This window comes from Myceligenerans pegani (assembly GCF_014892515.1).
Taxonomy (GTDB): Bacteria; Actinomycetota; Actinomycetes; order Actinomycetales; family Cellulomonadaceae; genus Myceligenerans; species Myceligenerans pegani.
The window spans coordinates 1-57,671 of sequence record NZ_JADBGR010000056.1 but is presented as its reverse complement, the minus strand read 5'-3'; the positions used below and the strand labels follow the sequence as shown (position 1 = coordinate 57,671).

General features: G+C 69.6%; 48 protein-coding genes, 1 tRNA gene and 1 other RNA gene (1 of these 50 running past the window's edge). 30 read left to right on the top strand and 20 right to left on the bottom strand.

Features of this window, described 5'->3' with window-relative positions; all coding sequences use genetic code 11:
* Positions 1 to 1,493 carry the 5' portion of an FAD-dependent monooxygenase gene (locus IIE03_RS05055; protein WP_192861663.1) on the bottom strand. Its footprint begins 7 nt before the window's first position, so only the first 1,493 of its 1,500 coding nucleotides appear in the window; its start codon is at positions 1,491 to 1,493; its stop codon lies off the left edge, out of view.
* A 58-nt stretch (positions 1,494 to 1,551) separates the two neighbouring features.
* Between IIE03_RS05055 and IIE03_RS05050 the strand changes: the two genes are divergently transcribed.
* On the top strand, positions 1,552 to 2,007 hold the full coding sequence (locus tag IIE03_RS05050) for a MarR family winged helix-turn-helix transcriptional regulator (protein WP_318842810.1): 456 nt from the start codon (positions 1,552 to 1,554) through the stop codon (positions 2,005 to 2,007).
* A 183-nt stretch (positions 2,008 to 2,190) separates the two neighbouring features.
* Here IIE03_RS05050 and IIE03_RS05045 read toward each other — a convergent pair.
* Positions 2,191 to 2,275, bottom strand: a tRNA-Ser gene (locus IIE03_RS05045).
* A gap of 189 nt (positions 2,276 to 2,464) precedes the next feature.
* Here IIE03_RS05045 and ffs point away from each other — a divergent pair.
* Positions 2,465 to 2,561, top strand: an RNA gene (ffs, locus tag IIE03_RS05040) — signal recognition particle sRNA small type.
* Positions 2,562 to 2,675: 114 nt separating this feature from the next.
* Here the strand turns inward: ffs and IIE03_RS05035 are convergent.
* The 4 genes from IIE03_RS05035 to IIE03_RS05020 form a co-directional block, all read right to left on the bottom strand.
* Positions 2,676 to 3,464: an ABC transporter permease gene (locus tag IIE03_RS05035; protein WP_192861661.1), complete on the bottom strand. Its 789-nt coding sequence runs from the start codon at positions 3,462 to 3,464 to the stop codon at positions 2,676 to 2,678.
* On the bottom strand, positions 3,461 to 4,198 hold the full coding sequence (locus IIE03_RS05030; RefSeq protein ID WP_192861660.1) for an ABC transporter ATP-binding protein: 738 nt from the start codon (positions 4,196 to 4,198) through the stop codon (positions 3,461 to 3,463). Before IIE03_RS05030 ends, IIE03_RS05035 begins: the two co-directional genes overlap by 4 nt.
* Positions 4,195 to 4,692 (bottom strand): VOC family protein, encoded by a 498-nt coding sequence (locus tag IIE03_RS05025; protein ID WP_192861659.1) that lies wholly within the window; start codon positions 4,690 to 4,692, stop codon positions 4,195 to 4,197. Before IIE03_RS05025 ends, IIE03_RS05030 begins: the two co-directional genes overlap by 4 nt.
* 108 nt (positions 4,693 to 4,800) lie before the next feature.
* Positions 4,801 to 6,543, bottom strand: coding sequence for an HNH endonuclease signature motif containing protein (locus IIE03_RS05020; RefSeq protein ID WP_192861658.1), 1,743 nt, complete (start codon positions 6,541 to 6,543; stop codon positions 4,801 to 4,803).
* A gap of 343 nt (positions 6,544 to 6,886) precedes the next feature.
* Between IIE03_RS05020 and IIE03_RS05015 the strand changes: the two genes are divergently transcribed.
* Positions 6,887 to 7,363, top strand: a complete 477-nt coding sequence (locus IIE03_RS05015) for a nitroreductase family deazaflavin-dependent oxidoreductase (protein WP_192861657.1) — start codon at positions 6,887 to 6,889, stop codon at positions 7,361 to 7,363.
* Positions 7,364 to 7,418: 55 nt separating this feature from the next.
* Here the strand turns inward: IIE03_RS05015 and IIE03_RS05010 are convergent, their stop codons facing one another.
* From IIE03_RS05010 to IIE03_RS05000, 3 genes are all read right to left on the bottom strand, one after another.
* Positions 7,419 to 7,883: an NUDIX hydrolase gene (locus tag IIE03_RS05010; RefSeq protein ID WP_192861656.1), complete on the bottom strand. Its 465-nt coding sequence runs from the start codon at positions 7,881 to 7,883 to the stop codon at positions 7,419 to 7,421.
* Positions 7,880 to 10,834 (bottom strand): DNA polymerase III subunit gamma and tau, encoded by a 2,955-nt coding sequence (locus IIE03_RS05005; RefSeq protein ID WP_192861655.1) that lies wholly within the window; start codon positions 10,832 to 10,834, stop codon positions 7,880 to 7,882. The genes IIE03_RS05010 and IIE03_RS05005 overlap by 4 nt, the downstream gene beginning before the upstream one ends.
* Before the next feature lie 162 nt (positions 10,835 to 10,996).
* Complete coding sequence (locus IIE03_RS05000) at positions 10,997 to 11,905, bottom strand: hypothetical protein (RefSeq protein ID WP_192861654.1); 909 nt, start codon at positions 11,903 to 11,905, stop codon at positions 10,997 to 10,999.
* 64 nt (positions 11,906 to 11,969) lie between these two features.
* On the opposite strand from IIE03_RS05000, the gene IIE03_RS04995 reads away from it, so the two are divergent.
* The 3 genes from IIE03_RS04995 (at position 11,970) to IIE03_RS04985 (ending at position 15,939) form a co-directional block, all read left to right on the top strand.
* Positions 11,970 to 13,604, top strand: coding sequence for a serine hydrolase domain-containing protein (locus tag IIE03_RS04995; RefSeq protein WP_192861653.1), 1,635 nt, complete (start codon positions 11,970 to 11,972; stop codon positions 13,602 to 13,604).
* 260 nt (positions 13,605 to 13,864) lie between these two features.
* Positions 13,865 to 14,788: an ABC transporter ATP-binding protein gene (locus IIE03_RS04990; RefSeq protein ID WP_192861652.1), complete on the top strand. Its 924-nt coding sequence runs from the start codon at positions 13,865 to 13,867 to the stop codon at positions 14,786 to 14,788.
* Positions 14,785 to 15,939 (top strand): ABC transporter permease, encoded by a 1,155-nt coding sequence (locus IIE03_RS04985; protein WP_192861651.1) that lies wholly within the window; start codon positions 14,785 to 14,787, stop codon positions 15,937 to 15,939. Before IIE03_RS04990 ends, IIE03_RS04985 begins: the two co-directional genes overlap by 4 nt.
* 177 nt (positions 15,940 to 16,116) lie before the next feature.
* On the opposite strand, the gene IIE03_RS04980 is transcribed toward IIE03_RS04985, so the two are convergent.
* Positions 16,117 to 16,686, bottom strand: coding sequence for a DUF5063 domain-containing protein (locus tag IIE03_RS04980; protein WP_192861650.1), 570 nt, complete (start codon positions 16,684 to 16,686; stop codon positions 16,117 to 16,119).
* A 17-nt stretch (positions 16,687 to 16,703) separates the two neighbouring features.
* Positions 16,704 to 17,303 (bottom strand): recombination mediator RecR, encoded by a 600-nt coding sequence (gene recR / locus IIE03_RS04975; RefSeq protein ID WP_192861649.1) that lies wholly within the window; start codon positions 17,301 to 17,303, stop codon positions 16,704 to 16,706.
* 221 nt (positions 17,304 to 17,524) lie between these two features.
* On the opposite strand from recR, the gene IIE03_RS04970 reads away from it, so the two are divergent.
* The 10 genes from IIE03_RS04970 (at position 17,525) to IIE03_RS04925 (ending at position 26,824) form a co-directional block, all read left to right on the top strand.
* On the top strand, positions 17,525 to 18,316 hold the full coding sequence (locus IIE03_RS04970) for a TSUP family transporter (RefSeq protein ID WP_192861648.1): 792 nt from the start codon (positions 17,525 to 17,527) through the stop codon (positions 18,314 to 18,316).
* A 112-nt stretch (positions 18,317 to 18,428) separates the two neighbouring features.
* The gene (locus IIE03_RS04965; RefSeq protein ID WP_192861647.1) at positions 18,429 to 19,736 is read left to right on the top strand and encodes an aspartate kinase; all 1,308 of its coding nucleotides are present in this window, start codon (positions 18,429 to 18,431) and stop codon (positions 19,734 to 19,736) included.
* A gap of 7 nt (positions 19,737 to 19,743) precedes the next feature.
* A complete protein-coding gene (locus tag IIE03_RS04960) occupies positions 19,744 to 20,850 on the top strand; it encodes an aspartate-semialdehyde dehydrogenase (RefSeq protein WP_192861646.1) in 1,107 nt (368 codons plus the stop codon).
* Positions 20,851 to 21,015: 165 nt separating this feature from the next.
* Entirely contained in the window at positions 21,016 to 21,408 is a 393-nt protein-coding gene (locus tag IIE03_RS04955; RefSeq protein WP_192861645.1) for a GntR family transcriptional regulator, read from the top strand.
* Positions 21,405 to 22,409 carry an ATP-binding cassette domain-containing protein gene (locus IIE03_RS04950; RefSeq protein WP_192861644.1) on the top strand — a complete coding sequence of 335 codons (1,005 nt, stop codon included), beginning with the start codon at positions 21,405 to 21,407 and terminating at the stop codon, positions 22,407 to 22,409. Before IIE03_RS04955 ends, IIE03_RS04950 begins: the two co-directional genes overlap by 4 nt.
* Positions 22,406 to 23,176 (top strand): hypothetical protein, encoded by a 771-nt coding sequence (locus tag IIE03_RS04945; RefSeq protein WP_192861643.1) that lies wholly within the window; start codon positions 22,406 to 22,408, stop codon positions 23,174 to 23,176. Before IIE03_RS04950 ends, IIE03_RS04945 begins: the two co-directional genes overlap by 4 nt.
* A gap of 40 nt (positions 23,177 to 23,216) precedes the next feature.
* Positions 23,217 to 24,254, top strand: a complete 1,038-nt coding sequence (locus IIE03_RS04940; protein ID WP_192861642.1) for an ABC transporter ATP-binding protein — start codon at positions 23,217 to 23,219, stop codon at positions 24,252 to 24,254.
* The gene (locus tag IIE03_RS04935; RefSeq protein ID WP_192861641.1) at positions 24,251 to 25,003 is read left to right on the top strand and encodes an ABC transporter permease; all 753 of its coding nucleotides are present in this window, start codon (positions 24,251 to 24,253) and stop codon (positions 25,001 to 25,003) included. The genes IIE03_RS04940 and IIE03_RS04935 overlap by 4 nt, the downstream gene beginning before the upstream one ends.
* Before the next feature lie 61 nt (positions 25,004 to 25,064).
* Positions 25,065 to 25,991: a bile acid:sodium symporter family protein gene (locus tag IIE03_RS04930; protein WP_225997279.1), complete on the top strand. Its 927-nt coding sequence runs from the start codon at positions 25,065 to 25,067 to the stop codon at positions 25,989 to 25,991.
* A gap of 98 nt (positions 25,992 to 26,089) precedes the next feature.
* Positions 26,090 to 26,824 carry a glutamine amidotransferase gene (locus tag IIE03_RS04925; protein ID WP_192861639.1) on the top strand — a complete coding sequence of 245 codons (735 nt, stop codon included), beginning with the start codon at positions 26,090 to 26,092 and terminating at the stop codon, positions 26,822 to 26,824.
* Between the two features lie 181 nt (positions 26,825 to 27,005).
* Here the strand turns inward: IIE03_RS04925 and IIE03_RS04920 are convergent, their stop codons facing one another.
* Together IIE03_RS04920 and IIE03_RS04915 are read right to left on the bottom strand one after the other, a co-directional pair.
* Entirely contained in the window at positions 27,006 to 28,208 is a 1,203-nt protein-coding gene (locus tag IIE03_RS04920; protein WP_192861638.1) for a 3-deoxy-7-phosphoheptulonate synthase, read from the bottom strand.
* Between the two features lie 430 nt (positions 28,209 to 28,638).
* Positions 28,639 to 29,877 carry an NAD(P)/FAD-dependent oxidoreductase gene (locus IIE03_RS04915; RefSeq protein ID WP_192861637.1) on the bottom strand — a complete coding sequence of 413 codons (1,239 nt, stop codon included), beginning with the start codon at positions 29,875 to 29,877 and terminating at the stop codon, positions 28,639 to 28,641.
* A gap of 247 nt (positions 29,878 to 30,124) precedes the next feature.
* On the opposite strand from IIE03_RS04915, the gene IIE03_RS04910 reads away from it, so the two are divergent.
* The 3 genes from IIE03_RS04910 (at position 30,125) to IIE03_RS04900 (ending at position 33,604) form a co-directional block, all read left to right on the top strand.
* Entirely contained in the window at positions 30,125 to 30,748 is a 624-nt protein-coding gene (locus IIE03_RS04910; protein WP_192861636.1) for a hypothetical protein, read from the top strand.
* A gap of 34 nt (positions 30,749 to 30,782) precedes the next feature.
* Positions 30,783 to 32,069 (top strand): HupE/UreJ family protein, encoded by a 1,287-nt coding sequence (locus tag IIE03_RS04905; RefSeq protein ID WP_192861635.1) that lies wholly within the window; start codon positions 30,783 to 30,785, stop codon positions 32,067 to 32,069.
* 272 nt (positions 32,070 to 32,341) lie between these two features.
* Complete coding sequence (locus IIE03_RS04900; protein WP_192861634.1) at positions 32,342 to 33,604, top strand: tyrosine-type recombinase/integrase; 1,263 nt, start codon at positions 32,342 to 32,344, stop codon at positions 33,602 to 33,604.
* A gap of 45 nt (positions 33,605 to 33,649) precedes the next feature.
* Here IIE03_RS04900 and IIE03_RS04895 read toward each other — a convergent pair whose 3' ends face one another.
* Complete coding sequence (locus IIE03_RS04895) at positions 33,650 to 34,177, bottom strand: helix-turn-helix domain-containing protein (RefSeq protein ID WP_192861633.1); 528 nt, start codon at positions 34,175 to 34,177, stop codon at positions 33,650 to 33,652.
* A gap of 116 nt (positions 34,178 to 34,293) precedes the next feature.
* Here IIE03_RS04895 and IIE03_RS04890 point away from each other — a divergent pair, with 116 nt between their 5' ends.
* The 4 genes from IIE03_RS04890 to IIE03_RS04875 all read left to right on the top strand — a co-directional run bounded on the left by IIE03_RS04890 (position 34,294) and on the right by IIE03_RS04875 (position 38,735).
* Entirely contained in the window at positions 34,294 to 35,217 is a 924-nt protein-coding gene (locus tag IIE03_RS04890) for a hypothetical protein (RefSeq protein ID WP_192861632.1), read from the top strand.
* Positions 35,218 to 35,272: 55 nt separating this feature from the next.
* On the top strand, positions 35,273 to 36,688 hold the full coding sequence (locus tag IIE03_RS04885) for a hypothetical protein (protein WP_192861631.1): 1,416 nt from the start codon (positions 35,273 to 35,275) through the stop codon (positions 36,686 to 36,688).
* Between the two features lie 290 nt (positions 36,689 to 36,978).
* Positions 36,979 to 37,353 carry a hypothetical protein gene (locus IIE03_RS04880; protein WP_192861630.1) on the top strand — a complete coding sequence of 125 codons (375 nt, stop codon included), beginning with the start codon at positions 36,979 to 36,981 and terminating at the stop codon, positions 37,351 to 37,353.
* A 302-nt stretch (positions 37,354 to 37,655) separates the two neighbouring features.
* A complete protein-coding gene (locus tag IIE03_RS04875; RefSeq protein WP_318842808.1) occupies positions 37,656 to 38,735 on the top strand; it encodes a DUF4917 family protein in 1,080 nt (359 codons plus the stop codon).
* Positions 38,736 to 38,816: 81 nt separating this feature from the next.
* Here IIE03_RS04875 and mobF read toward each other — a convergent pair whose 3' ends face one another.
* Complete coding sequence (gene mobF / locus IIE03_RS04870) at positions 38,817 to 42,839, bottom strand: MobF family relaxase (RefSeq protein ID WP_193107579.1); 4,023 nt, start codon at positions 42,837 to 42,839, stop codon at positions 38,817 to 38,819.
* Positions 42,840 to 43,457: 618 nt separating this feature from the next.
* Here mobF and IIE03_RS04865 point away from each other — a divergent pair.
* Together IIE03_RS04865 and IIE03_RS04860 are read left to right on the top strand one after the other, a co-directional pair.
* The gene (locus IIE03_RS04865) at positions 43,458 to 46,343 is read left to right on the top strand and encodes a lantibiotic dehydratase (RefSeq protein WP_225997284.1); all 2,886 of its coding nucleotides are present in this window, start codon (positions 43,458 to 43,460) and stop codon (positions 46,341 to 46,343) included.
* Positions 46,340 to 47,593 carry a lanthionine synthetase LanC family protein gene (locus IIE03_RS04860; RefSeq protein WP_192861626.1) on the top strand — a complete coding sequence of 418 codons (1,254 nt, stop codon included), beginning with the start codon at positions 46,340 to 46,342 and terminating at the stop codon, positions 47,591 to 47,593. The genes IIE03_RS04865 and IIE03_RS04860 overlap by 4 nt, the downstream gene beginning before the upstream one ends.
* A gap of 67 nt (positions 47,594 to 47,660) precedes the next feature.
* On the opposite strand, the gene fxlM is transcribed toward IIE03_RS04860, so the two are convergent.
* The 5 genes from fxlM to IIE03_RS04835 all read right to left on the bottom strand — a co-directional run bounded on the left by fxlM (position 47,661) and on the right by IIE03_RS04835 (position 51,295).
* Positions 47,661 to 48,908 (bottom strand): methyltransferase, FxLD system, encoded by a 1,248-nt coding sequence (gene fxlM / locus IIE03_RS04855; protein ID WP_192861625.1) that lies wholly within the window; start codon positions 48,906 to 48,908, stop codon positions 47,661 to 47,663.
* 91 nt (positions 48,909 to 48,999) lie between these two features.
* Positions 49,000 to 49,467, bottom strand: coding sequence for a helix-turn-helix transcriptional regulator (locus tag IIE03_RS04850; RefSeq protein WP_192861624.1), 468 nt, complete (start codon positions 49,465 to 49,467; stop codon positions 49,000 to 49,002).
* 47 nt (positions 49,468 to 49,514) lie between these two features.
* Entirely contained in the window at positions 49,515 to 49,871 is a 357-nt protein-coding gene (locus tag IIE03_RS04845; RefSeq protein ID WP_192861623.1) for a hypothetical protein, read from the bottom strand.
* Positions 49,872 to 50,162: 291 nt separating this feature from the next.
* The gene (locus IIE03_RS04840) at positions 50,163 to 50,420 is read right to left on the bottom strand and encodes a hypothetical protein (protein WP_192861622.1); all 258 of its coding nucleotides are present in this window, start codon (positions 50,418 to 50,420) and stop codon (positions 50,163 to 50,165) included.
* Complete coding sequence (locus IIE03_RS04835; RefSeq protein ID WP_192861621.1) at positions 50,417 to 51,295, bottom strand: HAD family hydrolase; 879 nt, start codon at positions 51,293 to 51,295, stop codon at positions 50,417 to 50,419. Before IIE03_RS04835 ends, IIE03_RS04840 begins: the two co-directional genes overlap by 4 nt.
* Before the next feature lie 212 nt (positions 51,296 to 51,507).
* On the opposite strand from IIE03_RS04835, the gene IIE03_RS04830 reads away from it, so the two are divergent.
* The 5 genes from IIE03_RS04830 (at position 51,508) to IIE03_RS04810 (ending at position 57,651) form a co-directional block, all read left to right on the top strand.
* On the top strand, positions 51,508 to 52,824 hold the full coding sequence (locus IIE03_RS04830; protein WP_192861620.1) for a Tat pathway signal protein: 1,317 nt from the start codon (positions 51,508 to 51,510) through the stop codon (positions 52,822 to 52,824).
* 23 nt (positions 52,825 to 52,847) lie between these two features.
* The gene (locus IIE03_RS04825) at positions 52,848 to 53,339 is read left to right on the top strand and encodes an SAM-dependent methyltransferase (RefSeq protein ID WP_192861619.1); all 492 of its coding nucleotides are present in this window, start codon (positions 52,848 to 52,850) and stop codon (positions 53,337 to 53,339) included.
* A gap of 243 nt (positions 53,340 to 53,582) precedes the next feature.
* Positions 53,583 to 53,996, top strand: a complete 414-nt coding sequence (locus IIE03_RS04820) for a hypothetical protein (protein WP_192861618.1) — start codon at positions 53,583 to 53,585, stop codon at positions 53,994 to 53,996.
* Entirely contained in the window at positions 53,986 to 55,899 is a 1,914-nt protein-coding gene (locus IIE03_RS04815; RefSeq protein ID WP_193107578.1) for a hypothetical protein, read from the top strand. Before IIE03_RS04820 ends, IIE03_RS04815 begins: the two co-directional genes overlap by 11 nt.
* 114 nt (positions 55,900 to 56,013) lie before the next feature.
* Positions 56,014 to 57,651, top strand: a complete 1,638-nt coding sequence (locus tag IIE03_RS04810) for an IS1634 family transposase (RefSeq protein ID WP_192861465.1) — start codon at positions 56,014 to 56,016, stop codon at positions 57,649 to 57,651.
* The last annotated feature ends 20 nt before the right edge of the window (positions 57,652 to 57,671 follow it).

Below are 57,671 nucleotides of genomic sequence, written 5' to 3'. Positions count from 1 at the left end.
GACGGTTCGCCGCACCAGGTGCGGAGGGCCTCCTCGATGTCCCGGGGATCCGGCGCTCCGGCCCACCCGACGTAGCCGTCGGGCCGCACGAGTGTGGCCCGACGGTCGGGCGCCGGGAGAAACGCCACGCGACCGCCCCATCCGGGGAGTGCGCTGCCGCCGAGCACCGCGAATCGGCCGTTCCGGAGGTGCTCGAACAGCCGCGATCCGTCCGGGAACTCGCGGTCCGGGACGCGGCTACCGACCTCCTTCGTGTCGCCCGGGCCGCGGCCGTAGGTGATGCCGAGCCCCGAGATCTGCATGGTCGCGATCCTCGTGACGGTGGCCGAGCCGAGCACCAGGGGTGCCACCATGCCGCGCACCGCGACGGCGAGGCGGGAGTGGAGGGTCGCGATGCGCGCCATGCGCCCGCTGGACCTCAGCACCTCGGCGCCCACGGGGTGGCGGTCGGCGTCGTAGTCGTCGAGCAGGCCGGGGCCGGCGCCGCGGGCGACCGCGGCGAGCCGCCACGACAGGTTGGCGGCATCCTGCATCCCGGTGTTCATGCCCTGGCCGCCGGCCGGGGTGTGGCAGTGGGCGGCGTCGCCGGCGAGGAAGACGCGGCCGACCCGATACCGGGGAACCTGCCGCTCGTCCGAATGGAACCGCGAGATCCAGCGCGGCGAGTGCATTCCGTAGTCGGTGCCGAACGCCTGGCGCGCGGCGGCGGAGATCTGTGCGAGTGAGAGCGGGGCGTCGTCGTCGGCCTGGTCGACGCGGCTCCAGGCGGTCAGGCGCCAGTAGTCGTCGCCGAAGGGTGCGATGAACGCGAAGCCGTGGCGGTTGGTGTGGACGGTCGGCTTCTCGGGCGGCTCGGCGAGCTCGACGTCCGCGAGCATGATGCCGCGCATGACCGGGCCACCCGGGAACGGGAGACCGATCAGGTCGCGGACGGTCGAGCGGACCCCGTCGCAGCCGACGACATAGTCGGCGCGGAGCGTGGCGGCCTCGCCACCGGGCCCGATCACGGTGAGGGAGACGCCGTCCGTGTCCTGGTCGAGACCGGTGACCTCGGTGTCGTGGCGGACGGCGACGCCGAGACGGTCGAGCCGGTCACGGAGGACGCGCTCGACGTAGGGCTGCGGGCAGACGAGCAGGTAGGGAAAGGCGGTCGGGAGCTGGGAGAGGTCGAGCTCGGCATTACCGAACGCGGCCACCTTGTCCATCTTGTAGGTGGTGTACGACTGCACCTCCTCGGCGAGGCCGCGCATGTCGAGCACCTCCATGGTTCGGGCGTGGACGCCGAAGGCGCGCGAGAGGTTGGACAGCTCGGCCGGACGCTTCTCGACGACGGTGACGTCGAGTCCGGCCTCGGTGAGGTCGCCGGCCAGGAGGAGGCCGGTAGGGCCTGCGCCGACGACGATGACCGAGGTCGTCGCCGGCCTCGCCGAGGAGGTGAGGGAGAGTGCGGGGCCAGTCGTGGGTGTCGTGGGTTCCGGCGATTTGGTTGCCATGGCAACCAGCAAAGCGCAACATGGTTGCCATGGCAACCATGTTGCTAGGGTGGTGCACGTGAATCCACAGGCTTCGCTGGACGAGCGCGAGCAGCGCACCTGGTCGGCATTCGTGACGATGCGGCGCGACCTGGAGGCCGTGCTCGCGCGCGGCCTCGCCGAGGACGGGCTCTCCGTCAGCGACTTCGAGGTGCTGGCTCGCCTCGGCCAGGCGCCGGGCGGGGAACTGCGCGCTCGGGACCTGGCCGCCGCGATCGGCTGGGACAAGGCGCGCCTGTCCAAGCACGTGACCCGGATGGCCGGGCGCGGGCTCGTCTCGCGACGCGAAGCTGCCGACGACGGGCGCGGCCAGGTCATCGCGCTCACCGCTGAGGCGGCACAGGTCCTGGTGACCGCCGGTGCGAACCACCTCGCGGCGGTGCGCAGGTACTTCTTCGACCTGATCGAGCCGGACGAACTGGACGTGCTCGAACAGGTTCTCTCGCGGATCAACGCGCGAGCGGCGGAGGGGTGAGGCGATGGCCGGAACGGTCCTGCCGACGCGACCAGCTTGAGGTCGCCGGCTGGACCGCCGGAGCGCGGCGACACGCCCGAGACAGACACACTTTCTGGCCGCTAACCCACGACGGGGGGCAACGGCTTCCGGACGTACGACGACGCGGGACATCTATGAACGATGTCCCGCGTCATCACACTGCGGAGGATGGGGGATTCGAACCCCCGAGGGCGTGAACCCAACACGCTTTCCAAGCGTGCGCCATAGGCCGCTAGGCGAATCCTCCTCGCCCCGTGGGGCGACCGGCCCGACCACATGAATGTGTACCGGGAACGGCCTGACGAGGATACCGGACCGGAGGGGCTGCGGCCGAATCGAAAGCGGGTTGCGGTGGTGTGACGTAGTCGTTCGCCCGTGGTCGGGCGGATGAGAGCGCACGATTCGGGATTCGAGGGTTGCCTCCGTTAGGCTGGGGGCAGACCCCTCGTGCGGCATCACCTCGCCGAACTCCCCCAGGGCCGGAAGGCAGCAAGGGTAAGTGAGCTCTGATGGGTGTGCGAGGGGTCCTTGCTGTCTCCGAGTGTGAAGCGTGCCCGGTCCGCCCGCGGAGCGGTCGAAGGCGGCGTCGTTCCGCCGTAGCGTTCGGACCACCACCCCGGCGTTGTTCGGGCCCTGCCCTCCGCCCGTCAGACGTCGTCGAGACGCCGCCACGCATAGACGGTAGCCGCCGCGCCCGCCGGTAGCACCGCCGCGGTCAGGAGCAACTGCGGCAGCCCGATGTCGGCCGCGGCCTCGACCCCGCCCATCTCCGCCCAGAGCGACGGCGCCGCATACGGGAACCACGGACCCCCGCCGAGCGCGGTGACGAGCTGTGTCACCACGACGACCCCGATCAGCGCCCCGATCGTGCCGAGCGGGCTGCGCGTGAGCGTCGCGACCCAGCCGAACGGGATCGTGAGCCCCGCCGACAGCAACCCGACGACGAGGGCGAGACCCGCCCGGTTCCAGACGCCGTCGTCGAACACCTGACCCGTCACGGCGCAGACGAGCGCCGACGCCGCAACTGTCAGCCCGACGACGCCGGCCACGCAGCCGGCCAGCCACGTGAGATGCACGAGGACCTTGGCGAGCGCCACGCTGGAACGCGACGTCGTCATCCCCGTGCGGGCGCCGGCCAGTCCCGTGGCGATCTCCTGGCCGAACGTCCAGGCCATCGCGAAGCCGCCGGCCATCAGGAGCGCGACGGACAGGATCTGCGCCGCGACGAGGACGTGGGTCTCGGCGAGCGGGCCGGACGCGTACGGGGTGAACTTCGCGGTGGTGATCGTGGCCGCGACGTCGGCGCGGGCGAGCGCCACGGCTCCGACGGAGCCGGCGGGGATCACGAGCAGAAGGAGCGCAGTGGCGAGGCGGACGATCGTGGAGCGCCTGCACAGGAGCCATTCGGTCTCCCACGCGGCGGCGAAGTTGCTCATGGGGCGGGCTCCGGGTGGGAGTGCGTGTCGGCGTCGTGCACCACGTCGAAGAAGCGGCGTTCGAGATCGGTTCCGCCGGGTTCGAGCTCGCCGACGACGCGGCCGTCGTGCACGACGACGATCCGGTCCGCCATCCGCGAGACCTCGTCGAGGTGATGGCTGGAGACCAGGATCGCCGCGCCGCGTGCGGCGAGCTCGCGGATCAGGTCGCGCACGACGACCACCCCGCGCGGGTCGAGGGCGCTGGTGGGTTCGTCGAGCACGACGGCTTCAGGGGAGTGGACGGTCGCGCACGCGATCCCGAGGCGCTGCCGATTGCCCTGGGAGAGGGTGCGGGATCGGGCGTCCGCCCAGGGTTCCAGCGCGAGGTGCCCGACGGCGGTCGTGGTGGCCTGGTCGGCGGCAGTGCGGTCGAGGCCGTGGAGGCGGGCGGCGGAGCGGATGTTCTCCGTGACGGTGAGATCCGGGTGGGCGAGCGGGGCATCGACGAGGTGGCCGAACCGGCGTGCGGCGTGTTCGGGCAGGTCGCGCGGGTCGTGGCTGAAGAGTTTGGGCGTGCCGCTGCCGGGGCGGAGCCGCCCGGCCAGGACGCGCATCGCCGTCGTCTTGCCGGCGCCGTTGAAGCCGATCATGGCGACGACCTCGCCGGGGTGGACGGCGATCGAGAACCCGTCGAGGGCGACGCGGGCGCCGAACGAGTGCGAGACGTGGTCGAGCTCGAGGACCGGGGTCATGGCGCCTCGAAAACGGCGCCCTCGGCCGACGTGCCGTTCTCGGCCGGAGCGATGCTCTCGGCCGGGTTCTCGGCTGGAGCGGTGTCGTCGGTCGGAGCGGCGTCCTCGGCCACGACCTCCACCTCGTAGCCGTCCTCGTTCTCGAGGTAGGCGGCGTAGTGGTCGGGCCCGCCCGCGAACGGGTGCTGATCGTGGAACATCAGGGTCCAGCCGTGCGAGTCCGCCTCGGCGACGATCTCGTCGACGTCGGCCCTGTGCCCGCCGTGGAACGCGAGGTGGTTCAGGCCGGGGCGCCGCCGGTCGTGGAGCGGGCCGGAGAGGGCAGGGCTCTGTTCGACGACGACATAGGTGCCGTCGAGGATCCAGCTGACGCCGTTCGACCAGCGCTGGTGCTCGACGTAGCCGAGGCGGCCCAGGAGCCAGCCCCAGGCACGCTCGGCTCGCGTCAGGTCGGGTACCCAGAGCTCGACGTGATGCAGCCTCCCGCGACTCATAGGCCCATCCTTGCAGGTGGTGACCGCGGGCTTCTACGGGACGATGCGCTCCCCTTTTTCGATGCGGCCGGACCTACGAGGCGAACGCGTCGACGCCACGCCTACGTATCAGAAGGGCGGGTCCTCGGGCGTCTCCGGGCGATCGGCGAGGTCGGGTCGCGGCTCCGGCGGGATGGTGGTCCTGGCCTTGATGTACTCCTTGAAGCTCGTGGGGTCCGGGTCGGTGCTGGTGGGGGCCTTCGTGTAGCGGTGGCCGGTGGGCGCCGTCCAGTACGTGATCCCGGACTCGGGATCACGATGTACTCGCCAGCCGTACCTCGTCTTCAGCCGGTGGTGGGTGCGGCACAGGGCATGGAGGTTGTCGGCGCGGGTCTGGCCTGGCTCGCCCGGCGCGTAATGGTGCCCCTTGTCGTAGGGGTCGATGTGGTCGAGATCGCACCACCGGGCGTCGATCTGGCAGCCGGGCCCGCGACACGTGGCGTCGCGGAGGCGCACGGCGTCGGCCAAGGGCTTCGGAGGCTGGTAGGCGCGGGTGGAGTAATCGGTCAGGACGCCGGTGACCGGGTCGGTCACCAAGCGATACCAGGTGGAGTCCGGGTCGAAGGCGACCCGGGCGCCGGTGATGGCGCTGAGCGGGCCGAAGCCGTCCAGCCACGCGGCTCCGCCGCCGACGTCGGCATCGCCATCGGCATCAGCTGTGGTCTCCGGTGATCCGACTTGCGGTGATTCGTCTTGGGGAGCGCCGGCCGCATCCGGTGTACCGCTCGTGCCGGCGTGGGTGCGCAAGGCGTCCAGCGGGACGGTGACGCGCACGACCGGGCGGGTAGGCGTCAGCCGCACGATCGGCCACTCGTCGCGCTCGGTGTCGCGCTCGGTGTCGCGCTCGGTGTCGTGGCCGGCATTGCCGCTCCGCCCGCCGTCGCTTCGCCCGTCATCGTGGTTGTGGCGGCTGTCGTCGTTCTGGTGGTCGTCGTCGTTCCGCCCGCCGTCCTCGTTCTGGTGGTTGTCCTCGTCCTGGCCGGCGTTGCTGCTCGGGCCGCAGTCGCCGGTCTGGCTGTCGACGGAGTCCTGGATGCCCGTGTCCGTCAGATCCCGGCGCTCAGGCACGAGACGGCCCGTCACGATGGAGGTCAGCACATCGGCGCGGAGCTGGCCCAGCGTGCGGGAGTCGTCGGTGCGTCGCATCTGATGCGCGAGGTCGTCGATCACGCCCCACACGGCCGCGGAGTCCACGGCGGGCAGGAACGCGGTCAACGTGCCCATCTCGTCCTCGCACACGTCGTGGAACACCGCCCGTGACTCCGCGGCGGCCTTGCTCTCCTTGCCCGGGTCCAGGCTCCGGGCCCGCTTCCGCATCTCGGTCGCGAGCCAGTGAGCAGACCGCTCCGGGGCGATCGGCAGCAACTCCTCGATCGCCCCGGCGCGCTGCTCGTCGGTCAGGGAGCGCCCGGCCAGCAACAGGGCATCGGCCCGTGGCGCGTCGATGCGGCCGGTGCCGAGGTGGTCGATCACCACCGGGTGGCGCAGGCCGGCGGCGGCGCGCACGGTGATCGCACGCCCGGTCTTCCGGGTCTCTCGCAGTTCGCCGGAGACCATCGTGGTCGTCTGCTCGAAGCCGGTGAATCCTTCCGAACGCAGCACCAACTCACCGGCGGCGCGCGCCTGCACGCCTGCCGCCCAGCCGGCCAGGCTCGCCGCGGCGCGCACCATGTCTGCCAGGACGTCGTCGGGCAGGTCGGCAACGTGAGCGGCGAGTGCGTCCAACGCCCGGCCGGTGCTGGTGGGTTCCTTGCGCTCCAGGCCCGCACGGGACATCTCGACCAGCCGCGCGATTCGCGAACCGTCGTGCATGGCACCTGCCCCCTGTCGGCGAGATCGACCTGTTAGCTATCGTGTTTGATCATACGGAGGTCAAGGGCTGAATGCCTCCTAAGATCAGAATCTGTGTACAAGAAGGATTTTCCACAGATTGATGTCCTCGTCTGTGCGCCACCGTCAAGTACCTGTACTCCTCGGGTCGCCTCCCCTCTCTGGCGAAGGAGCGGCAGCCGGAGGGTGACCTCGGGCTCAGGCCGCCATGCCTGTCGGCGCGGTGAGCCGCCACGCCAGTCGGCGCCGGGGAGCCGCAACCATGCCTGTCGACGCCGAGCGCCGCCGCCATGCCCGCCGGCGCCGGACACCCTACGGTGGGCGTATGGCGAGCGACGAGATCCCGGGTTGGCTCAAGCGGGCGTTCGCGGTGCCGAACGCGCTGTACCGCTACCGCCTGGGCCGGCTCCTCGGGCATCGATTCGTCCAGCTCACGCATGTCGGGCGGCGCAGCGGCCGCACGTTCAGCACGGTGGTCGAGGTCGTGCACTACGACCGGACCACGGGCGAGACCTTCGTCGTGTCCGGCTTCGGACACCACTCCGACTGGCTGCTGAACGTCCAGGCCGACGGCGGCGTGAAGGTCAGCTTCGGGGGGACCCCGCGAACGGCGTCGTACCGCATCGTCCCGGTCGACGAGGCGGCCGCGGTGTTCGCCGGGTACGAGCGCCGCAACCGGCTCCTGATGCTGGTCGCCCGGCCGCTGCTCACCAGGCTCGCCGAGTTCGACTACCGGAGCACCGACGACGATCGGCGCCGCCTCGTCGAAGTCCTGCCGATGATCGCGCTCCGTCCGGCCTGATCGCCGTACGACGCCGGAGACCGTGTCGCGTCGCCGGCCCGGGCGGCGTGGCCGCTCACGTCGTTGCCGTTCCCTCCCGAGCCGTCCCCGACGATGCTCCGCCGGCCTCGCGGTCGAGCCACGCCGCCAGGAGGTCGAAGCTGAGGGGCGCGATCGGGTGCGGCGTCATCGGTGCCACGGGATCGATCCATCTCAGTTCTTCCAGCTCCGCCTGCGCCCGCGGGCGCTCGCCCGGCGCGAGCCGGACCACGAAGGCGTGCGCATCGACGCGATGATCCGGCTCGTTGGCGGCGGGCGCGCCGAACTTCCCGAGCGGCACGGGGCGCGCAGGGTCGAGCACGAGCCCGACCTCCTCCTCGAACTCACGCAACAACGCGGCCATCGGGTCCTCGCCGGGTTCGATCTTGCCGCCCACCTGCATGAACGACGTCGTACCGCGCTTGCGGACCAAGAGGTGACGCCCGTCTGCACCGACGACGACCGCCGCGACGATCCGCAGCGTGGTCACGGAGGCCGTCACGCCTGATCGACCTTCTCGTCGATGACCGTGCCGCCCAGCACCTTCACGACCAGGGGCACACCGACGAGCCCGTTGCCGCCGGTTTCGAGGTCCGGGTCGTCGGCCGAGAGCTCCTCGTACGAGGCTCCCCCTGCGCCCGGGGTGGCGGACGTCTCCTGCGCGGCCGGCCCGGCGGCGCCTCCGGTGACCGGATTGCGTGCCGCCTGGGCCCGGCGCAGCGCCTCCCGGGCACGCTCGGCTCCGGTCAGCCGACTCGGTGGCTCCTGGGTCGCGTAGACGGATTCAGGAACAGGAGGCGACGTGGCTCCGCCGACGCCGCTGCGTTCGAGGTCGTCGTCGTAGCCGGGCGGAGGCTCCGGGATCGGCTCGTCGTCCGGCGGTGCGGCGCTCGCCGTCGCGGCTCTGCCGCGTGTCGGCCGCGCTCCGTCAGGAGTCGACGTCGGATCCGGCGACGCGCCAGGTGAAGGATGGGGTGGCGGAGCGGGCGCCGACACCGGTGCGGTGCGCTCGGCCACCGCGACGGCGGTCGATCCGCCCTCGCCGGAACCATCGTTCGCGCTGAGGCCGCCGACCGCCCCTGGTGCGCCGCTCGCGGTCCTGGCCTGGACCGCGGTGGTGTCCCACACGTCGACCGTCTCCGGGCCGGTGCCTCCGCCGCCGTTCCCGCCACCGGTCGAGCCGGGGATGTCGGCAGCACTCGCGTCCTCGGTGACACCCGAGCCGCCGGTCGAGGACGGCACGTTGGTGTCCTCGCTTGCCTGAACACCAGGAATCGGCACCTCCGGCCAGCCGTCGGAGTCTGCGGGCATGCCCGTCGCGGCCGACGAAGCCGCGTCCGCAACCGACCCTCGTGAGCCCTGGCCGTTGTGCTCCGCACCGGTCGATGCCCGCGGACCGGTCGTACGGCGCTGCCCCGCACGACCGGACGGGCCGCTGTCCGACCCGGGACCACCCCCGGTCCCTCCGGAACCGCTTCCCGGACCGCCCGCCGGACCGGTGCTGCCGCCCGGCCCGCCGCCGGAGGGGTCGGAGCCCCCGGCGGAGCCCGGGCCCTCGCCCACGATGCCCTCCACCCTCACCTGGATGCCCAGGGTCTGGTAGACGGCCTCCTCGACGGCACTCGTGTGGCGGGGGTTCGCGAAGGCCCGAGCGAGGCCGTCCGCGCGGAAAGCCAACCTCAGTACCCCGGCATCAAGACTCGCGACCTGCGCGTTCTGCCCGACGAGCGACCACGTGACCCGCGCCGCCGACAACGTCTCCAGCACCTCCGGCCAGCGTCGACGCACCTCTTCGGTGGTCATCGCGCCCGAGCCGGCCGGAGCCGGCTCGGACGAGGCCGGCCGGTCGGGTTCCTGGCGCCCCTGTTCCGCCGACGCCTCGGACGGCTGGGCGGGATCCGGCACCCGCACCGGCTGGTCCTGCTCGACGGCATTCTGAGAGCGCGGCGCGACCGCCTCCTCGGCTCGTGCCCCGGGTGTGGCCTGGGCGGAAGCCATCTCCTGAGGGTCCGTCGCGGCGCTCTCGTCCGACTCCGGCGGACCGGCGGGCGCGCCTATCGCCGGTGATCCCGGCGCGGACCCGCCCGACGCGGACCCGCCCGATGACGAGCCTCCCGCCGCCGTTCCACCCGCCGGCGCTCCCTTCCTCGCCCGGTTCGCCTCGACGACAGCTCGCGCGGCCGCGGCGCCCGTCAGCCCGCCGCCCACGTCTCCGGCAGGAACCGGCTCGGTTCCGGTGCTCGCGGCCGTCTGCGTGGTGTTGCCCCCGCCGGCCTGGACCGCGATCCCCCCGCGTTCCAGCCGGTCGATGCGCGCGGCGAGCCCGGCGGATCCGTCGTCGGCTCCGGGGAGCAGGAGCCGCGCGCACAGCAGTTCCAGATGCAGGCGCGGCGACGTCGCGCCCGTCATCTCCGTCAGCGCCGCGTTGACCAGATCGGCCGCGCGCGACAGCTCGGCCACGCCGAGCCGGCCCGCCTGCGCCCGCATCCGCTCGAGCTGGTCGGCGGGAAGGTCCCGCAGCACGGCGTCCGCGGCGTCACCGGAGACGCCGATGACGATGAGGTCGCGCAGCCGTTCGAGCACGTCCTCGACGAAGCGCCGCGGCTCGTGCCCGGTGGCGATGATCTGGTCCACGACCCGGAAGATCGATGCCCCGTCGCGTGCCGCCAGCGCATCCACGACGTCGTCCAGCAGGGACGAGTGCGTGTAGCCCAGGAGCCCGACCGCCAGGTCGTAGCCGACCTCGCCGCCCGATGCCCCGGCGATGAGCTGATCCATCACGGACAGCGAGTCGCGCACCGATCCGCCGCCGGCCCGCGTCACCAGAGGCAGCACGCCGGACCCGACCTTGATGCCCTCCGCGTCGGACAGCTTCTCCAGGTAGGGCGACAGCACGTCCGGCGGGACGAGCCGGAACGGGTAGTGGTGCGTACGGGACCGGATGGTGCCGATCACCTTGTCCGGCTCGGTGGTCGCGAAGACGAACTTGATGTGCGGCGGGGGCTCCTCGACGATCTTCAGCAGGGCGTTGAAGCCCTGGGGCGTCACCATGTGCGCCTCGTCCAGGATGAAGATCTTGTACCGGTCCCGAGCGGGGGCGAAGGTGGCGCGCTCGCGCAGGTCGCGGGCGTCGTCGACGCCGTTGTGACTGGCGGCGTCGATCTCGACGACGTCGAGGGACCCCGATCCTCCGCGGGCCAGCTCGACGCACGACTCGCATTCGCCGCACGGGGTGTCGAGCGGACTGTCGGGGGTGTTGCGGTGACAGTTCAGCGTGCGCGCGAGGATCCGGGCCGACGTCGTCTTGCCACACCCGCGCGGGCCGCTGAACAGGTAGGCATGGTTGACCCGCCCGCTGCGCAACGCCTGCATGAGGGGTCCCGTCACGTGCTCCTGACCGATCATGTCGGCGAACGTGTCGGGCCGGTAGCGGCGATACAAGGCGGTGGTCACGCGAGCAACGATAGACGGGGACACCGACACTGACGAAGGGTGCGGCGAATCGTGCGGGCTGCGCGTCGAGAGGCGTGCCGGGACCGGATCCCGGGCGAACCAGCCAGGGCCGCCTACCACTCCCGGAGAGGGCGACGCGAGGCGGTCGACACCCGGCGCGGCTCAGTGCGCCGTCACGTTCGACCAGTACAAACCAGGCACGCAGCCGAGCTCGCCGATCTCGAGCTGCACCCGCGGGAAGTCCGTGTAGCGGAACGGCTCGTCGTCTCCGACCCGTACGCCCACCAGGCAGTCGCGGTGCCCCGGCCCCATGACCGAGGCGGCCAGTTCGTCTCCCTCGCGCCGCACGGCCACGGTGTGGTCGGGGAACGCTTCCTCCAGCGCCGCCAGCACGCTCGCCTCGTTCGAATCGGGACCAGCCTCGGAGAGCAGACCGAGCAGCCGCTTCTCGTTCTTCGGCGACGAGGCGGACTCGACCTTCCAGGGCGCCGCGGGATCCGGTGCCGTTGAGAACTCACCGCTCGATCCCGGCGCGGGGCAGTCGATCGGGGCCAGGCCGGCGGCCTCGTCGTACTCGTAGTAGCCGACCGTCAACCGGTAGCACCGGACGGCGTGCCCCGCCGAACGATCGCGAGTGAAGAGGGCGCCGGCCGATCCACCGTGGACGACGACCTCGATGCGGACATCCACCCGCGCGCCGTCGGCCTCGTTCGTCGTTCCGTCCCAGCCCAGCACCTCTACGGTGACGTCGGCGTTCCGCTCGTCGGCGAGCCGAGGGTCCGGCTGCTCCAGGAAAACGCTCTCGGCGATCTGTTCGGCGTGCAGTACGCCGTTGCTGTTGTGGAGCGGAACGACGGCCTCGTCGGCGATGACCGCCGCAGTGTCGGCCGCCTCCCGCTCGGCGATCCGGTCGCCGTTCTGGGGCGTCGCCAGATAGATCCCGTATCCGACGACCGCCACGACGGGCACCACGATCACCACGGCCAGCGTCCAGGCGATGACCAGCCCGGTCGTTCGCCCCCGGGAGCGCCCGGCCGACGGCGGGTCTGGCTTGCGAGGGGTCCGGTCCATGAACCCTGTATAGCGCTCCGTGACGAGGGCCCGACCACAATCACCAGGCCTCTACCATCGACACGTGACGACGACGCGCGACCTCCCTCGCTCCAGCCCCGAGGCCGAAGGACTGAACCCGGCGGCGGTCCTCCGCCTGGTGGAGAACCTCGACCGCCTGGACTCGGTGCACAGCTTCATGTTGCTGCGGCACGGGAACGTCGTCGCCGAGGGCTGCTGGACGCCGTACGACGCCGCCACGCCGCACGTCATGTTCTCCGTGAGCAAGAGCTTCACCAGCCTCGCCGTCGGCCTCGCGATCTCGGACGGGCTGCTCGGCCTGGACGACAAGGTCCTGGACCACTTCGCCGCCGAGGCGCCCGACTCGCGGTCGGACAACCTGCGTGCCATGACGATCCGGCACCTGCTGACCATGAGCGCCGGCCACGACGTGTCGACGATGGAGGCGATCGTCCCCACGAACCTCGGGCTGCGCGACGCCGACTGGGTCCGCCAGATCCTCGCCATGCCCGTTCCGTACGAGCCGGGCTCGCGGTTCGTCTACAACACCGGGGCCACGTACCTCGCCGGCGTCGCCGTGCAGCGCCGCACCGGCCGCCGGCTGCTCGACTACCTCGGCGAGCGCGTCCTCGGGCCGCTCGGCTTCCAGGGCGCCACCTGGGAACAGGACCCGGACGGTCTCGACGTCGGCGGCTACGGGATGCGCGTTCGCACCGAGGACCTGGCGAAGCTCGGGCAGCTCTGCCTCCGGCGCGGGCAGTGGGACGGCGCCCAGCTCGTCCCGGCCGAGTGGATCGACGCCGCCACCTCCCGCCAGATCGACAGCACCCACGACGACTGGCCCGAGTGGCGTCAGGGCTACGGCTACCAGTTCTGGCGCTCACGGTTCGGCGCGTACCGGGCCGACGGCGCGTTCGGCCAGTACGCGATCGTCTGGCCCGAGCACGACGTCGTCCTCGCGATCACCTCGGGCCTGCAGAACCTGCAGTCGGTGCAGGACGCCGTGTGGGACGGCCTGCTCCCCACGCTCGACCCGGCCGCGGCGCGGGAGGCGGGGCTGCCGCCCGTCGCACGGGGTATCGCGCCGTTCGATGGTCCGCCGTTCGATGGTGCCCCGTTCGATGCCGCCGAGTCGCCGGGCGCTGCGGGGGAGACGGAGCAGCCCGCTGGTGGTGCGCAAGGAACGCCCGCGCCGGACGGCAGCCCGCGACCGTCGTCGCGCATCGTGCCGCCCGACGACGGCGTCACCTGGGACCTGCACCTCCCGCTGCCCGCCGGCGGGCACACCGGGCCCACGACGTCGGCGACCGGCAGGACCTATCGCATGGGCCCGAACAGCGGCGGCCTCGAGGCCCTGGAACTGAGCCGGGACGACGACGGCCGCCTGGTCCTGCGCGAAGAGATCGGCGGCACGGAACGGACGCTCGGGCTGGGGGACGGCGAGTGGGTGCGGCAACGGGTCGACCTCGCCGACGGGCCGGAGGAGCTCGCCTGTGCCGCCGCCTGGACCGCGACGGACACGCTGGTGGTGCGCATGATCGCCGTCGGCACGCCGTTCGCCTGGACGCTCACGCTTCGATTCGACGGCGACGGCGACGGCGACCGCGTGGCCGCCTCTCTCGACCAGAACGTGTCGTTCGGCGAGACCCACCTGCTGGACGCGACCGGCACGGCGACCGAGCCGGAAGCGGCCGCCTGACGGCCGACTGGAGCGGGGCCCTGGCCCGACGGGGCGGTTCGAATGCCGAGGCGTCCGCCCTGTGACCGGAACCGGGCGGCTCGAGGGCCGACGTGTCCGTCTCGTGGCCGGACCAGGCGGCTCGACGGCCGACGCCTTCGTCCCATGGCCCGACCGGGCCGCCGGCCCCAGCCCGACGCTCGGCCACGACTCGGCCACAGTTCGCCCTCCGACGAGCACTTTCGTAGCTCGTGTCGGTGGTGGCCGCTAGCGTTCGCACCATGTCCCCAGACAGCGGAGTAACTGCGCACGGCGTGCGGCGGTCCTTCGGGAGCGTCCAGGCGGTGGCCGACGTCGACCTCGTGGCCGCGCCCGGTCGCGTGACGGCGTTGATCGGGCCCAACGGGTCCGGCAAGACGACACTTCTCCTCGTGCTCGCCGGGCTGCTCACCCCCGATGCGGGTACCGTCTCCGTGGCCGGGTTCGATCCGGTCACCCAGACCTACCAGGCCCGTTCGCGCACCGGCTGGATGCCCGACGTGTTCGGCACCTGGGACTCCTTGACGGCCCGCGAGGTGCTGACCACCGTCGCCGCCGCCTACCGGATCCCCGCGGGGGACGGCGAACGGCGCGCGGCCGAGCTTCTCGATCTGGTGCATCTCTCCGAGCTCGCCGACCAGCCCGCCCACGTGCTCTCCCGGGGGCAGAAGCAGCGCCTGGGCCTGGCGCGCGCCCTCGTGCACGATCCCGAGGTGCTCCTGCTCGACGAGCCGGCATCCGGCCTGGATCCCCGTTCCCGCGTCGACCTGCGGGTGCTGGTGCGGCGGCTCGCCGCCGCGGGCAAGACCGTCCTCGTCTCCTCGCACGTGCTGACCGAACTCGACGAGATGGCCGACGACGCCGTCTTCATCTCGCGCGGCCGAACGGTCGCCGCGGAAACGATCGAGTCGGCGGGCGAGACCCGTCAATGGCGCATCAGCGCCCTCGACCGGGACGTGCTCGTGGCGCATCTCGACCAGGCCGGCGTCACCTACGTCGTCGAGCCCGACGACGGTGCGGGCGTCCTCGTCCCGCTGTCCGACGAGACCGAGGCGTCCGCCCTGCTCGGCGACGCCGTGCGTGCCGGGGTCGACGTGGTGAGCCTCGCCCCGGCGGGTGGCGTGCTGGAACAGAAGTACCTGGCGCTCGAGGAGGAACGGCGATGACCGGGACGACGACGGAGGCGGGCGCGCCCGCGCCGACGGGGACGACGGCGGCCGCCGGAGCCGAGCGTGGGACCTGGTCCCTCTCCTGGCACGGGTTGCGCACCGTCACGCGACTGGAGCTGCGCCAGCGCGTGCGGTCGACACGGTGGAAGCTGGCGCTCGTGCTGTGGGTGGTGGTGGTCGGCGTGATCACCGGGCTCACCACGTGGGCGCTCACCGTCGAGGCGCGGGACTCGTACTACACCGGAACGGGCGAGCCCCTCGGCGGGATGATCTACAGCATCGTGGTGTTCTTCGTGCTGTTCCTCGGACTGCTCGTCGCCCCCACGCTCTCGTCCGGAGCGATCAACGGCGACCGAAACGCGGGCACCCTCGCGACGCTGCAGGTCACGATGCTCAGCCCGGCGGAGATCGTGCTCGGCAAGCTCGCCGCGTCCTGGCTCGCGGCGCTCGCGTTCCTCGTGGCGAGCGTGCCGTTCATCCTGTGGGCGCTGCTCGCCGGCGGAATCACCGCACTCGCTCTCGTGGGCACGCTGTTCATGCTGGCCGTGGTGCTCGGCGTCGTATGCGCGATCGGGCTCGGCTTCTCGGCGATCGTCACCAAGCCGTCCGCGGCCGCGGTGCTCACCTACCTGACGATCGGGACCATCACGGCCGTGCTGCCGATCCTGTTCGGGCTGCTGGCGCCGCTGACCACCACGGACGACCAGGTGCGCGTCTGGGCGGAGACGTCCTACGACAGCGAGACGGGTTTCGCCGAGGGATGCGAGTGGCAGACGCACACGATCCCGGTCTGGCATCACGAGCGCACCTGGTGGATGCTCGCGCCAAATCCGTTCGTCCTCGTGGCCGACGCGCAGCCGCTGACCGCGGACATCGACGAGATGGACGACATGAACCTGCTCGCCATGCTGCAGTACGGCGTGCGGTACGCGATGACGGACGAGAGCACGGAGCGAAACGAGTGCTGGACCGGGTACGACGGGCCCGACCCGGACGCGCCCGTCGAGGAGACCGAGGTCACCGACCGGATGGCGTGGCCGTGGGGTCTCGGATTCGACCTGCTGCTCGGGGGCGCGGGCGTCGCCGTCGCCGTACGCCGGCTGCGGATCCCGACCGGTGTCCTGCCGAAGGGCACCCGCGTGGCCTGAGCGGCCGGTCCTGCCGGTCAGCGGCCAGCTCTCCGGCGGCTGGTTCCTTGGCGGTCGGTCCGGTCACCGCGACGGCGGATGGTCCGGTCACCGCGGCGGCGGCCGGCTCGGTCACCGCGACCGGGCGCCCCGCGGCGGCCCTGGTCATCGCTGCGGCCGATCTCCGCGGCCTCCGGTTCAGGCGTGCAGCGCGTCGTACTCCGCCTCGGCGGCGACGTCGTCGTCGACGTCGAGGCGGAGGTGTGCCAGCACCGACTGCAGCACGCGCAGCGCGGACGCCGCGCGTTCACCCCACACGGAGAAGTAGCTGAACTGCCACCACCACAGCGCCTCGAGCTCGTGCCCGGCGTCGTAGTGCTGCAGGCCCTTGGCCACGGCCTCCGCCACGCACGCCAGATCACCGGAGAGCGTGGCCGGCCCGACCTCCTCACCGAGCATCGGGTCGGAGACCTCGAGGTAGTCGTCGAACCCGTCGAGGAGCCGCGACAGCGCGTCGCGCAGCGGATCCATGTCCGTCTCGGGGCCGGCGTCGGGCTCGAACCGCTCGGCCGGGACGACGTCGACGATCGCGGCGAGCCGCGCGCCGACGGCGAGGAGGTCGCTGGTGGCCAGCACCAGGAGCGAGAGCTCGGCGCCCGGCATCGATCCGGACGCGATCTTCGTCATCGTCGACAGAAATGTTCTGGCCTGGGCGGATGCCTGGTCGGCAACTTCGCGGAGGTCGGAGTCCGCGGCGATCTCGCTCATGGTTGTCACCCCTGTGATCAGCTGCCGACGATCCGCCGGCCTTCGAATGCCCGCCCGAGGGTCACCTCGTCGGCGTACTCCAAGTCTCCCCCGACGGGCAGTCCGGACGCCAGCCTCGAGACGGTGATTTCCAGCGAACCGATCAATCGGGAAAGATAGGTCGCCGTTGCCTCGCCCTCGACGTTGGGGTCGGTGGCGATGATGACCTCCTGGACCGTGCCGTCCGCCAGCCGGGACATGAGCTCCTTGATCCGCAGATCGTCCGGGCCGACGTTCTCGATCGGATTGATCGCTCCGCCGAGCACGTGATAGCGGCCACGGAACTCACGGGTGCGCTCGATCGCGACGACGTCCTTGGGCTCCTCCACCACGCAGATGACGTCGTCGCTGCGGCGCGGGTCCGCGCAGATGCGGCAGCGCTCGGCCTCGGCGACGTTGCCGCACAGCTCGCAGAACCGCACCCGCCGTTTCACCTCCACGAGCGCGTCCACCAGCCGTTTCACCTCGTGATCGTCCGCCGCGAGCAGATGGAACGCGATGCGCTGCGCGCTCTTGGGGCCGACGCCGGGAAGTCGCCCGAGCTCGTCGATCAGGTCCTGGACCGCGCCTTCGTACACGCGGGACAGCCTACGCGGGCACTCCGACATCGACGACGGCGAACGCGGCGTGGTCAGGCGGCCTGGCGTCGCCCCGCTACGACGGTGTCAACGCGCACGACCGTGTCGCCACGCCACGACCGCCGCGCCGCGCACGACCGCGTCACCGCGCCACGGCCGATTCACCCCGCCATGACCCGGCCGCCGGACACCCGCGCCCGCCCGCCCGGCGCCGGGAGAGAATGCGCAGCGTGCCCGAGCTCGATCTCCTCACCATCGCTCTGCTCCTGTTCGCCGCGCTCGCTGCCGGCTGGGTGGACGCCGTCGTCGGCGGGGGAGGCCTGATCCAGCTCCCGGCCCTGCTCCTTGTCCCCGGGATCACCCCGGTCCAGGCGCTCGCGACGAACAAGCTCGGCAGCATCCTGGGCACGGCGACGTCGTCGATCACGTACTACCGGCGCGTGGGGCCGGATCTGCGTACCGCCGGCCCGATGGCGGTCACCGCGCTCGCCGGGGCGGTCGGCGGGGCGGCCCTCGCGGCGCTCATCCCGGCGGACCTGTTCAAGCCCGTGATCCTGCTCGTGCTCGCGGGAGTGCTCGTGTTCACGCTCGCACGGCCGAGGCTCGGCGAGTACGACGACCTGCGCTGGGTGGGCAACGGTCACCGCCGGATCGCGGCGGCGATGGGTCTGCTCATCGGCGGCTACGACGGCCTGCTGGGGCCCGGCACCGGGACGTTCCTCGTGATCGCGCTCGTGAGTGTGCTCGGGTACGCGTTCCTGCCGGCGTCGGCCATCGCGAAGATCGTGAACTTCGCGACGAACCTCGGCGCGTTGATCTTCTTCGTGCCCGCGGGGCACGTGCTCTGGACGCTCGGCCTCGGCCTCGGCGCGGCGAACCTCGTGGGCGCGTACCTCGGGGCGCGGATGGCGGTGGCGCGGGGGTCGCGGTTCGTGCGCGTCGTCTTCGTGCTTGTCGTTGCGATCCTGATACTCCGGCTTGGCTGGGACGTGGCCGAGGATTGGGTGTCCTGAAGGGTGGACGTCCTGGAGTCGTGTCCGACACCCGTCGTAGCCTTGGCGAGCAAGCAGACCGATCCCGGCGGGCCGTTGAAAGAGACGGAGGCCGGCAACAGGAAGCAGGCACATGGCACTTGTCGTGCAGAAATATGGCGGTAGCTCGGTCGCTGACGCGAAGAGCGTCAAGCGGGTCGCGAAGCGTATCGCCGAGGCGAAGCGGGCCGGGAACGACGTCGTGGTCGTCGTCTCCGCGATGGGGGACACCACCGACGACCTCCTGGACCTGGCCGCACAGATCAGTCCTCTCCCGCCGAAGCGCGAGATGGACATCCTCCTCACCGCGGGCGAGCGCATCTCGATGGCGCTGCTGGCGATGGCCACCAACAACCTGGGGATCAAGGCGAAGTCGTTCACGGGCCCGCAGGCAGGCGTGCTCACCGATGCCGCCTACGGGAAGGCGCGGATCGTGGACGTCGTCCCGCACCGCATCCGGACGACGATCGAGAAGGGCCAGGTCGCGATCGTGGCCGGGTTCCAGGGCGTCAACAGGAAAGAAGACGACGTCACCACGCTCGGCCGCGGCGGTTCGGACACGACGGCGGTGGCGCTGGCGGCCGGCCTCGGCGCCGACGTCTGCGAGATCTTCACCGACGTGGACGGCGTGTTCACGGCGGACCCGCGCATCGTGCCGACGGCGCGCAAGATCCACCGCGTCACCTACGAGGAGATGCTGGAGCTCGCGGCGTCGGGCGCCAAGGTGCTCGCGCTCCGCGCCGTTGAGTACGCGCGGCGTTACGGCGTGCCGCTGCACGTGCGCTCGTCGTTCAGCGGCGCGCCCGGCACCCTCGTGTCCGGTACCTACGGAGACCTGATCGACCCGAACGCCCCCGACGGCGACAAGGAGGAAGACGTCATGGAAGACCCACTGATCTCCGGCGTGGCGCACGACCGGTCCGAGGCCAAGATCACGGTCACGGGCGTCCCGGACAAGCCCGGTATGGCCGCGCGCATCTTCGAGGTCGTGGCGGCCTCCGGCGCGAACATCGACATGATCGTGCAGAACGTTTCCGCGGCCTCGACCGGGCGGACGGACATCTCCTTCACGCTGCCCGAGGGCAGCGGCCCGAGTGCCCTGGCCGCGCTGCGTGACGTCAAGGACGAGGTCGGCTACGAGAACCTCGAGTTCGACGACCAGATCGGCAAGCTGTCACTGGTGGGTGCGGGCATGAAGTCCCACCCGGGCGTCTCGGCGCGGCTGTTCGGCGCCGTGCGCGACGCCGGGATCAACATCGAGATGATCTCCACCTCCGAGATCCGCATCTCGATCGTGACGCGAGCCGACAGCCTGGACGACGCCGTGCGCGCGGTGCACACCGCGTTTGGTCTCGACAGCGCCGACGGCGAGGCCGTCGTCTACGCCGGGACGGGGCGGTGATCGCGGGATGGCTGTGATCTCCCAGCAGGGTGTGAACGTCGCCGTCGCGGGCGCGACCGGGCAGGTGGGCGCCGTGATGCTGCGGCTGCTCGCCGAACGTGACTTCCCGGTCCGGGAGCTGCGACTCTTCGCGTCGTCGCGGTCGGCCGGGCAGGAGCTGGAGTTCGCCGGCGTGCCGGTGGTCGTGGAGGACCTGGCGGGAACCGCCACCGAGGACCTCGCCGACATCGACATCGCGCTGTTCTCCGCCGGCGGCGGCACCTCACGGGAGCACGCGCCGCGGTTCGCCGAGGCGGGCGCCGTCGTGGTGGACAACTCGTCCGCGTGGCGCCTCGACCCCGAGGTGCCGCTCGTGGTGTCCGAGGTGAACCCGGAGGCGGTCAGCGAGGCGGCCAAGGGCATCATCGCGAATCCGAACTGCACCACGATGGCCGCGATGCCCGTGCTCAAGCCGCTGGCCGATGCCGCCGGACTCGAACGCCTCAAGGTCGCGACCTACCAGGCGGTGTCCGGGTCGGGCCTGGCCGGCGTGGCCGAGCTGGCCGGCCAGTTGCGGGCCGGGGTCACGGCCGGCGAGCCGGGCGTCGAGGGCCTCGTGCACGACGGCGGCGCGGTGGAGCTCCCGAGCCCGAAGGCCTACGTGGCGCCGATCGCGTTCAACGTGCTCCCGCTGGCCGGGAACCTCGTGGACGACGGCTCCGGCGAGACCGACGAGGAGCAGAAGCTCCGCAACGAGTCGCGCAAGATCCTCGGCCTGCCGGACCTGGCCGTCGCCGGGACGTGTGTGCGGGTCCCGGTCTTCACCGGCCACTCGCTCGCGATCCACGCGGAGTTCGCGGAGCCCATCACGCCCGAGCGGGCGCGCGAGCTGCTCGACGGCGCGCCCGGCGTGGCCTTCGCGGATGTGCCGACGCCGCTCGCGGCGGCCGGGGCGGATCCCTCGTTCGTCGGGCGGATCCGTGTCGACCAGTCGGTGCCGGGCGGGCGCGGGCTGGTGCTGTTCGTCTCGAACGACAACCTGCGCAAGGGCGCCGCGCTGAACACTGTGCAGATCGCGGAACTGGTGGCGCAGGACCTCGCGGAGCTGAGGACGCTGGACGCGGCCGAGGCCTAGACCGGTCGGCTTCCCGGCCCGTCCCACCCGACGCCGGGGCGGCAGGTTCCACACGGGACCTGCCGCCCCGGCGTTTCTTGTCCGGGTTGCGCGCACGGCCCTGACTGTGGTTCATTGCTCATGTAATGGACCACTGAACCGACTAACCTGAGAGGAGGGCAGCCCGTGTTCGACGGTCCGGAGCCGATCTACCTCCAGATCGCGCAGATGATCCGCGCGCAGGTGCTCTCCGGTGAGCTCCAGGAGGAGGACCAGGTCATGTCCACCACACAGTTCGCCACGACGTTTCGCATCAACCCGGCTACCGCGCAGAAGGCGTTCGGCCAGCTCGTCGAGGAGAAGGTGCTGTACAAGCGCCGAGGGCTGGGGATGTTCGTCGCGCCCGGCGCCCGGGACCGGCTCCAGGCGGAGCACCGCGCACGGTACTTCGACGAGGTTCTGGCACCGGCCCTCGCACAGGCGGCACTCCTCGACATCTCCGCCGACGACATCGTGGCCTACGTTCGCGGCCACAGGCCCGCCGGCGGATCGTCCGCGGCGTGGGAGGAGACCTCATGAACCCGCTTCCTCCGTTCACCGCGCGATTCGACGACGTCGAGGTCACCTTTCCTCGCTCCTGGGAGATGGGGGAGAACGGGGTCGCGCGCCGCGTCTCCGGCAGCGTGGCCCTCGAGAACATCACCTGCGAGTTCCCCGCCGGTCAGATCACCGGCCTGCTGGGCCGCAACGGTGCCGGCAAGTCCACGATGCTGAGCCTGCTCGCGGCCTTCCGCCGCCCGACGCGCGGCGCCGTCCTCGTGGGACCCGACGGCGACCTGCGCGACCCGTGGGAGGACGCCGCCCTGACGTCGGCGGTGCTCGTCGTCCAGGAGGGCGGCGACGTGCTGCAGGACGAGAAGGTCGAGGCCACGTTCTCCTACTACGCGGACCTGCGGCCCGACTGGGACCCGGAGTACGCGCGCGAACTGCTCGACCTCTTCGAGGTGCCGCTGCGGAAGAAGGCGTCGGTGTTGTCCCGGGGCAAGCGGTCGGCCCTGGCAGCCACCCTCGGTCTCGCCGCGCGCGCACCGCTGACCGTCTTCGACGAGGTCTACCTCGGCATGGACGCCCCGACGCGGTTCGCGTTCTACGACGCGCTGCTGGCCGACTACGCCGAGCACCCGCGCACGATCGTCATGTCCAGCCACCTCGTGGAGGAGACGGAGCGGCTCTTCGAGAACGTCGTGCTGCTCGACCGCGGGCGCGTGGTGCTCGCCGAACCCGCCGACGACCTCCGCACCCGCGTCACCTCCCTGACCGGCCCCACGGCCGCCGTCGACCACCTCGCCGCGGGGCGCGACGTGCTGCACCGGCAGCACCTCGGCCCCACCACGCGCGTCACGGTGCACGGCCCGTTGTCCGACGACGACGCCCGCGCCGCGGCAGCCGCCGGAGTGACGATCGGTCACGAGGGACTGGAAGGCCTCCTCATCCACCTGACGCGGAGTTCCCGCGAGGGCACGGGCGACGGAGGAACGACGGCCGGGAGACCACTGGCCGGGAAGGAGAGCCACCGATGAGCACCCTCGCACAGACCCTGGACGCGCGTCGCGCCGCGGCCGACCGGAGCGCGGTCCGCACCGTGGCCAAGCACATCGGGGGCGTGCTGGTCGGTGTCGGCGCCTGGTACTGGCCGATCATCGTGCTGGCCGCCGCGATCATCGCGCTGATCCAGCAGCGGTTCGACGCCCTGGACGGCAGCACCGTCCAGTATGTTGTCGGCAGCGCCCGCTGGTTCGCCTTCTCGCTGGGAGTGATCGTGCCTCTCGCCATGATCCGCCCGCACCTGGCGGCCGGGGGGACCCGGCGCGCCCTGTTCCGCGGGGTGGTGCGCGGCGCGGGACTCGCGGGCGCGTCGTTCGGTCTCGTCATCGCGTGCCTGTACGCGGCCGAGCAGGGTGTCTGGCGGCTGCTCGACCTGGACTGGCATCGCAGCCTCGGGCTCGACGAGAGCACCGGAGCCGTCGGATTCGCCGTGAACGCCGTGGGCGAGGGCCTGGTGGCCTTCACCTACTTCCTGCTCGGCGCCGCCGTGAGCGCCGGGTTCGTTCGGTTCGGACCGTGGCTGGGCCTGGTCGTCTGCCTCAGCCTCGGGATTCCCGCCGTCGTCGCCGACATCGCCCTGTACGCGGGGCCCGCCACCGCCCTGGCCCAACAGGTGCTCGGGTTGAGCGGGCCGCTGCCGGCACTGGCCGGCCTCCTCGTCGTGGTGGTGGCGGCCGCGGCGACATGCCTCGCCCTGCACCTCCTCCTGCGCAGCATCCCCGTCAAGCGAACCGTCTTCTGACGGGCAGCTCGCGAGACCTCCGACGAAAAGGAGAACCACCATGGCAGTCACCCGGTCGGTCGCCGAGAGCGCCACCGAGTCCGCCCCCGGCACGTCCGTCGTCGACGTCCGGAACCTCCGCAAGACCTACCCCGTGAAGGGCGGTCCCGAGAAGGTCGCCGTCGCCGACGTGTCCTTCCAGGTGCAACGCGGCGAGATCTTCGGGATCCTCGGCCCGAACGGGGCCGGGAAGACCACGACCGTCGAATGCCTCGCGGGCCTCCGGCGCACCGACGGCGGCACGGTCCGGCTGCTCGGGCGCGACCCACAGGCCGACCCGGCCTCCGTCCGCGAGGACGTCGGCGTCCAGCTCCAGGAGGCCGCGCTGCACGACCGCATCACCGTGGGTGAGGCGCTCGACGTGTTCGCCTCGTTCTACGAACGCCGCGCCGACCCGGCCGAGCTGATGGAGCTGCTCGACCTCACCGAGCACCGGAAGGTGCAGTTCGGAAAACTGTCGGGCGGCCAGAAGCAGCGCCTCTCCATCGCCCTCGCGCTCGTGGGCAAGCCGCAGGTGGCGATCCTCGACGAGCTCACCACGGGCCTCGACCCCGCTGCCCGCCGCGCCACGTGGGACCTCGTGGAGCGGGTCCGCGACTCCGGGGTCACGATCCTGCTGGTGACCCACTTCATGGACGAGGCCGAGCGGCTCTGCGACCGGCTGGTCGTGATCGACCGCGGCACCGTCGTCGCGCAGGGCACGCCCACGGAACTGACCGACAGCCTCGGCGGCGACCGCGGCGTCCGGCTCCGGTTCGCCGACGACGCCGGCCGCGGACGTGCCCTCGACCTGCTCACGGCGCTCGCCACGCGAGACGACGACGTGACGGGTGTCACGCCCGCGGGCGGCGAGATCGAGGTGACGGGCACCCGCAAGGTGCTGTTCGCCGTCGTCCGCGAACTCGCCGCGGCCGACGTCGTGCCCGACGACGTCCGCACCGTCACCCACACCCTGGAGGACGTCTTCGTGCACGTGACCGGCCGGGAGTACCGCGCCGACGACGACGCCGACGACAACGAGAACGAGGAGGCGGCATGAACACCGGACCCCTGCTGACGACCGAGACGAAGGTGTGGCTGCGCGACCCCGCCGCCGTGTTCTTCGCGCTCGTGTTCCCCGCGCTGCTCCTCGTCGGGCTCGGGCTCGTGATCCCGGACTTCCGGAACCCCATGGAGGATCCCGGCCTGCCCTGGGACTCGGCGCCGAACGTGACCGTGTGGCTGCCGACCATGCTGGCCCTGGCCGTCGCGACCATCTCCCTGACGACGATGCCCGTGCAGTTCGCCACCTTCCGGGAGAAGGGCGTGCTGCGCCGGCTCGCGACCACACCGATGCCACCGCGCAACCTCATCGGGGCGCACCTGGTGATCAACGTCGTGGCGCTGCTCGTGGCCGCGTCGGCGGCCGTCGTCGGGGGGATGACCATCCTCGACGTCCCGTTCGCGGTGAACCCCCTCGTGGTGCTGCTCTGCTTCGTGCTCGCCACCACGGCGATGTTCTCGCTCGGGCTGCTCGTCGCGGCGCGCGCCGACCGCGCGAGCGCGGCGTCGGGCATCGGCATGCTGATCTACTTCCCCAGCCTGCTGTTCTCCGGGGTGTGGGTGCCGATTCCCGTGATGCCCGAGTGGATGGCGCAGATCGCGAAGTACACGCCCATCGGTGCGGCGTCACAGGGCATGCTGGCCGGCTGGTTCGGCGACGACTTCCCGCTGACGCAGGTGCTCGTCATGGCGGCCTGGACCGCGGTGCTGTTCCCGCTCGGGGTGAAGCTGTTCCGCTGGACGTGACACCGGATCATCCACCGGCCCCGCTACGCTGGCCGCCGGATGAATGCGAGGAAGGAGCGGGATGCGTAGGGTGGCGGAGTTCGCCGGGCGATGGTTCGCCGTGCTCGTGGTCCTCGGGGGAGTCGCCGGGCTGCTCGCGCCGGCGGCGATGGCACCCGTCGCCCAGCACATCCCGCTCTTCCTCGGGATCATCATGTTCGGCATGGGGCTCACCCTGCGGGGGCGCGATTTCGCGCTCGTCGCGCGGCGGCCGTGGGCGGTGCTGATCGGCGTCGTCGCGCAGTTCGTCGTCATGCCGCTGGCCGCGTGGGCCGTGGGCGGGCTGTTCGGGCTCACCGGCATGGCGCTGCTCGGCATGATCCTGGTCGGCGCCGCACCGGGCGGGACGGCATCGAACGTCATCGTCCACCTCGGCAAGGGCGACACCGCGCTGTCCGTCACCATGACCGCGGTCTCCACCCTGCTGGCCCCGCTCGTCACGCCCGCCCTCATCCTCTGGCTCGCCGACGAGACCCTCGACATCGCGTTCGGTGACCTGTTCGTCTCCATCGTGCAGGTCGTGCTCGTCCCCGTCCTGGCCGGGCTCGTGCTGCGGGCCGTCGCGGGCCGCTTCGTGGAGCGACTGCTGCCCTACCTGCCGCTCGTGTCGGTGACCGGCATCGTCGTGGTCGTCGCGGGCATCGTCGCCGCCAACGCCGAGACCGTCCTCGGCACCGGGCTGCTGGTGGCGCTCGCCGTCGTCGTCCACAACCTGTTCGGCCTGGCGCTCGGGTACGGCGCCGCGAAGGTGGCGCGGCTCGACCGAGCCGCGCGGCGGGCCGTGAGCATCGAGGTCGGCATGCAGAACTCCGGCCTGGCGGCCTCGCTCGCCGCCACGCACTTCACGCCCGCCGCAGCGCTGCCGGCGGCCCTGTTCTCCGTCTGGCACAACCTGTCCGGCTCGGCGCTGGCCACGTTGTGGGCCCGGCGCAGCGGCGTGCGCGGGTAGCCGGCGCCGGGATCGGGCGGCGGGATCATGCGCCGGGGCGTGCCCCCGCTTCGCAGTCATGGCGGCGCCGGTCCGCCGCCACCCTCTAGGCTTCCGTCATGAAGCCGTTCCTGCTCCTGGCGACTCGTGCCGAGGACGAGGCCGCCGACGCCGAGTACCAGGCGTTCCTGGACTACGGCGGCCTCGCCCCCGAAGAGCTGCGCCGCGTCCGGATGGAGTCCCGGTCGCTGGGTGAGGTGCACCTCGACGACTACTCCGGGGTCATCACCGGGGGAGGGCCGTTCAACTACTCCGACGCGCCCGTGCTGAAGACCCCGGTGCAACGGCGCGTGGAGTCGGAGATCTTCACCCTGCTCGACGAGGCCGTCGAGCGGGACTTCCCGTTCTTCGGCGCCTGCTACGGCGTCGGGACGCTCGGGGCCCACCGCGGCGCCGAGATCGACCGGACCTTCGGCGAGCCACCCGGACCCGTCTCGATCGAGCTCCAGCCCGCCGCGGCCGACGACCCGCTGCTCGCCGGGATGCCGGAGTCGTTCGCCGCGTACGTGGGACACAAGGAGGCCGTGCGCAAGCTGCCCGACGACGCCGTCCTGCTGGCCTCCTCCGCGGGCTGCCCCGTGCAGATGTTCCGCGTGAAGCAGAACCTGTACGCCACGCAGTTCCACCCCGAGCTCGACTTTCCCGGCATCCGCCTGCGCATCCAGGTGTACAAGAGCTACGGCTACTTCCCGGCCGACGAGGCCGAGGCCGTCACCGAGCGGTCCCGCGCGGTCGAGGTGAAGCATCCGATGCGGATACTGCGGAACTTCGTGGAGCGGTACGCGCGGGACTGACGGCGCCGCCGACGTCGCCTCCATGGCGGACTTGCGACCAGAGCCGCGACCAGGAGGTCGGCGCGGCCAGGAGGCTGGCGCGGGCCGCTCTCGACGGATGCGCGCGAGGCGGGTGTTCGCGGTGCCGACCTCCTGGTCGTGACGCCGATTGTCGTGACGCCGACCGTGTGGTCAGTCCCCGTCAGGCCGCCCGGCGCTCGCGGACGGACTTGGCCAGCACGCTCAGCAGCTCCTCCGTGGTGTTCCAGTCCATGCACTTGTCGGTGACGGACTTGCCGTAGGTGAGGGTGTCGAGCGGGCCGGGCTTCTGGGCGCCGGCCTCGAGGAAGGATTCCAGCATGAGGCCGGTGATGCCCTGCTCGCCGCCGGCCAGGCGGGCGGCGATCTCCCGCACGACCTCGGCCTGGCGCACGTGGTCCTTGCCGGAGTTGCCGTGGCTGGCGTCCACGATCACGCCCGTCTCCACCGCGCCACCCAGACCGGAGGTGCGCGCCACGCCCAGTGCGGCGGCCACGTCGGGCGCGTGGTAGTTCGGCCCGCCGCGTCCCCCGCGCAGGATCACGTGGCAATCCGGATTCCCCGCGGTCTCCACCGCCGCGGCGCGACCTTCGGCGTCCATCCCGAAGAACGTGTGCTCGCTGGCGGCGGTGATGCAGCCGTCCACCGCGATCTGCACGTCCCCGTCGGTCGCGTTCTTGAAGCCCACGGGCATCGACAGGCCCGATGCCAGCTGCCGGTGCACCTGCGACTCCGCGTTGCGGGCGCCGATCGCCCCCCACGTGACCGCATCGGCGATGTACTGCGGGCTGGTCGGCTCCAGGAACTCGCACGCCGCCGGCACCCCGGCATCCAGCACTCCCAGCAGCACCTGGCGCGCGAGCCGCAGGCCGTGGTGCACGTCGTGGGAGCCGTCCAGGTGCGGGTCGTTGATCAGGCCCTTCCAGCCCACCGTGGTGCGCGGCTTCTCGAAGTAGACGCGCATCACGACCACGAGGTCGTCCGCCAGCTCGCGCGCCACCGTGGACAGCCGGCCCGCGTACTCCAAAGCGGCGGCCGGGTCGTGCACGCTGCACGGACCCACGATCGCCAGCAGGCGGTCGTCCTCGCCCGTCAGCACGTCCCGCACCTCCCGCCGCGACGTGGCCACCAGGTCGCCGCGCCGGGTGCCGAGCGGCATCTCCGCCAGCACGTCGCGCGGCGCGGGCAACGGATCGAGCGCGCGGACGCGCAGGTCGGAGGTGCGGGCCTGGACCTCGGCCGCGGCGGCCGACGTCGCGGGGACGGCAGTGCCAGGGGACGTGGTGTCGGAGGTGGTGCCGGTCGCTGCGTCGGGAACGGCGTCGGACGACGGGTCGGTGCTGGGCTGGGTGGTCGGCGTGCTCATCGGATCGATGCTCCTGGTGATCGGTGAGGCTCGGCTGTGCGTGGACTCATGCTGTGTCCAGGCGGGTGCCGCCACCGCCTCGTGATCCGGAGCGGCCCGTCTGGAATGACGAAGGGCCCGGACACGGTCCGTGTCCTAGGCCCTGGTGGCTCCGGGTGGATGTGGTCAGGCGCGAACGCGCCGGGCTCCACCAGGAGCCGACGTAAAGCGCCAATACCAACGGATGTTCACAGGGAGGAACTTAGCCTCAGCGCGCTCGCGCGTCCAGCGATGCTCGGTATGTGGTTCGTCACGCGAGGTTCGTCATGGCGGCGGCGAGCACGTAGAGCGCGGCCAGCGCGCATACGAGCGTCACGGCTCGCCTGCCACTCGGGTTCATGGACCCGAATAGTGCCAGACATTACGCCGTGGGCGAAAGGTCGGGTGCCGGTCAGGACGCCGCGAAGTTCTCCAGTTCCTCGCGGGGGATCCGGCGGCCCCCGAGGATCAGCTCCTTGATCCGGTCCATCTGTTCCCAGATGTTCACGGCCATGCCGGCCAGCACGTACCCGTCCCGGACCCAGAAGGCGACGAGCTCACGCTTCCGGACCGACCCGGCCACGACGACGTCGTCGTACTCCCTTCCCGCCTCGACCCAGCCGAGGTACTCCATGCCGAGGTCGTACTGGTCGGAGAAGAAGAACGGCAGGTTGTCGTACGGGGTGTCCGCGCCGAGCATCGCGCGGGCGGCGTGCCCCCCGCCGTCGTTGGCGGCGGCCCAGTGCTCGACGCGGAGCGGCCGGCCGTAGTGCGGCGAGGGGATGCTCGCGACGTCGCCCGCGGCGAAGACGTCCGGGTGGGAGGTGCGGAGCGTGCCGTCGACGGCGATACCGCCGCCCTGTCCGGCCGGCCGCAGGTCGAGCCCCGCGGCCTCCGCGAGCCCGACGTTCGGCGTCGCGCCGACGCCGATGACGACGATGTCGGCGTCGACCTCGGTCTCGTCGTCCAGCTCGACGGCGACCACACGGGACTCCGAGCCGACGAGGCGTACCGCCGAGGTCTCCCGGATCAGACGCGTGCCGTGCTCGGCGTGCAGATCGGCGAAGAGCTCGGCCATCTCCGGTCCGAGCACCGGGACGAGCGGTGCGCTGTTCTGCCCGAGCACGGTGACGTCGAGGCCGAGCGAACGGGCCGACGCCGCGACCTCGAGTCCGATCCAGCCGTCACCGACGACGGCGACCCGGCCCGCCCCTTCGAGCGAGCAGTCGAGGATGACGCGGGAGAGGCGGTCGGCGTCGTCGAGCGTGCGCAGGTAGTGCACGCCCGACAGGTCCGTGCCAGGGGCGTCGAGCGGCCGGGGCGAGGAGCCGGTGGCGAGCAGGCACCGGGAGTACCGGAGGGTGGCGCCGTCGGCGAACGTGAGGAGGTGGTCGGCGACATCGAGGCCGACGGCGAGCGTGGCCGTCCGCACCTCGACGCCGTGCCTGTCGTACCAGTCGTCCGCGAGCGGGAACACGACGTCACGCTCGGACTCGGCGCGGAGGAAGTCCTTGCTCAGCGGCGGGCGCTCGTACGGGTGATGGGCCTCGGCGGTGACGACGACGACATCGCCGTCGTACCCCTCGGCGCGGAGCGTCTCGGCCGCACGGGCGCTGGCCAGGCCGCCTCCGACCAGGACGATCGGTTCCATCACGGGCCTCCAGGTGTTACGGGGGACGAATGCGTCCAGGCTCTCACGGCGGGAGTGCGGGTGCGGCGCGAGTTCGCCCGTCGCATCCGGGCAAGAACGCTGTCGCCAGGAGATCGTCCGGCGTCCATGCGCGTACCACCGCTCGGCCGTCCTGCCCTTCATAGGTTCGGCACAGCGCCCTGGCAGACGGCACATGGAGACGAATCAGAGAGTGAGTGCACACCACGACGGAACACGAGGAGTCACCATGAAGATCCGTACCAAGATCACCGCCCTTTCGCTCGCCGTCCTGCTGCCGCTCCTGGCCGCATGCACCACCGGTACCGACGACGACGCCACGTCGACGGGTTCGGAAGCCGCGGTCGAGAACGTGGCGGACAGCTCGGAGGGCGGGACGACGACGGAAGCCGCCGAGGCGTCCGAGGGCACGCCGGCCGGCGAGGCGCCGGAGGGGATGGAGGGCGGTCCGGGGATGGTCGATCTGGAGTCGGTCACCACCGAGGACGCGGTGATCTCGATGATCCAGAGCGCGTACGGCGACGCGTCGCTCGGGCTGCACCGCGGCCACCAGCCGGTCGAGGAGACCCTGATCGAGGTGCTCGGCATCACGCACGACGAGATGCACGTCCGCATGGAGGAACAGGGCCAGAACCTGGCCTCGATCGCGACCGACCTGGGCATCGACCCGCAGACCCTCATCGATGCGCTGGTCGACTCGTGGAGCGCGCCGATCGAGGACATGGTCGCCGACGGCACCATCACCGAGGAGGAGGGAGAGGAGTACCTCGCGGCGCTGGAGGAGGCGTTCACCTTCCGGGTCACCTGGGACGGCGAGGAGGAGACGCCGACCTTCGACGGGCTTGTCTCCTGATCGGGTTCGGACAAGGACGAACAGAGGCGACCCGATGAAGAACCCACCGATCCGACGCGTGACCGCCGCCTTCGCGGCGGCGGTCACCGCCGTGCTCGCGACCCTGCTCCCGACGACCGCGGCAGCCCACAGCCTCACCAGCAGCACCATCTCGGTGCGCACCGCCGAGGACGGCGCCGACGCCACCGTCTCGGTGGCGGCCCAGACCCTGGAGGACGCCATCGGCACCCTGGACGCGAACGCCGTCGTCGACTACCTCGACGAGCATCTGGCCGTCACCGGCGCCGACGGCGCCGAGTGGGGCGAGACCTGGGGCGATGTCACGTACGAGACGGTCGAGGGGATCGAGTCCGTCAGCGTGGACGTCGCCTTCGACACCGGCGGCGCCGACGGAAGCGACCTGGTGCTGTCGTACGACGGGATCATCGAGGCCGACAGCGGCCACGAGGCCGTCGTCGTCCTCACCGACGCCGCCGGCGACGTCTCCACGGCCGGCGTCATCACCGGCTCCGAGCCGAGCGTCGCGATCGGCGACGCGTCCCTCGACGTCGCATCGACCTCCTCCGCCGGCGTGCTCGACATGATCGGCTACGGCTTCCACCACGTGCTGGAGGGCGCGGACCACCTGCTGTTCCTCGTCACGCTGCTGCTCGTCGCGCCCATGGTCGCCGTGGCGGGGCGATGGCGACCGCGCGCTGGGGCCGGCGGGACGGTCAAGGGCCTACTGGCCGTGGTCACGGCGTTCACCGTGGGGCACACGATCACTCTGATCGCGGCGGCGACGGGCTGGGTGTCGTTCCCGTCGGGGCCGATCGAGGTGCTGGTGGGCGCGTCGATCGGCGTGGCGGGGATCCACGCGATCCGGCCGCTGGTGCACCAGGGCGAGGCGCTCGTCGCGGGCGGGTTCGGCCTGGTCCACGGCCTGGCGTTCGCGGGGATCCTGGCCGACCTCGGGCTGTCCGGGTCGACGTCGGTGCTCAATCTGCTGGCGTTCAACCTGGGCGTGGAGCTCTCGCAGCTTGCCGTCGTCGTGCTTGTCTTCCCGTCGCTGTGGGTACTGGCCCGCTCCAGCTGGTCGACGCCGGTCCGGCTGAGCGGCGCGTCGGTGGCGCTCGTCATGGCGGCCGCCTGGGTCCTGGACCGGCTCGGAGTCCTCGCCAACCCGCTCGCCGGCGTCGAGACGGCGGTGGTCGCGCACCCGTGGATGGTGGCACTCGGGCTGCTGGTGCTGGCCGGCGTCGCCTGGGCGGCGGACAGCCGTCGGCCCGCGGACGGACGGCTGGGCGGCGGGCGGGCCCGTGAGGTCGTCATTCAGGAATAGCCGCCCCGGAGACGCGAAAAAGCTCTCTGACCATGCGCTGCCGCTGGTCAGAGAGCCTTTCCATGGGTCGGGGTGACAGGATTTGAAGCTGTCACCCGGCGCTTTGTTGCCTGCCGCCGGATCTGTCATATTGTGCTCTGACCTGCAATGTCACGCCGGAGGCTAGGTGACAGGAATGGCCACAGTAACCCCCTGGGGTAACCTTGTGGTGCACGTATGGAGCACGCGAGAAGGGGAGTCCGATGGTCGAAGAGCGTCGGTCCTGGGGGAAGTTGCGCAAGCTGCCGTCGGGGCGGTGGCAGGCCAAGTACCCCGACCCGAGGGGCGTCCTGGACAAGACGGGGCGTACCCGCTACCTGAACGCTCCGCACACGTTCTCGGCGAAGATCGATGGAGAGACGTGGCTGGCTGACCAGCGTCGCAAGATCGAGTTGGGCGTGTGGTCCGCCGAGCCGCCCAAGCCGAAGGGCGCGCCGATCACGTTCGGCGAGTATGCCGAGAAGTGGTTCGCGGGCCGTGAGCTGGCGACGCGCACGCGCAAGCTCTACCGGGGCATCCTGGACAACCATCTGCTGCCGGAGTTCGGTGGCCGCGCGCTGGCTGACATCACGGCGGGCGAGGTCAGCGCATGGGAGGTCCGGCTGCGGAACGGTCTTGCCGCTGCGGCGCGCGAGGCTCATGCCGCGCAGGTTGCCAGAGCGGTCGCCGCCGCCGAGCGCCGCGCGGCCCGGAGCCGCCGTTCCTTGTCCGACGCCGAGCGTGAGGCGGTCATCAAGTCCGTCGGCAAGCCGAAGACCGGGCGTACCCGAGCCGCGCACGTGTATGCCCTGGCCGCGGCGATCTTCAACACGGCCGTGCGCGAGGATCTGCTCCCTGCCTCGCCGTGCCGGGTCAAGGGTGCGACGAGCGTCAAGCGGGCCAAGGAGCCGCCAGCGCTCGAACCGGCCGAGCTGGCCGCGCTGGCCGATGCGATGCCGCCCAGGCTGCGCGCTTTCGTCCTGCTCGCCGGGTGGGGCACGCCGCGTCTTGGCGAGCTGCGGGACTTGCGCAATGCGGACCTGGAACTCGACCCGGAGGCCGGGACGGGCCTGGTGCGCATCCATCACCAGGTGCAGCACATCGGCGGCGGCGAGTACGAGGTCAGCGACCCGAAGACCGAAGCAGGAAAACGTGCCGTGCACCTGCCCACCGTCGCCGTTCGAGCCCTCGACAAACACATCAAGGACGGGCACGCCGCACCCGGCCCCGACGGACGAGTCTTCCCCAGCCCCAAGGACCCGACCAAACCGATGGGCTACTCGCCGCTGTGGCGCGCGCTGAAGGCAGCGGGCAAGAAGATCGGCCACCCCGACATGACCATCCACGCGCTACGACACACGTCGTTGACACTCGCCGCGCGCACCGGGGCAACTGCGGCCGAGCTGATGCTGCGCGGCGGGCACGTCTCGCTCGCCGCCGCGCTGCGCTACCAGCACGCGGCAGCAACCCGCGACGCCGCGATCGCCGCCAAGCTGAACGGATTCCACGACGGGTGACGCGACCACGGATAACACGTGGGGATCGGGCCGGCCCGGCGCCGGTCAGTCGGACCTCCGCCAGCCGGTCTCGTCGAGGAAGGTGCGGGCGGCGACCGTTTCCCATGCCTGACCGACCTCGTCGTCCAGGTCGAGGTAGTCGAAGTGGGTCAGCAGGAGTACTCCGTCGACGTGGCGCATGATCTGGTGCCGGTCGCCGTGGTTGAGGAGTGCCGCGTAGACGTGGGCGCGCACCCGGGGGTCGAAGAGCGAGAGCGATCCCGTTCCTCGTAGTCCGGGGACTTGGTGGGCTGGGATGTGGCGGAAGGCTCTGCCGGGTTCGAGTCGCCAGAGCCGGTCGGGGACCCAGAAAGTTCCGCCGCCGGGCCGGATGTGCCGGGTCCAGGCGATGGCGGGCACGATGTCCAGCCGATGCCCGGTAGCGGCCAGGATGCGTCCGACGACAGCCAGTGTGGGGGACTTCGTGCCGCGCTCGTAGGCCGACAGCGTCGGCTGCGACGTGCCCGACCGGGCCGCCAGCAGAGCCTGCGACATTCCCCGTTCGCGGCGCGCCCGCGCGATCAAAGAATCCACGACCCCGACGATATTCGATCAGATCTCGCCCAGCAGGACACGACCATTTTGGCCGTGTTTATGACCAGATTCGATCGGATCTATTGCGGATTCGTCGATTTGGTCTCTCACCTGGGATGACACACGGCTTCCACCGATATGCCGGAGTCGCTTGTGGGCGATATTCGACTGATTCGTGCTGCGTCCTGACGGCAGTCGCTACGCACCTTCCCTCTGCCCTGCAAACCCTGCCGGGCAGAAAGGACGCGGGCGAAATGAGCATAGCCGGATGCCTGGGTGTCGAACACGAGAACACGACCACGATGAGAGGAGCGCGGCAGCGCTGGCCGGCATGGCGCAGGCAGGAGCCCGACCTGCCTCCGGTCGCCGAACTCGACGGCTTGCGCACATGGATGGACCGCGCCGAACCGGCCGACCGGGACCTGTGTCTCGGCACGCTGGTCCGCATCGGACTACGCGACCAGGCGGCCACGAACGTGGTGACCTGGCTACTCCTGCCCGGCGCAATCCGCGAGGTATCCCGGCTGGGGGACGTCTCGGGGGACATCGACGCGATCTATGCCGGGAACCTGTGGATCGCGGCCCGAACCTTCAACTGGCGCCGCCCGCACAAGGTCGCTGCCGCGATCCTGGGCACCGCGCGACGCGAGACAATGGCCGAGCTCGGCATCGGGCAGCCCGCACGGCGCCGCGACCGAACATGGATCGTGACGGCACCCGTCGAGACCGTGCCGGAGCCCGGACAGCCCCTCTCACGTAACGAGGCACTAGCGGCTGCGGCTGAACTTCGCGAAGTGCTCGACGACGCTCACGCCGCCGGCATCGCCGACGACGACGAACTAGGGCTCCTCGCCGAACTCGGGATCACCGCCGACACACTCGACGCGCCCGCGAAACGAGGCCGAGGCGGGCTGACCACGCCGACGGTCGCTAAACAGGTCGCGGCACGACTGGGAATCTCGGTACGCACAGTCCGGCGACGGGCCAGCCAGATCACCGACCGGATCGCGGAGCACCAGCGGACGTCCGATTCCGGCTGAAATCTCAGTCAGTGATGTCCGTGGTGGTGGATCTAACAGCAGCTCTCATAGGGTGATGCTCGTGACCCCTGGATGCTTCACCACCTACCGCAAGGAGTCGAACCCACTGTCGAGATACCTCGACCATCACGTGGGAAACCGCGCCCTCCTGGCGATCGGCGCCCTCGCCGAATCGGAAATCGACCTGCCGGACGATGTCATCCTCGAACGGGTGCTAGGCGATCTCACCGTGGAGCCTCCAGCGTTCAGCGGCGAGGTCGAGATGGGCGCGTTCAAGCAGTTCCAGGGGCCATCGCTCGAGATCGGGCCGTCAACGAAGACGGATGCGCATGTCCAGATGATCGCCTTCGGAGTCGTGGGTGACGCTTCGCTTCTCCTGACCTGGCCGGATGCGGCTGATGACGTCGAGCCCATCGATCCGTTCGACGGTGATGGGTGGGCACACCCGCTCGTCAGCGATGACTACGACGAGCAGGACGCGATGCGGCGATTCGAGTTTCGAGCGGCGCAGGAGCGATTCACAGTCGGCGAACACCGGGACGTGCCGTGCTTGTGGTTCCGGCTGCACATCGACCCGAGGACCTATCACGAGGGCTTCGATCACTCCGCCCACAAGAGCTTCGTCGACGAGCAGATCGCCCGGGTCCGACCGATCGTCGATCGCATCGCAAGCCAGATCAACGAGTACCGGCAGACGACGTTGCCTGCCAAGGTGGTGTCGGCCCTCGAACGACGCCGGTCCGAGGCACGGAACCGCGAAGCCTTCGAGAATGCACTCTCATGGCCGCTCGGATTCCCCAGGGCGACACTGGAGGTCGACCTCCAGACAGCCGAAGCGGGTGCGCCGCCCGCCGAGCCAGCAGCACTCCAACTCCTGCCGCGCGGCCTGACCGACACCACGTTTGCAGACATCGTGGTGGCCGTTCGCCGATGGGCGAACGGTGCACAGCGCTATCCCAGGTCCTTCCATCGGCCTCAGCGTGCGTACGAGGACTGGATCACGGACCAGATCTGCATCGCGCTCAACATGCTGAGCGCCGGTGGTGCGGATCGTGAGGTCTTCCGGCACGTCGGAAAGACCGACATCACCGTCCGGATGAAGGACACGGACCGCGGCACTGGCGAAGAAGTTGTGTTCGTTTGCGAGTGCAAGTGGTGGGGCGGGGAGGCACGCGTTCGCGACGATCTCGACCAGTTGCTCGGCTACCTGGGCCAGCGCCATACCACTGGCATGTTGATCTATTTTGTCGCAAATGAGGACCTTGAGGCGGTGGAGGGGAACGCTATCCGCGCGCTGACCGCACACGATGCCTACATCGAACGCGTCGGCGAGCATGCCAGCTGGCCCGTGCTCCGGTTCCAGCAAGAAGGCCGTCGCGCTGACGTGTGTGTCGCGTTCGTTCATCTGCACTACGCGTCTGCACTACGCGCGGCAGATGACGCCGCCGAGGGCTTCGAAACGGAAGAATAGACCATCCAGCAGGTGTAGATCGGGCTTGGGGCAGCAAGGCCGCCGAGTGCTTCCTTGATAGTGGGTCGGCGGCCGCGGCGCTGGCTTCGTCGGTGCCACCGGGACCACGGAGTGATTCGCGCCGTAGCCCAGGTTGGCCTCCGGGCCGGTGGACCAGATGCCCCGGGCGCAGGAGCCCGCCGGGTGGACGGGATTGAGTAGGCGGTAGCAGGGCGCCATCCTCGACGGCCGATCACTCGAACGTCGGGTCGCTCCTGCCGAACTCGGCATGCTGCCCGTACCGTAACGGTATGTCCGAAGAAGCCGCTGCCACGCTGGCACAGATCATCCCCGTGTTCCTACTGGCGCTCACGGTCGATCGCCGTCTCTCCAAGCCCCGTTCGCGTGCGCATGACGTTTTCGTCTTCGCCGTGGTTGCCCTGCTCATATTCACGGAGGCGGGGATGGTCGCACTCGTGATTGAGCCGGGCCACTGGCTGGGGTGGTTCGCCTTCTGGGTCATTGGTCTCGCGCTGGCGGCAACGATAGCGCCACATGTAGCGCCACTCGCCCCCGGTCTCCCGACTGCCGCCGCCTTCGCCTCCCGCACACGGCAAAAGGTCATGGCGAAGATCGTCAAGGTTGCTCGTAGGCATGCACCCGAGAGGACGCCTGACCATGAGTAGCGGATCGCTTGGGGCTCCGAGTCAAGACTGGCAGCCAGTCGCTGTGGCTGCCGTTGCCCCAAAAGGGTGCGCCGCTCAGCCCTGCTTTCCTCAGCCGGACAGCATGGAACTGCGACGTTCGAGGCAAGGATCACGCTCGACATGGCTCCACTGCGAAAGAGTTCCAGCCCTGGCCGCATGGCACCTATCGAATGCGAAACCCTCTACGCTGAAGACGCCCTGCCCCCTTGCGGTCGACTCATCGACGAAGACGTGTCGACCGGTCCGGGCAGTCCCAAATAATACGAACCTGGAGGACGAACGTGGTCGGAAACGAACTCCGAAAGTGGGATGAGATCCAAGAACGAACCTGGCCCACGCTGCTTATTGGCAACGGACTTAGCATGAATCTCTGGGACGGGTTCTGGTATAAGAACTTGTATGAGCAGGCGGACCTTACGGACTCTGCAAGCAGGGTGTTCGATGACCTGCGCACAACCAACTTCGAGGAAGTGCTTGCGGCAATCCACCATGCCCGCATCGTCGATGACGCCGTAGGGCTCCCTACTACGCTTATCGACAATGCGTACGCCGCCGTCCGGGACGCGCTGTTGAAGACTGTCAGCAGGGCACACGTCGACTGGGCCGGAGTTCCAGATTCCACCCACACGCTAATCGCTGAAGAGATAGCCAAGCACCGGTCTGTTTTCACGACCAACTACGACCTCTGTCTGTACTGGGCGCATATGCAGTCCGCCGCACTGCGATCCGCGAGCAATCAGGCAGAACTCAGGATCAAGGACTTCTTCTGGACAAAACCTGACTACACATTTGATGAGGATACGGCGAACCGCTGGTATCGAGACTGGACTGCGATCTACTATCTACACGGGGCTCTTCATCTTTGGCATGACGATCAGGGGCGCGACGGGAAGTGGAAAAATGACCCTCCTGGCGGATCGCTACTCGACGTGCTGCAACAGTACTCCCCCGAGTCTCGTCGACAGCCATTATTCGTAAGTGAAGGAACGCCTCGACAAAAGTTGAACACTATTGGAGCTTCTGAGTACCTCCGGTACTGCTATGACCACCTCTACGAAGATTCGTACGACACCATCGTGTTCGGCCACTCGTTGGCCGAACAGGACAATCATATCGTAGACGCCCTGAACGCAGGGCCGAGTCGCACGATCGCGGTTTCTATCCACCCGAGTGGAGACGCTAAGTCCGATGCAGCACTCGCTGCACGTATAGAACGGGACCTTGCTGCACACGAGGTTCTGTGTTTCGACTCTTCGACGCATCCCCTCGGCGATCTGGGGCTCAAGATCGAACCAATAGATATCGAGGCAATGATGGAATGGATCAGCAGGTGGAATATTTCGGAAGGAGATTCGGCGTAGTAAGCTGTTCGGGCCCGCCAGCCAACTCGTCGATTGCTGTGCAGTAACTGGTAACAGACTCCACCCTGTGGTTTCCGCATTTCAGATTCCGATGCCTTGCCCGTGGTCTTGACCGGTGTCGTGATCGTGAGGTGGGCCGAGGTAGTGATCGGGTGACTGCGGGCGGGCGGGAGAGCGCGTCCGAGCTGGGGCGTGCTTGTGCTCTGGTCTGGCGTCATGCTCGGCTCCGGCGGCGTCGCGGTCGTGGATGATTCGTGAGGTGAGGGCTGCGGTGGGGTAGTCATCGGGCAGCAGACCGCGGGCTATTGCCTCGCGCAGCCGTGCGGCGGGATCGAGGCCGAGGCGGCGCATCTGTTCGAGGTAGTCCGCCAGGGTGTCGGTCTCTTGGTCGCGTCGTCCGGCGGCGGCCACGACGACCGGTTCCCATGTACGTCGGGCCAGCTCGTGCAGGTGCTCGGCGAGGCGACGTTCCAGCGCGCGCTGATGGGCGCGAAGCGCAGGATGGTGCTGTGTCGCGCCAGTCGGGCGCCGGTCGGCCTCGGCGACGTCCGTGGCCGCGCGCCAGACCGCGACCCTCGCGGAGAGGTCGTCTGGCAGCATGCCGTCAGTGGGCATCCAAACAGGTTCCTCCGCTCGCTCTGTGCTGACACGGCGCGACTGTGTGAGTACGTGGTCGGTGAGGTCGTGGACCTGGGCGGCGCGAGCAGTCACGTACTGGCACCATTCCGGTGCGCTTGTAAGACCGCGCGGGACAGCCGGGAGCCACGGCAGTGGCCCTTTTCCGGCGGGTGCGAGTCGGTCGACGCGCCAGGTCAGGACTGCGGCCTGATCCTCGGCAGTGGTCAGTTCGCGCTGGATGATGGCGCAGTCGAGCAATCGCGTGGCGTCGTGGCCGTCGGCTTCGGCCAGGGTGAGCCGGGCGCGGAGGGCGGGCCAGGCGGGCTGGTCGGTGAGTTCGGGGAGTGCTCGTTCGGCGTGCTGGGCGATCTGGTCGGTGCGCTGCGGGCCGATGAGGTGCTCGGCGGCGGCGTGGACGGCGTCTTCGTAGCGGAGGGCGGCTTGGTGGAGTCGGGTGGCGGGTGCGGCGGCGTGCTGGGCGACGCTGGTTGCGGAGATGGCGGCGCCGTCGCGGGCGAGGACGCCTTCGAGGGTTTCGGTCGCGGTGTCGAGGGCGCCAAGGTCGAACAGCGTCGGCATGTGGATGTCACTGCCGGAGAGGGCAGCGTCGGGGCAGGCGGTGAGGACATGGACGTGGTTGGCGTGCCTGCCTCGGGTGAGCATCGTGTACAGCAGTTGCCGCGACTCCGTGCCGGTGAGGATGCCATGGGTCGTGTCGGCGGTAACTCCCTGTGCGGTATGGACAGTGGACGCGTACCCAAGTTGCGTATGCTCGGCGAGGTAGGCGGCCGGAAGCGTGACACTCAGGCCAGTCGCGTGATGGCGAGCCGTGAGCGCGCCGTTCCTGCGGACCTTCGTGACGGTCCATCGGTCGCCGTTCTTGACCCAGTCCGTGCCCGTGATGCGCAGGCGTCGGTCGTTGTGCCGAGTCAGGATCACCTCGCCCACGTACGCGGTGTGCCCGTCCGAGAGCGCCGTCCCGCGTCCGACGGCACGGTCGTCGAGCTCGGTGAGCCGGTCGGCTTGTGCGCGCTGGTTGAGTTCGGCCACCAGATCGCGGGTGGGGGCGAGCATGAGCGCGTCGAGTCCGGCGGCGCGGTCGTTCGCCCAGGCGGCATACACACGGTCGGCCACGGTGGTCTGGTCGGTGACGTGGACGCGGTCGTGGTCGAGGTAGAAGCCGAGCGCGGACGGGTCACCGTCGCGCAGGGCGAGGGTGGCGGTGGCCTCGGCCGGGTCGGTGAACCTGACCGGCTCGTCGAGCCGCATGGCACCGATGGTGTGGTCGAGGTTGCGCAGGATGCCTCCGGCGCCGATCGCGGCGAGCTGCTGATCGTCCCCGACCAGCCGCACCGACGCCTCACGCCCGATCGCGAACGCGATGACGGTGTCGAGGGTGAGGGTGTCGGCCATGGCGGCTTCGTCGATGATGACGAGCGTGTCGGGGCCGATCGCGGTCAGCCACGACGGCGGCCCGCCCCGGCTCCGCTGGCCGGTGTGGTGCAGTTCCTCGATGACCTTCGCCAGGGTGTCGCACGGCATGCCGGTCGCGCCCCGCAGGGCTGCTGCGGCGGCGGCCGATGGTGCCAGTCCGATCACGTTCCCGCCCGCGCCTCCGCGTCCGCCGGCTTGTCGCCAGGTGTGGGTCAGAGCGCGCATCGCGGTCGTCTTGCCCGTGCCCGCCGGAGCCACACCAACCTCGACGCGCCGCCCGCTGGCAGCCATCCGGGTCACGAGGTTTCGTTGCGCGTCGTTGAGCCGCAGGCCGCCGGCGTGTAGTTCCAGCATGGCCAGGTCGACGTCGTCGGCCGCGACGGCGGCGCCATCGGTGCGGCCTGCGGCGGCCAGGATGCGTTCCTCGGCGGCGAGGATGCGGGCTGTCGTGTACCGGTCGGCGCCGGTGTGCCGGTACACGCTCACCCCGTCCGAGCGGCGCAACGCAGCCGGCTCGGCTACTTCGTCCAGGTCCGGAGTCAGATTCACACACCGCGACCGCGCCGCGTCTACCACCTGCGCGGTCACCTGCGTCAAGTGTTCGGCTGGCAGGTCGACGCCGTCTGCGGCGGCGCGGATCTGCCGCATTGCTTCGGCGTGCAGGTGCCAGTCCTGCCACGTCGCGGCCCGCGCCTCGAGTTCCCCGACCACGCGCGCGGCCACGTTCTCCACCCACTTGGTCGTCACCGCTTCCCGGGGTGCGGGGGCATCGGCACCGAGGACGTTGTCCAGCATGTTCCGCACGCCCTGCTCGCCGAGCAGCGCGACGGCCTGGCTGCGCCAGGTGGCGCGCTGTTCGGCCAGGGATCGGGGTTCGTGCTTGGCCTCGCGGGTCTCTAGGTTCGCCTGCTGCGCCAGCCCGTACGCCTCGGACTTGGACGGCGGTCGCCCATGGACCGCCTCGAACTCGATCGTTAGCTCCCGCTGCCGGGCCACGACCGCTACGCGGCGCGCCGACCACGCCTCACACAGCTCCGCGTCCACCCCGACGATCTCGCGCACCGGCCGCTTACCGGGAGCGGCGGGCCGCTCGGCGAACTCCAACCCCAGATCGTCCGCGAGGTGGCGTTCCAGGGCGGTGTTGTACACCTCCGAGGCGGCCACGACGTGCTCGTACAACACCTTGCCGTAGATCGTCAGCCACCTGCCCTCCCGCGTGCGGACCTTGTTCGCGACCGCGACATGCGTGTGCAGGTCCGGATCACCGGCCCGCGAATCGCGGTGAGTGAACGCCGTTCCGAGCAGGCCGCTCACCTCCACCTGCCGGGCACCGTTCGCACCCTCCCGCGTGTACAGGGCGTGTTCCTCGATGAACCGCAGCGCCTCCGCGAAGGCCGCCTCGTGCGCGGCCTCGATCCGCCGGGCCACCTGCATGGGCGCCAGCGCCCACAGCACCGAGACGGACTTGACCGGGGAGAACGTCAGATCAAACCCCGCCACCGCCGTACGGAACCGCGAATACCGCGCTACCGCACCCGCAAGCTCCCGCGCGTCCTTCGGCAACCGGCCGTGATCCTCGACGAAGAACTCCGCCGCGACCTCCGAGCGGATCCGCGCCACCATCGCCCGATCCGGCCGCGCCTTGGCCGGGCGACCCGCCGCAGCATTTTCCTGCTCGATCCGCCGCACGACCTCCACCGCGAACTTCACGGCGCGCTCGTTCGAGTACGTGCGGTACGCGGCACCGAGCCGCAACGGGTTCTCGTCACCGAACAGCGGGTGCAGGCCCTGCCCGAACAGGTTGCGCATCTGCTCCGCCGTCACCAGATCCCCCGGTGCCAGGCCGTCGATGTCCCCCAGGCCCGAACCGATCCACCGGCCCGGCGCCTCACCCTTGGCCGCGTAGTAGTCCGCCAGCGGCGAATTGCCCAGTTCCGTGGAATCGGCGGCAGCAACCTGCCGGGTCAGGTACTCATACCCCGACCCCGCAGACAGCTTGTGCAGCGTCATCGTCACGCCACCCACGGGCGCCAGTCCGGGTCCAGTGGCCACGATGAAAGAGGTGTGTCTGGTGAGGTGGGGATGGTGGAATGGGGATATGTGATATGGGTATTGTGGGATGTTTTGGTTGGTATGGGTGATGGTATATGGGGATTGATTTGTGGGTGAATGGTTTGATGATATTGGGTTTAGAATTGGATGAATGGTGTAGATTGGCAGGGTTAGCGGCCGGCGCTGAGATCCCGGTAAGCGTCTGCGAATTGCGCCCGCGAATAGGCGTGCGACTGGTGCTTCGGCACATCACCGGGCCCGCTGGCGCGTTGTCGGCTCCCCGGATCGGCCACACGCCGTGGCGTGGCGGCGCGACCTCGTCGCTCGTGGGAAATGCCTGGTAGATGTTCTGCGGATGCTCTGTTCCTGGAAGTCGGCCTCGGGTTGGATTGCTGGTGACAGTGTTCTGACCAGCAGAGAGGCAAACGATGAGCAGTGACACCGTGGTGTTGGACCGTGTGACCGCAGATCTGTTCGACCTGGACATCCGGACGACGCCGGTGCCGATGGCGTGCACGAACCACACGAACGACGGATGCTCCGCGAGCTGTCCGAGCGTCGGCTGTTCGGCGACGTGCGCGACCAAGTGCAACTGCAAGTAAGTAGGGCGTGACCACGATGGGGCGCGAACGGACGTTCGGTCTGCATGCCGGGTTTCCGGTCGTCGCACGCATGCCGCTGCTGCCGGTCGAATCCGGGGAACCGGCGGACCCACTGTCCGGTTCGTTCGCGGAAGGGCTGCGTTTCGCTTCGCGCTCCCTCGCGACAGTGGCCTCTGACGATCTGGATGCGGACGAGCGGCTTGCCTCGACGGTGCGTGCGTACGAGCACCGTGCTCGTCATCGGGCGACGCCTCGGGGTGCGTTTGCTGGTGTCCAGGTCGCCGAGGTGGCCAAGGCGCCGGCCCGCTTCCGGGTCGGGAGGAATCACCGAGCCAGGAGTACGCCGTCGGCCGCATGGTTGAGTGAGCTGGCGCTTCGCGTTGCCGCTATCCCGGAGGTACTTGCGAATCTGCGGTTCGCGGCAAACGACCTCGTCGTGCGCCGCGGGGATCGGTTCGAGCACGAATACTCGACCGGCGCGAAGAAGCCTGAACGAGTCACGGTCAGGGCAACGCCCGCGGTCGAGCAGATCCTTGAGACGTGCCGCCCTTCTGCGGACCTGAAGCGGCTCGTCGCGGCCGTCAACGAGCGATGGCCCGGAGTCCCGGCCGCGACGGTACGAGCGACCGCGCTGGAGCTGGTCCGCACGGGTCTTCTCCTGACGGACCTGCTACCGGACGACGTCTCGCAGGATCCTCTTCGGTATCTGCTCATGAGGGTGCCGGCCTCCCACGAGCTGACGAAGGATCTCCTCGCGCTGAGGGACTTGCTTGCTGAGGCAGACAAGTACGCGCCGGGTGCGGAGGGACGGCTTGGCGCGCTGGTCGAGGCTCGTGAGGTCTGCGATCGGATCGTCCGGCATGAGAGTCCGATCACGATCGATGTGTCCGTCGATGCAGAGTTCCAGGTCCCGTCCTCGCTCGTGACCGAGGGGACGCAAGCGGCGTCCCTGCTGTGGAGCATCATGCCCACGTCGGGGACCTTGGAGACCTACCACGCCCGGTTCATCGACCGGTTCGGCATGGACCGTCGCGTGCCTCTGCTGAGTGTCGTCGATCCGGTCAAGGGCCTGGGCGACCCCGACGATGACGACGATCACCCGGCACCGGAAGAGACGCGACGCTCCCGGGTCTTGGCGGACCTCGCCGCGGTCGCGATGAGGCGGTCGAGCACGGTGGTCGAGCTTGACGACGTGGTCATCGATGCGCTCCGAGTGGAGGGCACCGCGTCACCGCCGGCAACCGGCGAACTCTACGCTCAGGTCGTAGCGCAGTCGCCTGACGACGCGGTCGACGGCAAATACATGTTGGCGGCGTACCTCGGGTGCACCCAGGATGCGGGTTCCACCATCGGCAGGTTTGCTTCGCTTCTCGATCTGCCCGGCCCGGGGGCCATGGAGTGGGGCGACGGCGGACCTGTCGAGGCAGAGATCGTGGTTCGCCCACGCCTTGCGGCACTCACCACGGTGACACTGCCGTCCGGATTCGCTCCCGTTCGGATCTGTGTCGGTGTGCTTCCCGGCCCGGGCGATCTGACGTTGGCAGATCTGGACCTGGCATCCGATGGGCAGCGGCTGAGGCTGTGGTCCCGGTCGCTCGATCGTGAGGTTGTCCCGCAGCTCTACTCCCGGATCGGACCGGCATACCTGCCGCCTGCGGTTCGATTGCTCCAGGACCTGGCCAACTCGGGTTCGCGGCCGTGGCATGTCTGGATGTGGGGGCCGATGAACGGTGCGCCGTTCCTTCCCGAAGTCCGCTGGCGGCGCACCATCCTTTCTCCTGCACGCTGGCGTCTTCCGCACGCACTCATCACGGCGGTCCGTGACGCGGCAGCCTGGGAGACCGAGCTGGACCGATGGCGCGCCGGGGCCGTCCCTCAACCTCCGCGTGTGGTCGTCACCCAGGACGTTGACCAGCGTCTCCCTCTCGACTTGGACGATTCCCGAGACCGAGATCTCCTGCGTCGCTACGTGCGGCGGGGCGTCGATGCCGTGACAGCTCCTCCCGGTGGACCGGACGCGCTCCAGGCCGTCGCAGATGGCGCTGACGGCCGTCATGTCGTGGAACTCGTCATCCCGTTAGAGGCTAGCCACCCACAGGCGGACGGTTCGGATCAGCGCCGCCCGATCGAATCGACGCCCACAGTTGTCCACGTTCCCGGCGGGCGGTGGCTCTCTCTGGCTATCGCATCCCCGGTCGTTCACCACGAGGATCTGCTCGCGCGGATCAGTGACCTCGGCGACCAGGTACGAGACGACGTCGACCATTGGTTCTGGCTCCGCTACGACAATCGAGCACACGGCCCGCACCTACGCCTCCGGTTCACCGGTGACCCCGCCACGCTGAACAACCGCGTGCTGCCCGCCGTGTCCGCACAGTGTGCGAGGTGGATGGACACGGGCCTTGCCAGCCGCGTCGCCATCGAGCCCTACGAACCTGAGATCGACCGGTACGGCGGCCCGGCCGCCATCGATGCCGCCGAACGCCTCTTCCACACTGATAGTCGGCTCGTGCTGGCCTTCCTCGCAGACCGGCCCGATGCCGACACGCGCGTGCAGCTTGCCGCCCACTCCGCGATGGAGATCAGCCGGGGACTGGCGCGAGGCGCCCGTGACGCGGTCGGGCGGCCGCGACTGGATCGCCCATCACGGCGACGCGTCAACGAGTTACGCGTCCCTGCACGGGGGCGACCTTCGCACCTCCTTGATGAGGGCGCGCAGGACTTGTGGGCTCTGCGCGCGCGTGAGTTGGCCAAGTATGGCGGCCTCGTCCCGGAAGGCCGCAGCGCCGAGTGCGCCTCGTCGGTGATCCATATGCACGCCAACCGTTTGGGCCTCGGGCACGACGACGAGCGCCTGGCTCGTGCTCTGGCTGCAGAGCTGATCGCGAGTGGCGACCGGTGAGCCCGGGCGAAGCTGCCGTCGCGGTCGCTGAGCGGCTTCGCGACCCCGACGTCGTCCGTCAGGGTGCACCGCCGAATACGTCAGCGACTCTCGCAGAGGGACTGCCGGGCACCGCGTTGCTGCACGCACGCCTGTCCCACCTCGACCCCGAACTCGGCCACGCCGCACGGGCACACTGGGACACCGCCGCGCTGCAAGCAGCTTCAACACCACTGCCCGGCTCCGGAGTTCATGGTGTGCTGGGCGGACTGGCGAGCTCGCTGATCATCGGCTCGCCGTACCTCCCGGATCCGGACGCGACGGCCGACGCAACTGCTCGGTCGGTGCGATGGCTGTCCGCATGCGCGGAAAACCTTGCGGAGGCTTACGACGCATCTGTTCGGTCCGGACGCTCCGGAACCTCGTGGCACATCTACGACACGATCTCCGGGCTCGCGGGGATCGGACGAGTCCTCCTCGCTGCTCTGGTCGCCGGCCACACCTCGGCCGAGAGCGGTCTGGTCGCGGCGGTGAACGCAATGACGACGATGCTCACCGACCGCGACGGCTTCCGTCCGGGATGGTGGGTGGCAACCGATGAGCATCCGGATGTTGTCGCAGCCCGCCTCGACTCCACGGGCGCAGCCGATACCGGGCTTGCTCATGGCGTGGCCGGCCCTCTCGCGCTCCTCGCCCTCGCGCACTCCACCGGCTATGGCACCGGCGATGGGCAGGAGACTGCGATTCGGGGCGCGGTTGCCTGGCTGCGCCGGTGGAAGGTCGATAAGCGCGGATGGCCCGCTGCCATCTCGGGCCGCGAGTTGGATGCGGACGGTCCCCCGAGCCTTTCCGGCCGACGAGCGGCATGGTGCTACGGCGTGCCAGGCATAGCCCGAGCACTACTACACGCCGCCGACGCTCTGGACGACGACGAACTTGCCGCTGAAGCTCGCGCGGACTTCGCCGGCCTCGCAGCACAACCGGGTCGGTGGGACGTGGAGAGCCCCGGCCTTTGCCACGGGTACGCGGGAGTCTTGCGCTGCTCTCTCGGCGTTGATCGCAACGCTGCGCATCACGCGGCGAGAGGGGTCATGGCAGCGCTTGACCCGACCCAGCCGTTCTTGTTTCCCGACATCGAGCACGGAAGCAGATTCGCCCGTCCCGGGTTCCTCACCGGGGCCGCAGGCGTCGCGCTCGCCCTCGCCGAACATGACGATCTCGCCACGCCAGTGGTCGGAACGTCCTGGGACGCGCTGCTTCTGATCTCCTGAGCCCGTCGAGGAGTGAACGGCGGTGAAGGAGGCTCCAAGCGCATATGGGCCTCCTTCACCGTCATCGCTACGCGCTCATGGCCTCTGACTTGCGGGCGGCCGTGACGACGAACTCGTGATCCGTCTTCCTGGCGATCAGCAGTGCCGCAACCTCATCGGAGGCAGATGCCTCGGCGGCGGGGCGTGCCTCGATCGTGATGTCGACCTCTCCGGCCGTCTCGTCGAGCCAGGCCCGCGCACGGTCGGTGAGCTGTCGGGCCAGGTCGGCTCCCGCCGGGCCGAATCCACATGCACCCACCTGGAGCATGGGCATCTCGTCCGTGCCGCCGACCTGTTGCGCCGTCATGTACGCGACCGAACCGCCGGCGTGGACGCCCCACGCTCCCCACGGATCCTTCGCACGTGGCACCCGTCCAGCGGTCACCGCCTCGGCATCGACGAACACCCGGCAGAACCCGGGCAACGTGGCGAGCCAGAAGTCCTGGTCAGGGGTCCACGCCCATGGAGACTCGATAGCGGTCCACTCGAACACAGGCGGTTCGTCCAGGGCAGTCGAGAGCGCGGATGCGACCGGCTGGTTGTCGTCGATGCGCAGCGTGATGTCCGGTCCCTGGCCCAGGGGAACGTTCTTCTCGGGGATCGCTCCGATGCCCTTCATCGGGATGAAGCCGTCCTCAGCGACCGACACGCTACGCAGCCGATCCCCGTCCCGCTCGAACGCCACCACCCGGGTCAAGCCGCGCAACCTCAGCGGCAGGACGATCCGTCCTCCCGGGGCGAGCTGGTCCACCCAGGCCGGCGCGACATCCCACGCACCCGCCGTCACCAGGATCCGGTCGAAGGGAGCCTGGCTCGGGTCCCCGATAGTCCCGTCCCCGGTCACCACACGCACCTGGTCGGCACCGTAGGCGATGAGATGTTCCCGGGCGGCCTCCGCCACGTCCGGATCGAACTCGATCGTCGTCACGGAACCGGACGGACCGACGAGGTGTGCCAGCAAGGCCGCGTTGTATCCCGTCCCCGCACCGATCTCCAGGACGCGGTGACCTGGCCGGACCTGGGCCTGCTCCAGCATGCCCGCGACCGTGCCCGGCGCGGATGCCGAGCTGATCGGCACATTGTGGGCGTCCCGGTGAGTGATCACGGCTCCCAGGCCGTACGCCTCGCTCAGGGGCGCCTGCGGCACGAACACGTGACGCGGCACAACACGCATCGCCTCGGCGACCTCCTCGGCCAACGGGTAGCCGCGCATCGCCACCAAGCGATCCAACATGTCCAACCGCATCGTCTCGTCGTCCATTGACCTCTCATCCACGTGGCGAGGCTACGGGACCGGTGACGACGACACGCCCGGCGAGCCGTGATCCGCATCAGATGCCTCCAAAGTGCCTGATCGAACCAGAGGGTTATGGGACTTCCACGGCGCGGAGATGGCCTCCAGGCCCGAGACCGGCATCTGTGTGCTCCACCTGCATCACGCGAATCGGCAGGGTGCCGCCGCCGTCCAGGAGCACGCTCAGCTCGTCGGGCGAGACATCGAGCACCTCGCAGAGCCGACGACGCGCCCACGGCGACGGCTTCGTGACACCCCGCTCCCACCGGCCGACGGTCGAGAGTTGGACGCCGATCTCCTCAGCCAGACCCTGCTGAGCCAGTCCCATGTCGAGTCGCCGCTGCGCCAAGGCCGAATGCCGACCCGCCTCCCGTGACCGGGCGGACACACGCGTAGGTGCGACGAGGCCGAGTTCGGCAGCGATCTCGTGGCCCACGATCACAATGACGATCTTCGCTTCGGGCTCGCCGATGAGCCTTTCGAGTCGCTGAGGTAGGCGGTCGACGACGAGACGATTCTGCTCTGGGTCCTTGCTGTGCATGTCTTCCTCCGCGTGGTCGGTCGTGCGAGGCGTTGCGGAAAGCGGGGTTACCTGCGGGAGTGCTTGCCGTGGGCCGCATCGAAGTCGCGCCGTGGCAGGACGCGTTCGAGTGCGGCTCGGGCCGGGGCGTTCGGGGCACCGAGCACGACGCACCTGGCGCCGACGCTGGTCAGTTCCTTCTCCAGCCGCTTGCGTGCGGCCGACAAGATCGCGTCGCCGGGCAGGATCACGACGTCAGCGCCTCGGTCCATCGCCTGCTTGGTGAGCTGGCTGATCGTGGCGGCGTCGCGACTGTCGTCGATCACGTGGGCCAGCCGGTAGCCCTGTTCGTGGGCGTGGGCCTGTACGACGGCAAGCTGTGCGGAGTCACGGGCGTACCCGACCGCGACGGCGGTCTGGGACATGTCGGTCGTTACCTTCCGGGTGTGTGGTCGGCGGTTGTCTGGGTGCGGGCCGGGACCGAGGGGCGTCGGTCCCGGCCCGCCTGGGTACCCGCCCGGGGGTGGGCGGGCTCGCGGCCGAGCGCTGTGCAAGGAGGTGCAGGGATTCCGGGGGTGCACGTCCGGCCACAAGAACGGAAAGTCAGGAGCGCCAGAAAGGCTGTGCGATTGCGGGCGTCTAGCGCCTCACTCGCGAGGCGTGCAGCATGCCTAGTAGTACGGCGAGCAGGGCGATGTAGCCGACCACCAGCCAGATCACGGCGTCGTCCCGTCGACCGGTTCCAGTTCGTGGGAAGCCAGGAGTGCCCTGCCGAACCCGGCCCGATCGATATCGACCCGGACCTGCCCGGCCTCGAAGACCTCGACCTCGACGACGGTGCCGGTCGCGCCGAGCAGCAGACGCGACCCGCCCACGACCCGTACGCGGTCGCCCTCCTTCCAGCGGATGGGCTGCCGTGCTGGTCCGTGTGTGGCTTCGGCGGTGACGTCTTCCTCGCCCTCGAAGATGCTCATCGCGCGCCCACTCCTGTGTCGACCCGTACCTGGCTGGACTCCCGGGTGGAGAGCGTCAGCGAGTTCAGCGCGGCGGCCGCCCCGTGATAGTCGATGGAGCCGACGATGTAGTCGGCGGCGTCCTTGACCACCTGGTCGGCGTCGCCCATGGCGAAGGCGTGCTGGACCTGGTGCAGCAGCGGGATGTCGTTGCGGGCGTCACCGATCGCGGCGGTGTCGTCGGGGTGGATGCCCCACCGCTGGCGCAGTGCGTCGGCTTCGCTCGCCTTGGACAGGCCGCGTTTCGTGATGTCCAGCCAGTCATCGGCGGCGCGGTTCACGGTGCAGCCGGTGCCTTCGATCTGCGCGGCATAGGCCGCGATCCCCGGGGCGTGGACGACGGCGCGGGTGGTGTGCTCCGACCACAGCACCCGCTCGTCCACGAGGTGCTGGAGCCCGCGCAGACGGTTCGCGGGGAAGGGCTTGTTCACGCGCCACCCGACCCCGACCTGCTCGACCGCCATCGCCACCTGGGGCTCCACAGCCATACTCACGGTGAATGCGGCCCACGGGTCGAACCCCCGCTGACGGATCACCTCGAACGGGCGACGACGGTCTCCGGTCAGTTCGCCGGTGATCGCGCCGTTGGAGGCGATGAACATCGCGCCCTTGCCCAAGCCGAGGAGTTCGGCCACGGGCAAGATGCCCAGTGCGGACCGGCCGGTGCAGGGCACGACCTTGATGCCCTTCGCGATGGCCCGGGCAACCGCGCGCCGTACAGGCTCCGGCACGTCGTCGTTCCCGTTGCGCACGATCGTGCCGTCGTAGTCGAGGAACACCACCTTGACCGGGCGGCCGGGCGTCGTTGCCTGGAAGGCGGGATGCGTGTTGATCATGCATCCCAACATCCCGTCGGACCCCGTGGGCAGGAATACCAGTCTGGTTGTCAAACTGGCTGTCAATCTGGGCCGGTCAGGCTGTGCAGCGAGGCGAACGTGCGAAATAATCGACCGCAGTCCACAAAGGGGATGACATGGGAGCGACGCCGAACGAGTTGCTGCGGAGCGCCCGGTTGCGCCTCCCATCACCTGTAACTCCAGGCAGGCCGATGAGCCGCGCAGAGCTCGTCGAGGCCGTGAACAAGTACATCTGGGAGTCGACCGGCGCACACTCGGCCCTGACTGAGTCCGCCTACGCGAAGTACGAACGTGGCGACGTGCGATGCCCCGGCGCCACCTACCGGGACGCACTCCGGCAGGTGCTGGGTTGTCAATCTGACGCCGAACTCGGCTTCCGGCCGACTCCGCGAGGCCGGCACGCGAGTTTGGAACCGGACCCTCCGACGGTGCGTAATGAGGACGTGTTCAGTCTCAGCAACCTCATCTCGCTCCCGTTGCAGTCAGAAGAGATCACGAGGCGCACGGCCCTGGGCGCCGCAGCGACCTCGATCCTGGCGTTGGGCGTCTCGGAAACCCCAGCCGGTCGGAGCAGCGTCAATGGTCAGCGCTACGGGCTCAGCGACGTGGCCCGAGTGCGCGCAGCAATTGCTGGATTCTCCCGCAAGGACCAGCGTCATGGAGGCGGCCACGGCCGCGAGAGGGTTGCTCGCTACTTCCTCGATGACGTGCAGGCGATGCTGAACGGAAGGTACGCGAACGACGCAACGCGCCGCGCAATGTTCTCGGCCGCGTCGGAGCTTGCGTATCTGGTGGGTTGGATGGCATTCGACGACGCGGATCATGCCGTCGCCAAGAAGTACTTCACGACGTCGGTTCAGCTCGCCGACGAGGCAAACGACCCCGCGATGGCCGGGCACACCCTGCGTGCCATGGCGCACCAGGCCGTCGAGCTTGAGCAGACGCGCGATGCACTCGCCCTTGCCGAAGCCTCTGTCAACGGCGATCGCTACAGGGCGGCGTGTGCCCGGGAACGATCTCTGCTCGGCGTCGTACACGGGCGAGCCCTGGCAGCAGCCGGACTCGGCGGCGCTGCCGGCGCCACCTTGCTGCGAGCCGAGAACGACCTGCGTAATGCCGGGGCGAACGGGGATGAGCCAGGACGAGTGTTCTTCTTCTCCGAAGCATCACTCGCCCACGAAACAGGCCGGGCCTTGTACGCCAGCGGCGACCTCAAGGGCGCCAAGGCCGCCCTCGCCCACAGCGCGCGAGCGCGCGCCAAACAGCCCTTTGCCAGGACCCACGCGGTCACGCTCGGCTACCTCGGCGAAGTCCAGGCCGCGACCGGGAACCTGGATCAGGCGTGCGCGACATGGTCCGATGCACTCGACGCGATGGCCGGGGTGCACTCTGCACGGGCACGTCAGACCGTCACTACGATGCGGAATGCGCTGGTGCACGGCCGATCGGCGAGTCCTGAGATGGCTGAGCTGGACCAGCGGGCCGCCGCGTACCTCGCGACAGTTTGATCCGACCGGAGCTGAGGAGACTGATGGAACCGATCGAGATGATCCCCGTCGCGCGCGTGATCGGCGGGCGAACCGAGCCGACCGACGACTTCTGGGGAGGGACCCGGTCGATCATCCGGATCGACGGCGACCGGTTCCCGGTCGAGGCGACCAAGGGGCTGGAGGATTTCTCCCACCTGGAGATCGCGTTCCATTTCCACCTGACCGACAAGACTGACCTGCACCCCGGCGCGCGTCGTCCGCGCAACAACCCGGACTGGCCCGAGGTCGGGATCTTCGGGCATCGCAACATGCGCCGTCTGAACTGGCTCGGCGTGAGCCGGTGCCGACTCATCGACGTCGACGGCCTCGACCTGCACGTCGAAGACCTGGACGCGGTCGACGGAACCCCGGTGCTCGACATCAAGCCGTGGTTCACCGAGTTCGGCCCACGTGGCGAAGTCAGGCAGGCGGCGTGGGTGACCGAGATGCTCACCGACTACTTCGCCGAGGGCGCCGACGCAGCGTCGGGATGACCCGGACGGGTCGAGTGCATGGTTGCCGGTCTCGGGTGAGTTCGCCCGCGCGACGGGCACTGGAGATTCGCCCTACCCCGGGTTGGCGAGCGCGCGTCCTCCCACGGCCCGGGTGGCTTTGTCTTCGATGCTCCCCGGTACGAATTCCGTCTGCGAGTTCACCCACTTCTCTGCGTCATAGAGCTAGTTTGTCGATGTCTCTCAGAGTACGATTAGTACTCAGCCGTCCGAAGGGCCTGATTCTTGGTAGCTGACGAGCGTGACGCACTCAGGGAACTGGTCGCCGAGGCGAGAGATGCGTTCCGCATAGTGCGTGAGGAGCGACTGGCCGCCGAGCGAAGTGCCTCAGAGTTGCCCACGCTGAACGCCGCAATCAGGATCACTTCCCGCGAGATGGATGCAGCGACCAGTCCTCAAGTTGAAGCACTCATGGAAGAGATCCTGGGCCTAGAGGCGGAAGCGGAGGGCCATCGACGCGCCGTAGAGCACATTCGGGAGCTTCGACGTCGCATGATCGAGTCGGCTCGTCCAGCTGGACCCAGCCAATGGGTCGGGTCCTATCTCGCGGAGAAACTTGACAACGCACTGGCCGACGCCGTGATGGAGCTGGAGCTCGACGTGGAGAGAAGGGGTTCGTCGCGCAGTGGTGAGAGGTAAACACAAGGCGCGCAAGATCAACGCCGACACCAAGTCGTTATGGAATCAGCTCGAGAACATCGAAGAAGAGACAACCGCCGAGCGCGCCCGCCTGACCGCTGCCCGAGCGCTTGCTCAGCAGGCTGAGACCGCTAGAGCCCGCCTCAAAGACCTCATCGCAGCTCGGGACGCCGGGCTCGCGGCGAAGGTGGCACGCCTTGAGCGAGAGAGGGACGCCGCCTCAGCGGATGTGAAGGTCACACGAATTCACCACTCCCGCGTGCAGCGCGCATGGGACCAGGTCAGCGACCGCCTTATGGACGTTGCTCCTGCTCAGATGACGAACCGTGAGCAGGTCGAATGGATGATGGACAAGCTCGGCGTGCACGGCCGGCTCGTCGACGGCAAGGAAGGTGACCTGGGGGAAGAGGGGGCCTACCGGCTTCAACGCGCGCGGGGGCAACGACGCCATTCCAAAGCCCCAGATGGCGACCACGCGACAAGCTATGCGCGGATCTTCGATCCTGATGAAGGGATTCCCGCGCGGCCCATGCTGGTTCGTGCATGCCAGCAGGTGGCCGGCGTGGCGAATCACGGGATCGACGCTGCAACGGCGGATGACCTTTACCGCCGGCTCGAGAAGCTGTTCGACGTTGACATGCATCGGGTGGACCGGGACGCCGCGCACACCATGTTTCCCGCGCCGCCGCTGTACACCGATCGCGGCCACCCCTATGCAACCCTGGCCGGACTGGGGGCGATTACGGCAGACGCTCCCCACCCGGGACGTCCCCGGGCGCACAACCTGCTGCGCGCCGACGCTCTGCGGGGGCAAGCCGTCGCCGACCGACAGTCGCTTAAAGATGCCGACGCACTTCTGACTCCCTGGTCGCCCCTCCCGAGGTTCTCTCGGCCGATAGACGCAATGAGCATTCGGCACGTATACGCCAACATCGCCCTCGGCATCTGGTCACGCTTTGCCGAGCAGCGCGTCCCCGCGAGCGCGGACCCCGCTGACGAAAGCACGTGGTCCTCCTTCGAGCCGTCACCTCTGGTTGAGCACCTGGCGATCGTCTCTGTTGGTCTACGCACCTGCGTACCATTCTGGCTTCCGCCCGCGCAGACACACGGCTACCTCGACGCAGACCCTCCTACACCGGACGACGCGGCCCTGATCCGCATGCCGTTCGATTCACAGCTCGTCGTGTTCGCCGAATCTTTGTGGCTGCCGCCGAGAGGGAGAGGGGCGCCTGTCAATCCCACAGTTCGCCACTGGGTGTCGGAGCTTGAGAGGGGAATGGCGAGCGTTGTCACGATGCACAGCAATCCGCCCAAGTTTGACGCCGACGCCCCCAAGACGCTCCGAGACGCCGTCGCAAAATATGGGGCCAAGGTGGAAGGCATCCTCTTAATGGCTGACGATGAGGGCAACCTGCGCGACGAGTTCACCTGGTGTCTCGCCATTGACGGCGCTGGTCACGGCCTAGTAATGGGCCGCTTGACCATTCCTGCATTGCGTAGCGCTCTGCCAGCCGCGCTAGCTGGCGTGGTAATGAACGCAGCGGCTGTCGCAGCATGGGGCCGCTGGCACGAAGCCGACAACGACATCGCCGATGTCACAACAGGTCGTGTCCAAGCAGCCCGGCGAGCAGCCTCCCGTCCAGTACGGGTGCTGAATGTGGCACGCATGTCCAGTAGCACACCCGCAGACAGCACATCCACCGGCAGACGAGTCGCACCACATCGCCGACGCGGCCACTGGCGCCGACAGAGATACGGGCCTGGCAAGACACTCATCCGGCCCGTCTGGGTACCACCCGTACTCGTCAACGCCTCTCGGTCCGTCGACATCACCCCGACCGTGTATCGGCTCCCCACCGTCCTTGGTGAGACGCCTCCACCACTCATCACGCTAGCGGACTGAGACCTGAGTTTGGTCATCTCGGCTTGATCCGTGCTGGCGCAGTGCTGTGACCTGTGGTGATGGTGGTCTTAGTGCGCGGTTTCACGCACTAACGGGCTGGCCTACGCTCGGTGGGTGGCGTTCATTCGACGGGTCCGGACCGCGTCCGGGGCGACGGCTGTGCAGATCGCGGAGTACGTCGGCGGGCGTCGTCAGCGGATCGTGGAGCACCTCGGGTCGGCGCACTCCGAGGCCGAGCTCGGCCTCCTGCTGGAACGGGCCCGCGGCCTGCTTGCCGACGGCCGGCAGGGTGTCCTTGACTTGGGTCTGGAGCCCACGACGCGCGCGGTGGGACTGGTCCCGGCTCCTGGCGAGCCGGCCTTGCTCGGCGGCCAGCCGGTCCCGTCTCAGGCGCCGCGGGTCGGTCCCGCGCGGGTGGAGTCGACCGCTTCGCGTGTCTTGTTCGACGCTCTGGTAGGCGTGTTCGCCGACCTGGGGTTCGACGGGATCGGGGACGAGACGTTCCGGGACCTGGTGATCGCGCGGATCGTGGAGCCGACCTCGATCCTGGACGTGGGGCGGGTTCTGAAGGACCTGGGCCACAGCCCGGCGAGCGAGAAGACGATGCGCCGCACCCTGGCCCGCTGCGTCGGCAACGGCTACCGCGACCAGATCGCCGGGTTGTGCTTCGATCACGCGCAGGCCAGCGGTGATGTGTCGTTGTGTTTGTACGACGTCACCACGCTCTACTTCGAGGCCGAGAAAGAGGACGGGCTGCGGAAGGTCGGCTACTCCAAGGAACGACGAGTCGACCCGCAGATCGTCGTGGGCCTGCTGGTGGACCGGTACGGGTTCCCGCTGGAGATCGGCTGTTTCGAGGGGAACAAGGCAGAGCGCCTGACGATTGTGCCGATCATCGAGCAGTTCCAGGCTCGCCACGGTATCGAGGGGATCGTGGTGGTCGCCGACGCGGGCATGCTGTCGGCGGGCAACCTGGCCGAGCTGGACCGCGCCGAGCTCGGGTTCATCGTCGGCTCAAGGATGACCAAGGCACCGATCGACCTGGAGTCCCACTTCCGCTGGCACGGGGACGCGTTCACCGACGCCCAGGTCATCGACACCATCACCCCGAAGACCGGGCAGAACCTCGAGAACGACCCGATGCTGCGCAGCGAACCGGTCTGGGACCCGGCCACGCACACGCGGTCCTGGCGGGCGGTGTGGTCCTTCTCCCGCAAACGGTTCGTGCGCGACAACGCGACCTTGACCCTGCAGGAGAACCGCGCCCGGGACGTGATCGACGGATCCCGGACCGCGAAGGCCACGAGGTTCGTCAAGACCAGCGGGGACGCACGCACCCTGGACGAGAAGGCACTGGCCCGAGCCCGAGCGCTGGCCGGGCTGAAGGGCTACGTCACCAACATCCCGGCCACGGTGATGCCGCCGGCAGAGGTGATGACCTGTTACCACGACCTGTGGCACGTGGAGCAGTCCTTCCGGATGAGCAAGACCGATCTGGCCGCCCGGCCGATGTTCGCCCGCACCCGCGACGCGATCGAGGCGCACCTGACCATCGTGTTCACCGCCCTGGCCGTCGCCCGCGCGGCCCAGGACCGCACCGGCCTGGCGATCCGCAACATCGTGCGCCAGCTACGCCCCCTGCGCTCGGCAACGATCACCATCAACGGCACCACCGCCACGTTCCCGCCCGCGATCCCCACCCCACAGCAGACCATCCTCGACGCACTGAACCGCGACGACGTCACGCACTAACCCGAATGACCAAACTCGGG

Excerpts from the sequence above, each read along its gene's own strand:
- IIE03_RS04970 (WP_192861648.1), top strand. The coding sequence starts at position 17,525 with ATGCGCAGCGTGCCCGAGCTCGATCTCCTCACCATCGCTCTGCTCCTG.
- IIE03_RS04865 (WP_225997284.1), top strand. The coding sequence starts at position 43,458 with ATGGGGCGCGAACGGACGTTCGGTCTGCATGCCGGGTTTCCGGTCGTC.
- IIE03_RS04850 (WP_192861624.1), bottom strand. The coding sequence starts at position 49,467 with ATGCACAGCAAGGACCCAGAGCAGAATCGTCTCGTCGTCGACCGCCTA.
- IIE03_RS05035 (WP_192861661.1), bottom strand. The coding sequence starts at position 3,464 with ATGAGCAACTTCGCCGCCGCGTGGGAGACCGAATGGCTCCTGTGCAGG.
- IIE03_RS05000 (WP_192861654.1), bottom strand. The coding sequence starts at position 11,905 with ATGGACCGGACCCCTCGCAAGCCAGACCCGCCGTCGGCCGGGCGCTCC.
- IIE03_RS04905 (WP_192861635.1), top strand. The coding sequence starts at position 30,783 with ATGAAGAACCCACCGATCCGACGCGTGACCGCCGCCTTCGCGGCGGCG.
- IIE03_RS04840 (WP_192861622.1), bottom strand. The coding sequence starts at position 50,420 with ATGAGCATCTTCGAGGGCGAGGAAGACGTCACCGCCGAAGCCACACAC.
- IIE03_RS04945 (WP_192861643.1), top strand. The coding sequence starts at position 22,406 with ATGAGCACCCTCGCACAGACCCTGGACGCGCGTCGCGCCGCGGCCGAC.
- IIE03_RS04935 (WP_192861641.1), top strand. The coding sequence starts at position 24,251 with ATGAACACCGGACCCCTGCTGACGACCGAGACGAAGGTGTGGCTGCGC.
- IIE03_RS04890 (WP_192861632.1), top strand. The coding sequence starts at position 34,294 with ATGACACACGGCTTCCACCGATATGCCGGAGTCGCTTGTGGGCGATAT.
- IIE03_RS04985 (WP_192861651.1), top strand. The coding sequence starts at position 14,785 with ATGACCGGGACGACGACGGAGGCGGGCGCGCCCGCGCCGACGGGGACG.
- IIE03_RS04980 (WP_192861650.1), bottom strand. The coding sequence starts at position 16,686 with ATGAGCGAGATCGCCGCGGACTCCGACCTCCGCGAAGTTGCCGACCAG.
- IIE03_RS04825 (WP_192861619.1), top strand. The coding sequence starts at position 52,848 with ATGGAACCGATCGAGATGATCCCCGTCGCGCGCGTGATCGGCGGGCGA.
- IIE03_RS04960 (WP_192861646.1), top strand. The coding sequence starts at position 19,744 with ATGGCTGTGATCTCCCAGCAGGGTGTGAACGTCGCCGTCGCGGGCGCG.
- IIE03_RS04880 (WP_192861630.1), top strand. The coding sequence starts at position 36,979 with ATGTCCGAAGAAGCCGCTGCCACGCTGGCACAGATCATCCCCGTGTTC.
- IIE03_RS04990 (WP_192861652.1), top strand. The coding sequence starts at position 13,865 with ATGTCCCCAGACAGCGGAGTAACTGCGCACGGCGTGCGGCGGTCCTTC.
- IIE03_RS05015 (WP_192861657.1), top strand. The coding sequence starts at position 6,887 with ATGGCGAGCGACGAGATCCCGGGTTGGCTCAAGCGGGCGTTCGCGGTG.
- IIE03_RS04915 (WP_192861637.1), bottom strand. The coding sequence starts at position 29,877 with ATGGAACCGATCGTCCTGGTCGGAGGCGGCCTGGCCAGCGCCCGTGCG.
- IIE03_RS04885 (WP_192861631.1), top strand. The coding sequence starts at position 35,273 with ATGCTCGTGACCCCTGGATGCTTCACCACCTACCGCAAGGAGTCGAAC.
- IIE03_RS04925 (WP_192861639.1), top strand. The coding sequence starts at position 26,090 with ATGAAGCCGTTCCTGCTCCTGGCGACTCGTGCCGAGGACGAGGCCGCC.
- IIE03_RS04965 (WP_192861647.1), top strand. The coding sequence starts at position 18,429 with ATGGCACTTGTCGTGCAGAAATATGGCGGTAGCTCGGTCGCTGACGCG.
- IIE03_RS04830 (WP_192861620.1), top strand. The coding sequence starts at position 51,508 with ATGAGCCGCGCAGAGCTCGTCGAGGCCGTGAACAAGTACATCTGGGAG.
- IIE03_RS04845 (WP_192861623.1), bottom strand. The coding sequence starts at position 49,871 with ATGTCCCAGACCGCCGTCGCGGTCGGGTACGCCCGTGACTCCGCACAG.
- IIE03_RS04940 (WP_192861642.1), top strand. The coding sequence starts at position 23,217 with ATGGCAGTCACCCGGTCGGTCGCCGAGAGCGCCACCGAGTCCGCCCCC.
- IIE03_RS04835 (WP_192861621.1), bottom strand. The coding sequence starts at position 51,295 with ATGATCAACACGCATCCCGCCTTCCAGGCAACGACGCCCGGCCGCCCG.
- IIE03_RS05025 (WP_192861659.1), bottom strand. The coding sequence starts at position 4,692 with ATGAGTCGCGGGAGGCTGCATCACGTCGAGCTCTGGGTACCCGACCTG.
- IIE03_RS04930 (WP_225997279.1), top strand. The coding sequence starts at position 25,065 with ATGCGTAGGGTGGCGGAGTTCGCCGGGCGATGGTTCGCCGTGCTCGTG.
- IIE03_RS05030 (WP_192861660.1), bottom strand. The coding sequence starts at position 4,198 with ATGACCCCGGTCCTCGAGCTCGACCACGTCTCGCACTCGTTCGGCGCC.
- IIE03_RS04910 (WP_192861636.1), top strand. The coding sequence starts at position 30,125 with ATGAAGATCCGTACCAAGATCACCGCCCTTTCGCTCGCCGTCCTGCTG.
- IIE03_RS04920 (WP_192861638.1), bottom strand. The coding sequence starts at position 28,208 with ATGAGCACGCCGACCACCCAGCCCAGCACCGACCCGTCGTCCGACGCC.
- IIE03_RS05020 (WP_192861658.1), bottom strand. The coding sequence starts at position 6,543 with ATGCACGACGGTTCGCGAATCGCGCGGCTGGTCGAGATGTCCCGTGCG.
- IIE03_RS04950 (WP_192861644.1), top strand. The coding sequence starts at position 21,405 with ATGAACCCGCTTCCTCCGTTCACCGCGCGATTCGACGACGTCGAGGTC.